The sequence below is a fragment of the Serratia montpellierensis genome, assembly GCF_020858655.1.
Taxonomy (GTDB): Bacteria; Pseudomonadota; Gammaproteobacteria; order Enterobacterales; family Enterobacteriaceae; genus Serratia; species Serratia montpellierensis.
This window is the reverse complement of the sequence record NZ_VOSN01000001.1, coordinates 75,207-132,877: the sequence shown is the minus strand read 5'-3', so window position 1 is coordinate 132,877 and position 57,671 is coordinate 75,207. Positions and strand designations below refer to the sequence as shown.

General features: G+C 60.3%; 45 protein-coding genes and 4 tRNA genes (1 of these 49 only partly in view). 37 read left to right on the top strand and 12 right to left on the bottom strand.

Annotated elements, in window-relative coordinates; genetic code table 11:
- The 3 genes in view from bcsG to bcsE are tightly spaced (each overlapping or abutting the next) and all read right to left on the bottom strand, a layout consistent with a single transcriptional unit that may run on beyond the window.
- On the bottom strand, positions 1–1,192 hold the 5' portion of the coding sequence (gene bcsG, locus FUU19_RS00605) for a cellulose biosynthesis protein BcsG (RefSeq protein WP_141971731.1). 464 nt of this gene lie to the left of the window's left edge; the window shows 1,192 of its 1,656 coding nt (coding positions 1–1,192); it begins with the start codon at positions 1,190–1,192; the stop codon falls past the left edge of the window.
- Entirely contained in the window at positions 1,189–1,392 is a 204-nt protein-coding gene (bcsF, locus tag FUU19_RS00600) for a cellulose biosynthesis protein BcsF (protein ID WP_004934139.1), read from the bottom strand. Before bcsF ends, bcsG begins: the two co-directional genes overlap by 4 nt.
- A complete protein-coding gene (bcsE, locus tag FUU19_RS00595) occupies positions 1,379–2,947 on the bottom strand; it encodes a cellulose biosynthesis protein BcsE (protein WP_230489503.1) in 1,569 nt (522 codons plus the stop codon). The genes bcsF and bcsE overlap by 14 nt, the downstream gene beginning before the upstream one ends.
- Before the next feature lie 189 nt (positions 2,948–3,136).
- Here bcsE and bcsR point away from each other — a divergent pair, with 189 nt between their 5' ends.
- The 9 genes from bcsR (at position 3,137) to FUU19_RS00550 (ending at position 19,159) form a co-directional block, all read left to right on the top strand.
- Positions 3,137–3,328, top strand: a complete 192-nt coding sequence (gene bcsR / locus FUU19_RS00590) for a cellulose biosynthesis protein BcsR (protein ID WP_141971726.1) — start codon at positions 3,137–3,139, stop codon at positions 3,326–3,328.
- 3 nt (positions 3,329–3,331) lie between these two features.
- Complete coding sequence (bcsQ, locus tag FUU19_RS00585; RefSeq protein ID WP_141971724.1) at positions 3,332–4,072, top strand: cellulose biosynthesis protein BcsQ; 741 nt, start codon at positions 3,332–3,334, stop codon at positions 4,070–4,072.
- On the top strand, positions 4,069–6,672 hold the full coding sequence (gene bcsA, locus FUU19_RS00580; RefSeq protein ID WP_197834009.1) for a UDP-forming cellulose synthase catalytic subunit: 2,604 nt from the start codon (positions 4,069–4,071) through the stop codon (positions 6,670–6,672). The genes bcsQ and bcsA overlap by 4 nt, the downstream gene beginning before the upstream one ends.
- A gap of 62 nt (positions 6,673–6,734) precedes the next feature.
- Positions 6,735–9,041: a cellulose biosynthesis cyclic di-GMP-binding regulatory protein BcsB gene (bcsB, locus tag FUU19_RS00575; RefSeq protein WP_230489502.1), complete on the top strand. Its 2,307-nt coding sequence runs from the start codon at positions 6,735–6,737 to the stop codon at positions 9,039–9,041.
- 5 nt (positions 9,042–9,046) lie between these two features.
- The gene (gene bcsZ / locus FUU19_RS00570; RefSeq protein WP_197833953.1) at positions 9,047–10,159 is read left to right on the top strand and encodes a cellulose synthase complex periplasmic endoglucanase BcsZ; all 1,113 of its coding nucleotides are present in this window, start codon (positions 9,047–9,049) and stop codon (positions 10,157–10,159) included.
- Positions 10,141–13,599 carry a cellulose synthase complex outer membrane protein BcsC gene (gene bcsC, locus FUU19_RS00565; RefSeq protein WP_230489501.1) on the top strand — a complete coding sequence of 1,153 codons (3,459 nt, stop codon included), beginning with the start codon at positions 10,141–10,143 and terminating at the stop codon, positions 13,597–13,599. Before bcsZ ends, bcsC begins: the two co-directional genes overlap by 19 nt.
- A gap of 229 nt (positions 13,600–13,828) precedes the next feature.
- Positions 13,829–15,835: a biofilm formation regulator HmsP gene (gene hmsP, locus FUU19_RS00560; RefSeq protein WP_230489500.1), complete on the top strand. Its 2,007-nt coding sequence runs from the start codon at positions 13,829–13,831 to the stop codon at positions 15,833–15,835.
- A gap of 274 nt (positions 15,836–16,109) precedes the next feature.
- The gene (locus FUU19_RS00555) at positions 16,110–17,396 is read left to right on the top strand and encodes a dicarboxylate/amino acid:cation symporter (protein WP_141971712.1); all 1,287 of its coding nucleotides are present in this window, start codon (positions 16,110–16,112) and stop codon (positions 17,394–17,396) included.
- Between the two features lie 260 nt (positions 17,397–17,656).
- A complete protein-coding gene (locus FUU19_RS00550) occupies positions 17,657–19,159 on the top strand; it encodes a M16 family metallopeptidase (RefSeq protein ID WP_141971711.1) in 1,503 nt (500 codons plus the stop codon).
- A gap of 24 nt (positions 19,160–19,183) precedes the next feature.
- Here FUU19_RS00550 and ppiC read toward each other — a convergent pair whose 3' ends face one another.
- The gene (gene ppiC, locus FUU19_RS00545) at positions 19,184–19,465 is read right to left on the bottom strand and encodes a peptidylprolyl isomerase PpiC (RefSeq protein ID WP_099782493.1); all 282 of its coding nucleotides are present in this window, start codon (positions 19,463–19,465) and stop codon (positions 19,184–19,186) included.
- A 109-nt stretch (positions 19,466–19,574) separates the two neighbouring features.
- On the opposite strand from ppiC, the gene rep reads away from it, so the two are divergent.
- A complete protein-coding gene (gene rep / locus FUU19_RS00540) occupies positions 19,575–21,599 on the top strand; it encodes a DNA helicase Rep (RefSeq protein WP_063918216.1) in 2,025 nt (674 codons plus the stop codon).
- Between the two features lie 32 nt (positions 21,600–21,631).
- Here the strand turns inward: rep and ppx are convergent, their stop codons facing one another.
- Positions 21,632–23,128 (bottom strand): exopolyphosphatase, encoded by a 1,497-nt coding sequence (ppx, locus tag FUU19_RS00535; RefSeq protein WP_047729463.1) that lies wholly within the window; start codon positions 23,126–23,128, stop codon positions 21,632–21,634.
- A gap of 5 nt (positions 23,129–23,133) precedes the next feature.
- Positions 23,134–24,420 carry an ATP-dependent RNA helicase RhlB gene (gene rhlB / locus FUU19_RS00530; RefSeq protein WP_141971709.1) on the bottom strand — a complete coding sequence of 429 codons (1,287 nt, stop codon included), beginning with the start codon at positions 24,418–24,420 and terminating at the stop codon, positions 23,134–23,136.
- Positions 24,421–24,551: 131 nt separating this feature from the next.
- Between rhlB and trxA the strand changes: the two genes are divergently transcribed.
- The 19 genes from trxA (at position 24,552) to FUU19_RS00435 (ending at position 42,152) form a co-directional block, all read left to right on the top strand.
- Positions 24,552–24,878, top strand: a complete 327-nt coding sequence (trxA, locus tag FUU19_RS00525; protein WP_004934187.1) for a thioredoxin TrxA — start codon at positions 24,552–24,554, stop codon at positions 24,876–24,878.
- Between the two features lie 400 nt (positions 24,879–25,278).
- A complete protein-coding gene (rho, locus tag FUU19_RS00520) occupies positions 25,279–26,538 on the top strand; it encodes a transcription termination factor Rho (protein ID WP_004934188.1) in 1,260 nt (419 codons plus the stop codon).
- Between the two features lie 296 nt (positions 26,539–26,834).
- Entirely contained in the window at positions 26,835–27,932 is a 1,098-nt protein-coding gene (gene wecA, locus FUU19_RS00515; protein ID WP_141971707.1) for a UDP-N-acetylglucosamine--undecaprenyl-phosphate N-acetylglucosaminephosphotransferase, read from the top strand.
- Positions 27,933–27,952: 20 nt separating this feature from the next.
- Positions 27,953–29,005 carry an ECA polysaccharide chain length modulation protein gene (gene wzzE, locus FUU19_RS00510; RefSeq protein ID WP_029988858.1) on the top strand — a complete coding sequence of 351 codons (1,053 nt, stop codon included), beginning with the start codon at positions 27,953–27,955 and terminating at the stop codon, positions 29,003–29,005.
- An 86-nt stretch (positions 29,006–29,091) separates the two neighbouring features.
- Positions 29,092–30,222, top strand: coding sequence for a non-hydrolyzing UDP-N-acetylglucosamine 2-epimerase (wecB, locus tag FUU19_RS00505; protein ID WP_141971703.1), 1,131 nt, complete (start codon positions 29,092–29,094; stop codon positions 30,220–30,222).
- Complete coding sequence (gene wecC, locus FUU19_RS00500; protein WP_202670230.1) at positions 30,219–31,481, top strand: UDP-N-acetyl-D-mannosamine dehydrogenase; 1,263 nt, start codon at positions 30,219–30,221, stop codon at positions 31,479–31,481. Before wecB ends, wecC begins: the two co-directional genes overlap by 4 nt.
- Positions 31,478–32,545 (top strand): dTDP-glucose 4,6-dehydratase, encoded by a 1,068-nt coding sequence (gene rffG, locus FUU19_RS00495; RefSeq protein ID WP_230489498.1) that lies wholly within the window; start codon positions 31,478–31,480, stop codon positions 32,543–32,545. Before wecC ends, rffG begins: the two co-directional genes overlap by 4 nt.
- A 49-nt stretch (positions 32,546–32,594) precedes the next feature.
- Entirely contained in the window at positions 32,595–33,476 is an 882-nt protein-coding gene (gene rfbA, locus FUU19_RS00490; RefSeq protein WP_141957672.1) for a glucose-1-phosphate thymidylyltransferase RfbA, read from the top strand.
- Positions 33,454–34,182, top strand: coding sequence for a dTDP-4-amino-4,6-dideoxy-D-galactose acyltransferase (rffC, locus tag FUU19_RS00485; protein ID WP_230489497.1), 729 nt, complete (start codon positions 33,454–33,456; stop codon positions 34,180–34,182). The genes rfbA and rffC overlap by 23 nt, the downstream gene beginning before the upstream one ends.
- Positions 34,169–35,299 carry a dTDP-4-amino-4,6-dideoxygalactose transaminase gene (gene rffA / locus FUU19_RS00480; RefSeq protein WP_230489496.1) on the top strand — a complete coding sequence of 377 codons (1,131 nt, stop codon included), beginning with the start codon at positions 34,169–34,171 and terminating at the stop codon, positions 35,297–35,299. Before rffC ends, rffA begins: the two co-directional genes overlap by 14 nt.
- Position 35,300: 1 nt before the next feature.
- Positions 35,301–36,551, top strand: coding sequence for a lipid III flippase WzxE (gene wzxE / locus FUU19_RS00475; RefSeq protein WP_230489495.1), 1,251 nt, complete (start codon positions 35,301–35,303; stop codon positions 36,549–36,551).
- A complete protein-coding gene (locus FUU19_RS00470; RefSeq protein ID WP_230489494.1) occupies positions 36,548–37,633 on the top strand; it encodes a TDP-N-acetylfucosamine:lipid II N-acetylfucosaminyltransferase in 1,086 nt (361 codons plus the stop codon). Before wzxE ends, FUU19_RS00470 begins: the two co-directional genes overlap by 4 nt.
- Positions 37,630–38,997, top strand: a complete 1,368-nt coding sequence (gene wzyE, locus FUU19_RS00465; protein WP_038874075.1) for an ECA oligosaccharide polymerase — start codon at positions 37,630–37,632, stop codon at positions 38,995–38,997. Before FUU19_RS00470 ends, wzyE begins: the two co-directional genes overlap by 4 nt.
- A 14-nt stretch (positions 38,998–39,011) precedes the next feature.
- A complete protein-coding gene (gene wecG, locus FUU19_RS00460) occupies positions 39,012–39,752 on the top strand; it encodes a lipopolysaccharide N-acetylmannosaminouronosyltransferase (protein ID WP_230489493.1) in 741 nt (246 codons plus the stop codon).
- Positions 39,753–40,118: 366 nt separating this feature from the next.
- The gene (gene thrP, locus FUU19_RS00455) at positions 40,119–41,522 is read left to right on the top strand and encodes a bifunctional threonine/serine APC transporter ThrP (RefSeq protein WP_025304867.1); all 1,404 of its coding nucleotides are present in this window, start codon (positions 40,119–40,121) and stop codon (positions 41,520–41,522) included.
- A 135-nt stretch (positions 41,523–41,657) separates the two neighbouring features.
- Positions 41,658–41,734 (top strand) — tRNA-Arg (locus FUU19_RS00450).
- Positions 41,735–41,797: 63 nt separating this feature from the next.
- A tRNA-His gene (locus FUU19_RS00445) sits at positions 41,798–41,873 on the top strand.
- A 41-nt stretch (positions 41,874–41,914) separates the two neighbouring features.
- Positions 41,915–42,001: transfer RNA gene (locus tag FUU19_RS00440), tRNA-Leu, on the top strand.
- Between the two features lie 74 nt (positions 42,002–42,075).
- Positions 42,076–42,152, top strand: a tRNA-Pro gene (locus tag FUU19_RS00435).
- A gap of 726 nt (positions 42,153–42,878) precedes the next feature.
- Here FUU19_RS00435 and hemY read toward each other — a convergent pair.
- The 4 genes from hemY to hemC are packed head-to-tail and all read right to left on the bottom strand — an operon-like array spanning position 42,879 to position 46,904.
- Positions 42,879–44,075 (bottom strand): protoheme IX biogenesis protein HemY, encoded by a 1,197-nt coding sequence (gene hemY, locus FUU19_RS00430; protein ID WP_202670236.1) that lies wholly within the window; start codon positions 44,073–44,075, stop codon positions 42,879–42,881.
- Between the two features lie 3 nt (positions 44,076–44,078).
- Positions 44,079–45,203, bottom strand: a complete 1,125-nt coding sequence (hemX, locus tag FUU19_RS00425) for a uroporphyrinogen-III C-methyltransferase (RefSeq protein WP_202670237.1) — start codon at positions 45,201–45,203, stop codon at positions 44,079–44,081.
- A 22-nt stretch (positions 45,204–45,225) separates the two neighbouring features.
- Complete coding sequence (hemD, locus tag FUU19_RS00420) at positions 45,226–45,966, bottom strand: uroporphyrinogen-III synthase (RefSeq protein WP_141971685.1); 741 nt, start codon at positions 45,964–45,966, stop codon at positions 45,226–45,228.
- On the bottom strand, positions 45,963–46,904 hold the full coding sequence (hemC, locus tag FUU19_RS00415) for a hydroxymethylbilane synthase (RefSeq protein WP_060434804.1): 942 nt from the start codon (positions 46,902–46,904) through the stop codon (positions 45,963–45,965). The genes hemD and hemC overlap by 4 nt, the downstream gene beginning before the upstream one ends.
- Positions 46,905–47,220: 316 nt before the next feature.
- On the opposite strand from hemC, the gene FUU19_RS00410 reads away from it, so the two are divergent.
- Complete coding sequence (locus FUU19_RS00410; RefSeq protein ID WP_230489492.1) at positions 47,221–49,773, top strand: class I adenylate cyclase; 2,553 nt, start codon at positions 47,221–47,223, stop codon at positions 49,771–49,773.
- Between the two features lie 36 nt (positions 49,774–49,809).
- On the opposite strand, the gene cyaY is transcribed toward FUU19_RS00410, so the two are convergent.
- On the bottom strand, positions 49,810–50,130 hold the full coding sequence (cyaY, locus tag FUU19_RS00405; RefSeq protein ID WP_004934237.1) for an iron donor protein CyaY: 321 nt from the start codon (positions 50,128–50,130) through the stop codon (positions 49,810–49,812).
- A 78-nt stretch (positions 50,131–50,208) separates the two neighbouring features.
- On the opposite strand from cyaY, the gene lptM reads away from it, so the two are divergent.
- The 6 genes from lptM to uvrD all read left to right on the top strand — a co-directional run bounded on the left by lptM (position 50,209) and on the right by uvrD (position 55,886).
- Positions 50,209–50,415 (top strand): LPS translocon maturation chaperone LptM, encoded by a 207-nt coding sequence (lptM, locus tag FUU19_RS00400; RefSeq protein WP_048232385.1) that lies wholly within the window; start codon positions 50,209–50,211, stop codon positions 50,413–50,415.
- Positions 50,416–50,486: 71 nt separating this feature from the next.
- Positions 50,487–51,311 (top strand): diaminopimelate epimerase, encoded by an 825-nt coding sequence (dapF, locus tag FUU19_RS00395; protein ID WP_049200051.1) that lies wholly within the window; start codon positions 50,487–50,489, stop codon positions 51,309–51,311.
- The gene (locus tag FUU19_RS00390; RefSeq protein ID WP_038874100.1) at positions 51,308–52,021 is read left to right on the top strand and encodes a DUF484 domain-containing protein; all 714 of its coding nucleotides are present in this window, start codon (positions 51,308–51,310) and stop codon (positions 52,019–52,021) included. The genes dapF and FUU19_RS00390 overlap by 4 nt, the downstream gene beginning before the upstream one ends.
- Positions 52,018–52,929, top strand: a complete 912-nt coding sequence (gene xerC / locus FUU19_RS00385; protein ID WP_060434799.1) for a tyrosine recombinase XerC — start codon at positions 52,018–52,020, stop codon at positions 52,927–52,929. The genes FUU19_RS00390 and xerC overlap by 4 nt, the downstream gene beginning before the upstream one ends.
- Entirely contained in the window at positions 52,929–53,645 is a 717-nt protein-coding gene (gene yigB, locus FUU19_RS00380; RefSeq protein WP_025304873.1) for a 5-amino-6-(5-phospho-D-ribitylamino)uracil phosphatase YigB, read from the top strand. Before xerC ends, yigB begins: the two co-directional genes overlap by 1 nt.
- A 78-nt stretch (positions 53,646–53,723) precedes the next feature.
- A complete protein-coding gene (gene uvrD / locus FUU19_RS00375; protein WP_230489491.1) occupies positions 53,724–55,886 on the top strand; it encodes a DNA helicase II in 2,163 nt (720 codons plus the stop codon).
- A gap of 45 nt (positions 55,887–55,931) precedes the next feature.
- Here uvrD and FUU19_RS00370 read toward each other — a convergent pair whose 3' ends face one another.
- Positions 55,932–56,405: a WbuC family cupin fold metalloprotein gene (locus tag FUU19_RS00370; RefSeq protein WP_025160392.1), complete on the bottom strand. Its 474-nt coding sequence runs from the start codon at positions 56,403–56,405 to the stop codon at positions 55,932–55,934.
- A 445-nt stretch (positions 56,406–56,850) separates the two neighbouring features.
- On the opposite strand from FUU19_RS00370, the gene corA reads away from it, so the two are divergent.
- A partial coding sequence (gene corA / locus FUU19_RS00365; protein WP_230507052.1) for a magnesium/cobalt transporter CorA occupies positions 56,851–57,671 on the top strand: 821 nt, incomplete at its 3' end.

Sequence of the window (57,671 nt, the reverse complement as noted above, 5' to 3'; positions counted from 1 at the left end):
TGTTGGCGCCGACGAAGCGGTTGCCGTCGTGCAGCGGAATGATGTTGAAGAAGGTGGCGGTGCGGCCGTCGCCGGCTTTTTGCTGCTGATCCAGCCAGCGGGTCAGCAATTCGAGATCGTTATAAATCGGTTCACCGTCGAACGACGTCAGCTCGTTGCCGATGCCGGCCTGCGACATCAGCGGTGCCTGCATATCGCCCTGTTCGCGCAGCTCTTTCAGGAAGTTGCCGAATACCCCGGAGTGATCGAGCATCAGCTGTTCCTTGAAGCCGAGCTTCGCCAGGTTGTCGAACAGGTAACACTGCTGGTTCACCGGCTGGTACAGATCGTGATGCGAAAGCTGGCCGCAGCTGGCGCGCAGCAGGCGGATGGCCGCCGGGCCGCTGTAGGCGGTGGCCGAGTTGAAGCTGTCGAACATGATGTCCATCTTCGACCACAGCGGGTGATTCTGCAGGTTGACCGCCTCCATATCGGCCCAGGCCAGCGAACAGATGTTGATCACCAGCAGATCGAACGGCTGGGCGTCGGCGGGCAAGGTGGCCGGGAACGCGGTGGCGCGGCCTTTTTCCCGCTCGTAGAACTGATTCAGGTAGGCCGTCAGGTTGGCGCTGGTCGGCGGCAGGCTGTCTGCCGGCGCGCTGTCCCCCGCCGCCGGTGCGGACGTGGCCGGCGTATTGGCGGCACCGGCCGAGGCCGTAGAGGTGGCGGGCAGCAGTGAGATCGCCGGCCCGGCGATGTTGACGATATTAAGCCACACCAGCGCCGCCACGGTGAACACCGTGACGCGTATCCACTGTGCGACGAACAGGTAGGCGATAATCAGCACGAAGGCGGCGCCGACCATCTGCCAGTTGATGAAGCGATTGGTCAGTTCCAGCAGATACTGGGCGCTGAAGCCGGTCAGCTGCGATCCCTGGCTGAGAATGCTGTTGATGCCCGGCAACCAGGTATCGTGGTAGAACAGCGCGATGCCGATCGGGATAGCGAGGTAGTGGCGCCAGCGGTGCAGGCGCTGTGAGGGGATCGGCATCAGCAGAAATGCCATGAACACCAGGTTTGGCAGCGCGTGGAAATTCAGATAGCCGAACCACAGCAGGGCGAATTTGGCCAGAAAGTAGAGGTTCCAGCCGCCCAGCCCACGCCAGTAGCGCCACAGAGCGTTATCGGATTGCGTCTTCGAGTTTGGATTCATGGCTGCTTCTTACGTTTAATCTGAGATGAGGAGCCTGTGCGCACCCACAAACCGGCGGATTTCAAATAGCGCGGCGATAACAACAGGTTTTGCCAGTATTGACGCAAATGCGGAAAACGCCGGTGAAAGGCGTAGCCCAGCGGGATGAAGATCAGCGCGCACAGCAGGATCAGTTGCACGATGTCGTTAAGGTTCAGCATGCGGTTCCTCCTGCGGGCCGAGCGACAGCGTGAAGGCGACCGGCTGCCGCCGTTCTGCGGGCACCTCGGCCGCCGCCACGCTGGGGCGCGGCGCGGTGCCGGCGGTGCCGGTGGCCGAAATCTGCCAGCGCCCCTGGGCCATACGCTTGATTTCCGAAATGATATCGACGTCTTGGTGCCACACCACCCGGTTGCTGAAGGCTTCATCCACCGGCAGGCGGAAGATGAACTTCAGCGCGGTATCCAAATCGTTGATGCGGCAGGTGGAGAGGAACAACACCAGCCGCCCCTGCACCACGGTCATCACGTCGCCGAAGCGCCGCAGGTGGCACAGGGTCATCGCCTGTTCGGCGCGCAGGCCGGTGGCCGGGCGCAACGCCACCATCACCCCTTTGCCGTCCTCGGGCAGCAGCGTGTTGCCCATCAGCGAAAGCACCGCCTGGCTGAACGGTTCCGGTCGCATATAGCCTTTAAGCTGCAGCGGGCGCAAACCGGCCAGCAGCGCATCGATGTCGGCGGGCACATGGCGTGAGAAGCGCTGCCCCTGGATGCCCTCCAGCATGGTCAGAAAACGCGACAGCGGGGCGACGTGCGGCACGATCAGGTTGGCGCCGCAGGCCAGCAGCAGCCGTTCGTCGCTGTAGCGCAGGCTGGCGCTCATCTCGCGCACCGCGATTTTCAGCCCGTTGCCGCGGCTGCGGCGCAGGGTGTGGATCTGGTGCGCCAGGTGATCGATTTGATCGCTTTGGTACAACGCGAAAATCAACGTCGCCGAGAGCCGCAGCATGCCATGCTGCGCCAGCTCGTCGTTGCTTTCCAGCAGTTGCCAGTTGGCGGACAGCGGCGGCGCGCCTTCCAGGATGCTGCGCTCGGCCAGATACAGGCCTTCGTCGCTGCGCAAGGCGGTGGGGGAGGGTTGGCTATTTTCATCTTCACCCTGCCAGCCGCCCTGTGCCGCGTATAGCGTCAGCAGCTGATTGGCGTTGATGCCGTTTTCGGTGCTCCACCAGTTCACCAGATACTGCGCGCTGTCCTGCTGCCATTGCAGGCTGGACAGGCCGTTCAGGATGCGATGCTGAGCGCTGAGCTGCCCCTTGAGTTTATTGATGCCGCCGCCGTGGCTGAGGATCAACAGCGTACAGCCCTGCCGCCGCAGCCAGGCGGCGAGGGTACGCGTCCACTCGCGCAGCTCTTCGGTGGTGAAGGTTTGCCACAGGCTGGCGTGGGCCAGCAGGATAAGTAAGCGATGTTGCGGCCGTAGGGCGCGCATCAGATCGTCGCTCAACTGCGTCAGCGCGGCTTTTTTCTCCGGTAATTGATACAGCGGCAGCTTTTGCAAAGCAGGCGAAGCCAGCTCGGCCAGCAAGCTTTCGGGTTTATCGCCGCTGCAGATCAGGGCGACTTTGTGGGTGGCCGGCTGGGCGGCGATGACCTGGCGACACAGCAACGCGGCGTCGCTTTGCCTGTCGATATTGATCCAATAAAGCCCGGGGGCCTGCATCATCGACAGCTCTTCCCAAATCTGCCGAATGCCTAGAGAAAAAGAGTGCGCCATAGGGTGTGCTCTACTTTCGTTGAAAGCCGACTAAAGGCGTTTATATTTAAAGATAGCCATTTTTACTCTGGCAATAACAAATATCCGACGCTCTTCAACAATATTTGTTGAGAATCATCTTATTGCCTGTCTCTTTTTGTATCGTTGCTATAGTTAATTAACATAGCCTATTTTCGCCAAGGCGGAAGAATGAATAACGCACCCACCCATTTTCGTGCTGCGGCGCCTGGGGAGAGTCAGGATGACCTGCAGGCGCTCAGCCAGGCTTTTTCATTGCCGAAATTAAGCTATGTCGATATCTCGCGGCAGGAACGATTGGCGCAAATGATGACGCGTTGGCCGCTGCTGGCCGAATTGGCGCTGACCACGGGGAGCCACTGATCTATGCCTGTGATTGCGCTGCAAGGGCTGCGGGGTGGGATGGGGACGACGTCGGTCACGGCGGCGCTCGCCTGGGCGTTGCAGCAGCTGGGTGAATCGGTGTTGGCGATCGATTTCACGCCGGATAATCTGCTGCGTCTGCATTTCAACACGCCGTTCGAGCTGGCGCGCGGCTGGGCCCGCGCGGAACAGGACGGCGGTGGCTGGCAGGAGGGCGCGCTGCGTTATTGTGAAAACCTCGATTTTCTGCCGTTTGGTCGCCTGAATGTGGCGGAACGGCTGGAAGTGCAGCACCAGTGTCGGCAGCAGCCCGAACGCTGGCGCGACAATGTGCGCCAACTGATCGCCGGCGATCCGCAGCGCTGGATCCTGCTGGATGTGCCGGTCGGCGACGGCGTTCTGGCGCAGCAGGCGCTGCAGCTTGCCGACAGCGTGTTCGTGCTGTTGAACCCCGACGCCAACTGTCAGGTACGGCTCCATCAGCAGACGCTGCCGAACGACTGCCGTTTCCTGGTCAATCACTACTCCTCCGCCAGCCAGCTGCAGCAGGATCTGCATCAGCTGTGGCTGCAAACGCTGAGCGGCCTGTTGCCGGTGGTGATCCACCGCGACGAAGCGTTGGCGGAAGCGCTGGCGGTCAAACAGCCGTTGGGCGAGTACCGTCCCGAGAGTCTGGCTGCGGATGAAGTGCTGACGCTGGCCAACTGGTGTCTGATCAACCTCAAGCGGGGCGTTGCGCCATGAGCCGGGTGCTGAGCCTGCTGCTGGTGCCGCCGGTGCGTCAGGCGGTGCAGACGCGCTACCGCGGCTATCGGCGCAACGGCGCGTCGGCGCTGACGGCCTTTTTCGCCACGCTGCTGGTGGCGCTGGGGTGGATGCTGTTGCGCTTCGAGTCACCGGCCTGGCAGCGCGTGCGCGCCGGCCGCGCTTATTGGTTCCCGCATCTGTCCGCCGAACGCCCGCGCCCGGCGGATGCGCTGCGCTATCTGCTGCAGGGCCTGTGGCTGCTGCTGTTTCGCAGCGGCCGCGCGCCGGTACAGCGCGACTATTTCGCCGGTTGGCGCCGCCTGCAACAGCGCTATGCCGATTGGCTGCAGGGCCTGCCGCAGCGTCTGAAAAACGCCGGTGTGGAACAGCGCTCGGTAGAGCGCCTCGGCCGCATGAACCGTGGATTGCGGCGCGCGCTGTTTATTCTGGTCGGCGTATTGGCGGCGATCCTCGCCATGCTGTGTATCTCGCAACCGTTCGATCTGTCGGCGCAGTTCGTATTCGTCGTGTTGCTGTGGGGGATCGCGATGGTGGTGCGCCGGGTGCCGGGGCGTTTGCCTGCGTTGATGCTGATCGTGCTGTCGCTGACCGTCTCCTGTCGCTATCTGTGGTGGCGTTATACTGCCACGTTGAACTGGGACGATCCGCTCAGTCTGGTGTGCGGCCTGTTGCTGCTGGTGGCAGAAACCTACGCCTGGGTGGTGCTGGTGCTGGGCTATTTCCAGACTATCTGGCCGCTTAACCGCCAGCCGGTGCCGTTGCCCGAAGACAGCACCACCTGGCCGACCATCGATCTGATGGTGCCGACCTATAACGAAGATCTCGGGGTGGTGAAGCCCACCCTCTATGCGGCGCTGGGCATCGATTGGCCGAAGGAAAAGGTGAATATCTATCTCCTCGACGACGGCAATCGCCCCGAATTCCGGGCGTTCGCCGCCGAAGTGGGGGTGAAATACATCGCCAGGCCGACCCACGAACACGCCAAGGCCGGCAACATCAACAATGCGCTGAAACAGGCCACCGGCGAGTTCGTGGCGATTTTCGACTGCGACCACGTCCCGACGCGTTCCTTCCTGCAGCTGACCATGGGCTGGTTCTTCAAAGACAAAAAGCTGGCGATGTTGCAAACCCCGCACCACTTCTTCTCGCCGGACCCGTTCGAGCGCAACCTGGGGCGTTTCCGCCAGACGCCCAACGAGGGCACCTTGTTCTACGGGCTGGTGCAGGACGGCAACGACATGTGGGACGCCACCTTCTTCTGCGGTTCTTGCGCCATCCTGCGCCGCAGCGCGCTGGACGAGATCGGCGGCATCGCGGTGGAAACCGTCACGGAAGACGCCCATACCTCGCTGCGTTTGCACCGGCGTGGACATACCTCGGCCTATATCCGCATTCCGCAGGCCGCCGGGCTGGCGACCGAAAGCCTGTCGGCACACATCGGCCAGCGCATTCGCTGGGCGCGCGGCATGGTGCAGATCTTCCGGCTCGACAACCCGCTGCTGGGCAAGGGGCTGAAACTGGCGCAGCGCCTGTGCTACGCCAACGCCATGCTGCACTTCCTGTCGGGCATTCCGCGGCTGATCTTCCTCACCGCACCGCTGGCATTTTTGCTGCTGCATGCCTACATCATCTTCGCGCCGGCGCTGGCGATCGCGCTTTACGTGCTGCCGCACATGATCCACGCCAGCCTGACCAACTCGCGTATCCAGGGGAAATACCGCCATTCGTTCTGGAGCGAAATCTATGAAACGGTGCTGGCTTGGTATATCGCGCGGCCGACAACGGTGGCGCTGTTCAATCCGCACAAAGGCAAATTCAACGTCACCGCCAAGGGTGGGCTGGTGGAGGAAGAGCACGTCGACTGGGTGATCACCCGCCCTTACATGTTCCTGGTGGTCCTGAACCTGGCCGGGCTGGCGTTTGGCGTCTGGCGATTGGCCTATGGCCCGACGGACGAGGTGATGACGGTGATCATCAGCCTGGTGTGGGTGTTGTACAACATGACCATTCTCGGCGGCGCGGTGGCGGTGGCGGTGGAGGCCAAGCAAGTGCGTCAGGCGCACCGCGTGGAAATCGCCATGCCGGCGGCGATCGCGCGCGCCGACGGCCATCTGTATCCCTGCACGCTGCGCGATTATTCCGACGGCGGGGTGGGCATCGAAATGCGGGTGGAAAACGCGTTGAAAGACGGCGACAAAGCCTCGCTGCTGCTCAAGCGCGGCCAGCAGGAGTACAGCTTCCCCTGCGTGGTGACGCGCGCCTTCGGCAACAAGGTGGGGGTGCGCCTGGTCGACCTCTCCACCCGTGAACACATCGATTTCATTCAGTGCACCTTCGCCCGCGCCGATACCTGGGCGCTGTGGCAGGACGGGTTCCCTGAAGACCGGCCGATCGAAAGCCTGCGCGACGTGCTGGCGCTGGGCTTCCGGGGCTATGTGCGCATGGCGGATTACGCGCCGCCGCTGGTGCGCGGTCTGCTGGTCGGGGTCACGTCGCTGACCGCCTGGGTAGTGTCGTTTATTCCACGCGGCGTCGGCAGGGATCCGACCTTGGGTCAAAAAGAAACAGTGGGTTAGCTGCGAGTTCAACCGCCCGCTCACTCGCCCGGTGAACAGGCTCCAACATTGATGATGATACGATGACGAGAAAAATAACCTGGTTAACTGCTCTGGCCTTAGGCATCAGCACCCTGTCGCAGGCCGAAACCGCCACCGCGCCGACCGTGGTGGCCCAGCCGCCGATCGCCGCGGCGGCCGATACGGCGACCGCGCCACCGCCGACCGCCGCGCCGCAGGATCCGAATGCGCCGGTGCGCGACGTGTCGCTGCCGTTTGCGCAGATAGCGCCGCCGCCGGGCACCTTTGTTCTGCGCGGCACCCGGCCCGACGGGCAGATCGAATTCGGCGTGCGCAGCGATGAGGTGGTCTCGCAGGCGATGCTCGATATGGAGTTCACGCCGTCGCCGGCGCTGATCCCGGTGGAGTCGCACGTCAAGGTCTACCTGAACGACGAGCTGATGGGGGTGACCACGATCGCCAAGGAGCAGTTGGGTAAGCCCAATCGCATCCAGATGGCGATCGATCCGCGCTATATCACCGATTTTAACCGCGTCAGGCTGGTGTTCGTCGGCCATTATCAGAACATCTGCGAAAACCCGGCCAGCACCTCGCTGTGGCTCGATGTCAGCAAATCCAGCGCGCTGAAGCTGCGTTTCCAGACGCTACCGGTGAAAAACGAGCTGTCGCACTTCCCTGAGCCGTTCTTCGACAGCCGCGATAATCGGCCGCTGACGCTGCCGATGGTGTTCGCCGGCCAGCCGGATCTGGCCCAGCAGCGCGCGGCGGGCATTCTGGCCTCCTGGTTCGGCAGCAAGGCGCAGTGGCGCGGGCAATCTTTCCCGACGCTGTACAACGCGCTGCCGGCGCAGCACGCGGTGGTATTTGCCACCAACCAGCAGCGTCCGGATTTCCTGCGCGATTATCCGGCGGTCAACGGCCCGACGGTGGAGATGATCAGCCACCCCGACAATCCGTACGTCAAACTGCTGCTGATACAGGGGCGTGACGACAACGATTTGATCACCGCGGTGAAGGGCATCGCGCAGGGCAACATCCTGTTCCGTGGCCAGAACGTGACGGTGGACAAGGTGGAGCAGCTCGCGCCGCGCCAGCCTTACGACGCGCCGAACTGGGTGCGCACCGATCGGCCGATGACCTTCGCCGAGCTGCAGCAATACGCCGAACAGCTGCAAACCAGCGGCATCGAGCCCGGCCCGATCTCGCTGACCATGAACCTGCCGCCGGATCTGTTCCTGATCCGCAGCACCGGCATCGACATGCACCTGAAATACCGTTATACCGCGCCGCGCATTCAGGATGGTTCGCGGCTGAGCGTCAGTCTGAACAACCAGTTCGTGCAGGCTTACTCGCTGGTGCCGGAACACGAACAGGGCGCACAGCTGCTGCGCTTGCCGTTGACGCAGGGGCTGCTCGATTCCGACAAAAACGTCAGCATTCCGGCGCTGCGGCTCGGGGCCACCAACCAGCTGCGCTTTGACTTCGATTACACCACGCTGCTGGCCAGCGGCGCGGAAGGGCGCTGCGAAACCTACTCCTTCACGCAAAACCACGCGGTGATCGACGGCGCGTCCACCATCGATTTCTCCGGCTACCGCCACTTTATGGCGATGCCGGACCTGCGCGCTTTCGCCAACGCCGGTTTCCCGTTCAGCCGCCTGGCGGATCTGTCGCAAACGCTGGTGTTGGTGAACCAGAAACCGCAGCCGACGCAGGTCAGCGCGCTGCTGAACGCGCTGGGCGTGATCGGCGCGCAAACCGGTTATCCGGCGCTGGCCTTCACGCTGAGCGACGACTGGTCGCAGGCCAAGGATCGCGACGACGACATCCTGATGGTCGGCACCATTCCGCCGGAGCTGCGCGACGACAAGAAAATCAGTCTGCTGGTGGACGCGACCCAAAGCTGGGTGAAACAGCCGACGCGGCAGCCGCCGCTGCCGAGTGCGGAAGTGCTGGCAGAGGACACCAAGCCGGACAGCAAGACCACCGTCAGCTCCGAGGGCGCAATGTCGGCGATCATCGGCGTACAGTCGCCGTTCAACGACCAACGTAGCATCGTGGCGCTGTTGGCGGACAGCCCGCGCGGCTATGAGCTGCTCAACAATGCCCTGCTGGACAGCGGCAAGCGCGCCGCGGTGTTTGGTTCGGTGGCGGTGATCCGCGAATCGGGGGTCAACAGCCTGCGCGTCGGCGATATTTACTATGTCGGCCACCTGCCGTGGTGGGAGCGGCTGTGGTATGCCCTCTCCACCCATCCGGTACTGCTGGCGGTGATCGCGGTGGTGCTGGTGGTGATCCTGGGGCTGATGCTGTGGCGCGGCCTGAAGGCCTTCAGCCGGCGTCGTCTGGCGCCTGAAGATCGGGATTGACGGCGGTGAGCGCGATGCTGCAACGCCTGTCGCTCGGCATGCTGCTGCTGTGCGCGTTCAGCGCGGCGGCGGCCTGCGAGTGGCCGGGCTGGCAACAGTACAAGCAGTTCTACATCAGCCCGCAGGGGCGGGTGATCGATCCGAGCAGCCCGAACAAAATCACCACCTCCGAGGGACAGAGTTACGGCTTGTTCTTCGCTCTGGTGGCCAACGACCGGCCGACCTTCGATCGGCTGTTGGCCTGGACGGAGAACAACCTGGCGGCGGGCGATCTCAGCGCCCGTTTGCCCGCCTGGCTGTGGGGCGAGAACGACGACAAACAGTGGAAGGTGCTGGACGCCAACTCGGCGTCGGATGCCGATCTGTGGATCGCTTATAACCTGCTCGAAGCCGGCCGCCTGTGGAAAAGCCGGCGTTATCAAACCCTGGGAACGCTGCTGCTGCAACGCATCGGCCGCGAGGAAGTGGCCGACATTCCCGGCCTGGGTCTGATGTTGCTGCCGGGCAAAGTCGGGTTTGTGGCGGAAGATCGCTGGCGGCTGAACCCCAGCTACCTGCCGCCGCAGCTGCTGGCGCGTTTTGCGGCGCTGAACGGCCCGTGGCGCGCGATGCGCCAGGTCAATCAGCGGCTGTGGCTGGATACCGCGCCGCACGGCTTCTCACCGGACTGGGTGGTGTGGCGGGTCGGCACCGGCTGGCAGCCGGATACCGTCAAGCCGAACGTCGGCAGCTACGACGCTATTCGGGTCTATCTGTGGGCCGGCATGCTGGCGGACGACGATGAGCATAAGGCGGCGCTGCTCGCACGCTTCCAGCCGATGGCGAAGCTCACCGCCAAACAGGGCGTGCCGCCGGAGAAAACCGATACGGCCAGCGGCAAAACCACCGGTGACGGCCCGGTCGGCTTTTCCGCCTCGATGCTGCCGATGTTGGCGACGCAGGCCGAGGCGCTGGCGACACAGCGGCAACGCATCAGCGAACATCCGCCGGGTGACGACGCTTATTTCAGCGCCTCGCTGACGTTGTTCGGTCAGGGGTGGGATCAACAACGCTATCGCTTTAATCGACAGGGTGAATTGCAACCCTCGTGGGACGGCCAATGCACAACTTCAAAATAAACTGGCTGAATTTGATTCCGCTGAGCCTGGCGATGCTGCCGCAGGCGCGCGCTGCGGAGGCCGTGGCCCCGGAGCAGTGGCTGCTGGAGCAGGTACGCATTGGCGAGGCCGGCAACAAGGACGATCTGGTGCGCCAGTCGCTGTACCGGCTCGAACTGATGGATCCGAATAATCCGGACGTGATCGCCGCGCGCATGCGTTTGGCGCTGCGGCAGGGCAACATGGCGCTGGCGCAACAGCAGCTGGACAAGCTGAAAACCCTCGCGCCGCAGTCCAGCGCCTATCGCCAGGCGCAAATGAACATGTTGCTGACCCAGCCGGAAACCCGGCAAAAGCTGCAGCAGGCGCGCCTGATGGCGACCGCCGGCCGGCTGCCGGAGGCCAAGGCGCAGTACGATGCGTTGTTCCACGGCGAGCCGCCGACGCTCGATCTGGCGGTAGAGTATTGGCGGCTGGTGGCGCGTTTGCCGGGGCAGGAGGCGAAGGCGTTGAAGCAGCTGCAGGCGCTGGACCAGCAATATTCCGGCAACGTGGCGCTGCGCATGTTGTTCAGTCAGAACCAGGACGCGCAGGCCTATGAGCTGCTGCAGAAGATCGCCGCCGATCCGGCCGGGCGCGGTGATGCCGCCGACCTGTGGCTGGACAAGGTCAAAGCGATGCCGGTCAACGCGCAAAGCGTGGCGGCGCTCAACCGTTTCCTCGGCGTGTTCGATACCGGCGATCAGGCGACCAGCGCCCGTGAAGAACTGGCCAGACAGCAGAAACTGTTGGCCGATCCGGCTTATCAGGCGCGGGTACGCGGCCTGGCGCAGGTGGATAAAGGCGGCAGCCGGGCGGCCATTCCGGCGTTGCAAAAGGCGCTGGCGGCGACGCCGAACGACGCCGAGGTGCTGGGCGCACTCGGCCAGGCCTATTCGCGCGCCGGTAACCGCCCGCAGGCGCTGAAACTGTTCCGCCAGGCGCTGGCCGCCGACAAGAGCGGCTACGGCAGCAGCAAATGGCAAAGCCTGATCAAGAGCACCGGCTACTGGCTGGCGATCGACGAGGGCGACAAAGCGCTCAAGGCCGGCAATCTCGCGCTGGCCCGGCAGAAATATCAGCAGGCGCGCCAGCTCGACGACAGCGACGGCGATGCGTTTATCGGCCTGGGCGATGTGGCGGTGGCGAGCAAGGATGACGCCGCGGCGGAAGGGTTTTATCAGCAGGCGTTGCGGCGCGACCCCGGCAACGGCAGCGCGCTGCGCGGCCTGGTGAATCTCTATCAACGTCAGTCGCCGGAAAAAGCGCTGGCCTACCTCAACGGCCTGCCGCGCAGCCAACAGGCCAAGCTGCGCAGCACCCTCGACGGGCTGCGGCTCGATATGTTGAAACAGCAGGCGGAGGCGCTGGCGGCGCAGCAGCAGTGGCAGCAGGCGGCGGACATCTATCGCCGCGCTCAGGCGATGGATCCCGACGATGTCTGGCTGACCTATCGCTACGCGCAGGCGCTGCGTCAGGCCGGGCAGCCGCAGCAGGCGGACGCTCTGTTCCGGCAGCTGGCGCAGCGTCAGCACGCCAATCCGCAGCTGACCTACGCCTATGCGCTCTATCTTTCCGGCAGCGATCGCGACCGGCAGGCGCTGGCGCAGCTCAATACGCTGCCTGCGGCGCAATGGAACGACAACATGCGCGAACTGGCGCAGCGGCTGAAAATGCAGGCGATAATCGAACAGGCTGAACGGCTACGGGCGGCCGGTGACGAACCGGCGGCGGAAGCCTATCTGCGCCGGCAGCCGGCGGACACCCGCATCGATTTGCTGCTCGCCGACTGGGCGCTGGCGCGCGGGGAGTATGCGGCGGCGCTGGACGACTATCAGCGGGTGAAACGGCGCGAACCGAACAACCCGGATGCGCAGCTGGGCGAGATCGAAGCCTATGTGGCGCAAGGGGATCTGGACGCGGCGCGCCAGCGGCTGAAAACCGAACCGCAGCCGCAAGACGCTTCGCTCAACAGCCAACGGCGGGTCGCCAACGCCTGGAGTGCGGTCGGCGATCCGCAGCAGGCCGATGCGCTGTTCAGCCGGCTGAAAACGGCGGCGGCTTCGGAGCCCGTCGGACAGACCAAGGCGCTGATCTACCGCGACGCCGCCCGTCTGGAACAGGCTCAGCAGCAGCCGGAGCGGGCGCAGCAGGATTATCGGCAGGCGATGGTGGCCGGCGGCATCACGCCGACCCTGCCGCAGGACAATGACAGCTACACCTATTTGACGCGCAATAATCCGAGCGATGACTGGCTGAAACGCGGCATCCGCTCCGACGTTGCGGATCTGTATCGGCAGCAAGACGTGAACGTCACGCTCGATCACGATTACTGGCGCTCGAGCGGCACCGGCGGCATTTCCGATTTCAACGCGCACGACACCATGCTGCAGATGGACATGCCGCTGTATGACGGGCGCGCCTTCTTGCGTACCGACACCGTGCAGCTGGATGCCGGCCGCTTCTCGACCGACGGCAGCGGCAAATACTACGAGACCTTCGGTACCTGCAATACGCAAGGGTGCCGCGGCGATGAACACCAGAAAACCACCGGCACCAGCGTGGCGGCCGGCTGGAAAAACGATCGCTGGGCCGCCGACATCGGCACGACGCCGATGGGCTTTGAGGTGGTCGACTGGACCGGCGGCCTGGCCTACAGCGGCGACTGGAACCACATCGGCTGGACGCTGGCGGCCTCGCGGCGGCCGATCTCCAGCTCGCTGCTGGCGTTCGGCGGCGCCAAAGATCCGAACACCGGCACCACCTGGGGCGGCGTGCGCGCCACCGGCGTCAGCCTGAGTGCCAGCTACGATCGCGGCGAGGCGAACGGCGTGTGGGCCGATCTCAGCGCGCACCAGATTACCGGCAAGAACGTGGCGGATAACCAGCGGCAGCGGTTGATGGCCGGCTATTACTACAAGCTGATCAACGAAGACAATCGCCGCCTGAGCGTTGGGCTCAATACCATGCTGTGGCACTACCAGAAGGATTTGAGCGGCTATTCGCTGGGACAGGGCGGCTATTACAGCCCGCAGCAATATCTGTCGCTGGCGCTGCCGGTCAACTATCGTCAGCGCACCGAGAACTGGTCATGGGAGTTGGGCGGCTCGGTTTCGCTGTCCCATTCGAAAACCGACAGCCAACGCCGTTATCCGCTGCAGGGGCTGATCCCGGATTCACTGCCCGATAAGTTCGCCGTCGAGGACGGCAGCTCTTCGAGCGGCGTCGGTTATACCCTGCGAGCGATCGTCGAACGCCGCCTCAGTTCGCACTGGACGCTCGGTGCCGGCATCGACATTCAGCAGGCGAAGGACTATACGCCGAGCCACGCGTTGATTTATCTGCGCTATTCCCTGGCCGGCTGGCAGGGAGACCTCGATTTGCCGCCGCAGCCGCTGACGCCTTACGCCGACTTCAAGTAACCGGGAGGGGGAACGATTCGGAGTGTCGGACACCGGGGAGTTTTGTTACCCTGTGTCCGGGTCGCGTTTGTTCGCTTTAGGAAAAGACTGAAACCCGCGATTTTCTTGGTTTTGCCTGCGGCATAGCCAGATAAAAACAGCCGATGATCGAGTATACTCAGCCCGGTTCGAGGGGGCGGGTGAGAGTCAGCCCCCTTTTTGTTTCAGCCCGATTTGACGGAGAGCAGGTTTGCGGGTCAGGCGTTCGTTAACGATTAAGCAGATGGCGACAGTGTCCGGCGTGGCGCTGGTCACGATCTGTATCTTTATCGTGATCCAGTTATTCCACTTTGTGCAGCAGCGCAGGGATGACTACGCCCAGCAACTGGAAAATATCGCTCACTCCGTGCGCCAGCCGCTGGCGGAAGCGGTGTTGCGCATGGACGTGCCGGAAGCCAAAAAGGTGCTGAATACGCTGTTGCCGGTCGGCATTCTGAGTCGGGCGGATATCGTCTTGCCGAACGAGTTTCAGGCGCTGCACGCCAATTTCCCGCCTGAGAGGCCGGTGCCGACGCTGATCGCCCGGCTGTTTGAATTGCCGATCCAAATTTCCGTGCCGCTCTATTCGCTGGAGCGGGTGCCGGCCAACCAGCAGCCGCTGGCCTATCTGGTGCTGCAGGCTGACTCGTTCCGCATGTACCAGTTTATTCTCAGTATTTTGTCGACCATGTTGTCGACCTACCTGCTGCTGGCGCTGATCCTGTCGGTGGCCATCACCTGGTGCATGAACCGGCTGATGGTACATCCGCTGCGCGCGATGGCCAAAGAGCTGGAAAATATCTCGCAGGACGAAGCGCCCTATCACCAGTTGATGCTGCCGGCGCTGCATCAGGACGACGAGCTCGGCCTGCTGGTGCGCAATTACAACCGCAATCAACAGACGCTGGCCAAGGCGCATGCCGACATGAGCCGCCTCAGCACCCGCCACCCGGTGACCGAATTGCCAAATCCGGCGTTGCTGAACGCGTTGCTGGAACAGCATATCGCCTCCAGTCTGCGCCCCGAGCGTTTTAACCTGCTGGTGATCGGCATCGAGACGCTGCATGAAGCCTCGGGCGTGATGAGCCCGGCGATGCGTGAAGCGTTGCTGCTGGCGCTGGCGAAGAAGCTGCGCGGCTGCATCGACGAAAACGGCGTGCTGGCGCAGCTGAGCAATACCGAATTCGCCATCCTGGCCAAGGGCACCGAGCGGCCGTTCCACGCCATGCAGCTGGCGCGGCGCATCATGGCGGAGATCAACGCGCCGTTGACGCTGGAGGGGCTGGCGCTACGGCCCAACGCCAGCATCGGCATCGCGCACTACCTCAATCAGGGGGAGAGCGCGGAGCAGCTGCTGCGCAGCGCCACCTCGGCGATGATGTCCGCACACCGCGAAGGAAAAAATCAGATCCTGTTCTTCGAACCCAGCCTGACGGAACGCACGCAGAAGCGGCTGACGCAGGAGAGCGAGATCTTGCACGGCATCGAACAGCGGCATTTTACGCTGTTCCTGCAGCCGCAGATCGACATGCAGTCCAACGAGGTGATCGGCGCCGAAGCGCTGCTGCGTTGGCAGCAGTATGACGGCAGCTATACCCTGCCGGCCGACGTTATCCCGCTCGCGGAAGAGCTGGGCGTGATCGTGCCCCTCGGCAACTGGGTGCTGGAAGAGTCTTGCCGTATCCTGGCGGACTGGCAGCAACGCGGTATTGAGCTGCCGCTGGCGGTCAACGTTTCCGGTATTCAGATGCAGGATGAGGCGTTTGTCCCGCATCTGAAAAACCTGCTGGCGCAGTATCGGATCGATCCGCGCAAGCTGCTGCTGGAGATCACCGAGACGGTACGCATCGACGATCTCGACCGTGCGCTGGCGCTGCTGCGTGAGCTGCACGATCTGGGATTGTCGATCGCGCTGGACGACTTCGGCATGGGCTACTCCAGCCTGGAGTACCTGAACCGGTTGAAATCCCTGCCGATTGACTTGATTAAAATCGACCGCAGTTTCATTCGGGGGCTGCCGGCCGACGATGCGATGGTGCGCATCGTCAGCTCGATCTCTGAAGTGCTGGCGTTGCCGGTGATGGCCGAAGGCGTGGAAAACGCCGAGCAGCGCCACTGGCTGCTGCAGCACGGCATTCGCAGCGGGCAAGGATTCCTGTTCGCCCGGCCGTTGCCGCGCGAAGCGTTCGAAGCCGAGTTTTGCCGCACGGCGCCGTAAGCGCCGCGTTGACTTTTCCGGTACTTTTCCCCGTCCGAAAATCGCCATTCCTTCCCTACCTCTTTTGCGTTAGTGCAAACAAAGGCTTACGCAATTTTCAGCTTTGCACCCTGACTGACGCGTTTCAGCTCTTAAATTCACATCAACCCCCAGGGGCGGGTGCAACAAATTATTTCCATGTTGTTAAGTGGGTGTTATTTTCCGCGCAAGCAATGAACAGGCTGGATTTTTAGACTGCTGCCTGGTGCGTGTCTTCCCCCCATAGGATGTTCATATGAAAACAACGATCTTTAAGAGCCTCTATTTTCAGGTGCTGACGGCGATCACGCTGGGTATCCTGCTTGGCCATTTCTACCCTGACCTCGGCGCCGAGATGAAACCTCTGGGCGATGGCTTCGTCAAACTGATCAAGATGATTATCGCCCCGGTAATCTTCTGTACCGTGGTGACCGGCATCGCCGGCATGGAAAGCATGAAGGCGGTGGGCCGCACCGGCGCCATCGCGCTGCTGTATTTTGAAATCGTCAGCACCATTGCGCTGATTATCGGCCTGGTGATCGTCAACCTGGTGCAACCGGGTGCCGGCATGAACGTCGATCCCGGCACGCTGGACGCCAAGGCGGTGGCGGTCTACGCCGAGCAGGCACAGCAGCAGGGCATCATTCCTTTCCTGCTGGATATCATTCCCGGCAGCGTGATCGGCGCGTTCGCCAGCGGCAACATTCTGCAGGTGCTGCTGTTCGCGGTGCTGTTCGGCTTCGCCCTGCATCGTCTGGGCGACAAAGGGCAGCTGATCTACAACGTGATCGACAGCTTCTCACGGGTGATTTTCGGCATCATCAACATGATCATGCGCCTGGCGCCGCTGGGGGCCTTCGGTGCCATGGCGTTTACCATCGGTAAATACGGCGTCGGCACGCTGGTGCAACTCGGCCAGCTGATCGTGTGCTTCTATATCACCTGTATCCTATTCGTGGTGGTAGTGTTGGGCAGCATTGCCCGCGCCAACGGCTTCAGCATTTTCAAATTCGTCAACTACATCAAAGAAGAACTGTTGATCGTGCTGGGGACCTCGTCGTCCGAGTCCGCGCTGCCGCGCATGCTGGATAAAATGGAGAAGCTGGGCTGCAAGAAATCGGTGGTGGGTCTGGTTATTCCGACCGGGTACTCCTTCAACCTGGACGGCACCTCTATCTACCTGACCATGGCCGCGGTGTTTATCGCGCAGGCGACCAACACCCACATGGACATCATGCATCAGATTACCCTGCTGGTGGTGTTGCTGCTCTCCTCCAAAGGGGCGGCGGGCGTGACCGGCAGCGGCTTTATCGTGCTGGCCGCCACCATCTCTGCCGTCGGCCATCTGCCGTTGGCCGGCCTGGCGCTGATCCTCGGTATCGACCGCTTCATGTCGGAAGCCCGCGCGCTGACCAACCTGGTGGGCAACGGCGTGGCGACCGTGGTCGTGGCGAAATGGTGTAACCAGCTGGATGAAAAACAGCTGAAAGACACGCTGAACAACAAAAACGCCGGCGCGGACAAAACGCTGCCTTCCGCCTGATATCGGCGGTAAATCACCGGCCGCATTCGCGGCCGGTGAGGTTCTTCCCCTGCCTCGTAACGATTTTTTGCATTAAAAACCCCGCAATCTATTATTTTTCACTCTAATGAGTGACATCCGCAAAGGCGCGCGGTCTAACACGATGGTACACTTTCTGCTTTCCGCCCCACTGTGAAACTCAGGGCGTATTTTTATGATTCCATTGAATGGAATACACGCATTTGCATAAGAAATTGGATAGTCATTAAGTAGGGGTTCACATGCAGGGCACCAGAATTCATCTTATAGTTGGTGGGCTGCTATTGGCTGCCGCCAGTAGCAGCGTGCAGGCTGAAGCACTACAACCCGATCCTGCCTGGCAGCAGGGGTCGCTGGCCAACGGGTTTTCATGGCAGATTCTCGATACGCCGCAGCGGCCGAGTGACCGCGTAGAACTGCGGCTGATCGTCAATACCGGCTCTTTGGTGGAGTCTTCGCAGCAGACCGGCTTCGCCCACCTGCTGCCGCGGCTGGCGTTGGCGCGCAGCGAAAGCTTCACTGCGCCGCAGCTGCGCGCTCTGTGGCAGCAGAGCGTGGATAACGAGCGGCCGCTGCCGCCGGCTATCATCTCGTATGATTTCACCATGTATAATCTCAGCCTGCCGAACAACCGGCCCGACCTGCTGAAAGAGGCGCTGGCCTGGCTGGCGGACACCACCGGTAAACTGGCGATCGACGAGCATACGGTGCACGCGGTGATGAACTCCAGCATCAATCCGGTCGGCACTTTCCCGCCCAATACCCAAGACGCCTGGTGGCGTTACCGCCTGAAAGGCTCGACGTTGCTGGCGCACGATCCGGCGCAGCCGGCGAAACGGCCGGTCAACCTCGAGCAGCTGAAGAAATTCTATCAGCAGTGGTATACCCCGGACGCCATGACGCTGTTCGTGGTCGGCAAGATTGACAGCCGCAGCCTGGGTGAGCAGATCAACAAGGCGTTCTCGCCGCTGCAGGGCAAACGTGAAACCCCGGCCCCGATGCCGACGCTGACACCGCTGCCGCCGCAGCCGGTGAGCCTGATCAGCGAGCAGGTGAAGCAGGATACGCTGTCGATCATGTGGGATTCACCGTGGCATCCGATTCGCGATTCGCAGAACCTGCTCCGCTACTGGCGTGGCGATCTTGCCCGCGAGGCGCTGTTCTGGCATCTCCAGCAGACGTTGGAAAAAAGCGACCAGAAGAACCTGCACCTGGGCTTTGACTGCCGCGTGCAGTACCAGCGCGGACAGTGCGCTATCCACCTGGATACGCCGAACAACAACCTGAACAGTAGCCTGGGCTTTATTGCCCGTGAATTGGCCAACGTGCGGGACAACGGCCTGTCGAAAGAGGAATTCGATGCGCTGCTGGCGCAGAAAAACGATCAGCTGAGCAAGCTGTTCGCCACCTACGCCCGCACCGATACCGACGTGCTGATGAGCCAGCGCCTGCGTTCGCAGCAGAGCGGGGTGGTGGATATCGCGCCGGAACTGTATCAGAAGCTGCGCCAGGAGTTCCTGTCCAGCCTGACGCTGGAGACGCTGAATCAGGCGCTGAAGCTGCAGCTGTCTCAGGACGCGACGCTGGTGCTGATGCAGCCGAAGGGCGAGCCGGAAATGAGCATGAAGCAGCTGCAGGATACCTATAACGGCATCATGATGCCGGCGCCGGCGGTGGTGACGGAAGAAGCCAAACCGGCCGACACCGCGGTGGCTGCGCCGGCGACGGACGCCAGCGTGCAGTAATCGCAGCAGGGGGCTCAGGCCCCCTCAGTTGCGGTACAGCACCTTGATGATGTGGTAACCGAACTGGGTTTTGACCGGGCCGTAAGGTTTGAGCAGCGGAATACTGAACACCGCTTTATCGAACGCCGGCACCATCGTGCCCTTGTTGAATTCGCCCAGCGAGCCACCGTTGCGTTTTGACGGGCAGCTCGAGTATTTGCGCGCCAGCGTGTCGAAGCTGACGCCGCGCTTTAGCTTGGCCAGCAGCTCGTTGGCCAGCTTTTCATTGTCTACCAGAATGTGCAGGGCGCACGCCGTTTTTGCCATGGTCTTGCCTTTGTCGATGCGAAAATTGCGCTGATTATACCCGCTAAATCTCATCGGCGCTTTCTGCTACAATTCCCTTCCACGTTTTACAGTCGAGCAAGCCAGCGCCATGCGATTAAACCCCAGCCAACAACAAGCCGTCGAATTCGTTACCGGGCCCTGCCTGGTGTTGGCCGGTGCCGGTTCCGGCAAGACGCGCGTTATCACCAACAAGATAGCCCACCTGATCCACCACTGCGGCTACCAGGCGCGACACATCGCCGCCGTGACCTTTACCAACAAGGCTGCGCGCGAGATGAAAGAGCGCGTGTCGCAAACCCTGGGGCGTAAAGAGGCGCGCGGGCTGATGATTTCCACCTTCCATACCCTGGGGCTGGAGATCATCAAACGGGAATACGTGGCGTTGGGGATGAAGTCCAACTTCTCGCTGTTCGACGACCAGGATCAGCTGGCGCTGTTGAAAGAGCTGACCGAAAAGTGGCTGGAAAGCGATAAAACGCTGGTGGCGCAGCTGATTTCGACCATCTCCAACTGGAAAAACGACCTGATCGATCCCCAGCGGGCGGCGGAGCTGGCGCGCTCGGAGCGCGACAAGCTGTTCGCCCACTGCTACGGCCTGTACCACGCCCATATGCGGGCGTGCAACGTGCTGGACTTCGACGACCTGATCCTGTTGCCGACGCTGTTGCTGCAACGCAACGAAGAGGTGCGCGAACGTTGGCAGCAGCGTATCCGCTATCTGCTGGTGGATGAGTACCAGGATACCAACACCAGCCAGTACGAGCTGGTTAAGCTGCTGGTGGGCAACCGCGCGCGTTTTACCGTGGTGGGTGACGATGACCAGTCGATCTACTCCTGGCGTGGCGCGCGGCCGCAGAACCTGGTGCTGCTGAAGGAAGATTTCCCGGCGCTGCAGGTGATCAAGCTGGAGCAAAACTACCGTTCCAGCGAGCGTATTCTGAAGGCGGCCAACATTCTGATCGCCAATAACCCACACGTGTTTGAAAAACGCCTGTTTTCCGAGCTGGGGTACGGCGAAGAGCTGAAAGTGGTGACCGCCAACAACGAGGATCACGAAGCCGAGCGGGTGGTGGGGGAGCTGATCGCCCACCACTTCGTGAAAAAGACCAACTACGGCGACTATGCGATCCTGTACCGCGGTAACCATCAGTCGCGGGTGTTTGAAAAGATGCTGATGCAGAACCGCATCCCGTACAAGATTTCCGGCGGCACGTCGTTCTTCTCGCGCCCCGAGATCAAGGATCTGCTGGCCTATCTGCGCGTGCTGACCAACCCGGAGGACGACAGCGCCTTCCTGCGCATCGTCAATACCCCCAAGCGCGAGATTGGCCCGGCGACGCTGCAGAAGCTCGGCGAATGGGCCAACCAGCGCAACAAGAGTTTATTCCACGCCAGTTTCGATCTGGGGTTGAGCCAGCACTTGACCGGGCGCGGGCTGGAGTCATTGCAGCGCTTTACCCACTGGCTCGGCGGCATCGCCCAGCAGGCGGAACGTGAGCCGGTGGCGGCGGTGCGCGATCTGATCCGCGGCGTGGATTATGAGAGCTGGCTGTTTGAAACCTCGACCAGTCCGAAGGCCGCCGAAATGCGGATGAAGAACGTCAACACGCTGTTCGGCTGGATGACGGAGATGCTGGAAGGCAACGATCTGGACGAGCCGATGACGCTGACCCAGGTGGTGACGCGCTTCACCCTGCGCGACATGATGGAGCGCGGTGAAAGTGAAGAAGAGCTGGATCAGGTACAGCTGATGACGCTGCACGCCTCCAAGGGGCTGGAGTTCCCCTACGTGTTCCTGGTGGGTATGGAAGAGGGCCTGTTGCCGCACCAGAGCAGCATCGATGAAGACAATGTCGACGAAGAGCGGCGCCTGGCCTATGTGGGGATCACCCGCGCGCAAAAAGAGCTGATCTTCACCCTGTGCCGCGAGCGTCGTCAGTACGGTGAGCTGGTGCGGCCGGAGCCGAGCCGCTTCCTGCTGGAGCTGCCGCAGGACGATTTGGCGTGGGAATCCGAGCGCAAAGTGGTGAGCCCGCAAGAACGGATGCAGAAAGGGCAGAGCCATCTGGCCAATATCCGCGCCCAGTTGGCCAAGGCCAAAGGCGGGAATTAAAAAGACAGGGCGCTCATCGCGCCCTGGTCATTTCAACGTTGTTCTTCCAACCGCAGCGTCCAGTGGACATAGCTCTGCCAGTGGCTTTCCTGCTCCAGCGCCTCGGCGCGCAGCGGGTGCTGTTCCAGCCAACCCGGCGGTAAGATCACCGTCAGTTCGTCGTCCTGATTGGCGCGTAACCGCACCGCCGGCAGCGTGTCGTCGCGGCGGCGGCTGGCGAAGATGATCGCCAGGCGCAAAATGCGGCACAGACGCTGCGCAGTGCGCGGCGGCAGGGCGTTTTGCTGGTTCAACAGCGACAGGTCGAGGGTGTTGCTCTGGTTTTGCAGCAGGGTGGCCAGCAGTTTTTTCTGCGCCGGAGTAAAGCCGGGTAAGTCCAGGTGGCGGATCAGGTAGGCGGCGTGTTGCGGCGCCTGCTTGAAATCGACGCTGAGGCCGAGTTCGTGGATCAGACTGGCGCTGTGCAACAGCTCGCGACATCGCGCATCCAGCTGCCACTCGTTGGCAACCTGCTGCGAGAAGTTGGCGGCGAGTTGGCTGACGCGTTCGGCCTGCTCGGTGTCGATCAGGTAGCGACGCTGCAGGTTGCGGATGGTGCGGATGCGAATATCCTGCTCCACCGGCAGATGCAGCATGCCGTAAACCAGGCCTTCACGCAGCGCCCCGCCGGCGAGCATCATGCTCTCGATGCCCAGCTCCTGGAAGATGGCCAACAGAATGGACAGGCCGCTTGGGAAGACCAGCGCGCGCTCCAGCGTTAATCCTTCAATCTCCAGCTCTTCCAGCTTGCCGCACTGAATGGCGCGCTGTTTCAGCTGGCGCAGCTTGGGCAGGGTGATGCGCTCATCCATGCCTTGCGCCACCATGATCTCCTGCAGCGCCTGCACGGTGCCGGAAGCGCCGACGCAGATCTGCCAACCTTGCTGGCGCAGCTGCGGTGCGATCGGCCGCACCATTTCGCGCGCGGCCTGTTCGGCGCGTTCGAAGTTTTCTTGCCCAAGGTTGCGATCGCTGAAGTAGCGTTCCAGCCAGGTAACGCAGCCCATCGACAGGCTATACAGCTGCGATGCCTGTGCGCCGGTGCCGGTGACCAGTTCGGTGCTGCCGCCGCCGATGTCGACGACCAGCCGCCGATCCGGCCCGCCGGTGGTGTGCGCGACGCCGTGATAAATCAGCCGCGCTTCTTCTTCGCCGCTGATCACCTGCACCGGGCAGCCGAGGATTTGCTCGGCGACCTGCAGGAACTCATCGGCGTTGGACGCCAGGCGCAGCGTAGCGGTGGCGACGACGCGGATCTGCTCGCGCGGAATGTCCTGCAGGCGTTCGGAGAACAGCCGCAGGCACTGCCAGCCGCGTTGCATGGCCTCATGCGACAGGTGATTGTTCTGATCCAGCCCGGCCGCCAGGCGCACCTTGCGCTTGATCCGCGCCAGAGTCTGAATGCTGCCGGCCACCTCGCGCACCACCAGCATGTGGAAGCTGTTGGAGCCGAGATCGATGGCAGCATAAAGCGTGCTGGAACTGAGCATGGCGATCAGCTCGGGCGTTTACGGTTGTTGCGCGGCGCGCCGCCACGACGAGGCGCGGAGTTGCGACGTGGGCCGTTGCCGCCGCGCGGACGCGACAGGCGCTTCGGCGCCGGCAAATCGGTCAGCAGCGCATCGCTGTTGTACTTGCTCACCGGAATGCTGTGGTCGATATAGGTCTCGATCGCCGGCAGGTTGAGCGCGTACTCTTCACACGCCAGGCTGATGGAGTGACCGCTGGCGCCTGCGCGGCCGGTACGGCCGATGCGGTGCACGTAGTCTTCGCAGTCGTCAGGCAGATCGTAGTTGAAGACGTGCGTGACGGAAGGGATGTGCAGACCGCGCGCGGCGACGTCGGTGGCGACCAGGATATCGAGGTTGCCCTTGGTGAAGTCGTCGAGGATGCGCAGGCGTTTTTTCTGCGCCACGTCACCGGTCAGCAGGCCGACACGGTGACCGTCGGCAGCCAGATGGCCCCAGATGTCTTCGCAGCGGTGCTTGGTGTTGGCGAAGATGATGGCGCGATCCGGCCACTCTTCTTCGATCAGCGTCTGCAGCAGACGCATTTTTTCTTCGTTGGACGGGTAGAACAGCTCTTCTTTAATGCGGTGGCCGGTTTTCTGTTCCGGTTCCACTTCAACATATTCGGCGTTGTTCATCTGCTCGAAGGCCAGTTCGCGTACGCGATAGGACAGGGTAGCGGAGAACAGCATGTTCAGGCGTTGATCGGCCGTAGGCATACGGCGGAACAGCCAACGAATGTCTTTGATAAAGCCGAGATCGTACATGCGATCGGCTTCATCCAGCACGACAACCTGCATCGCGCCGAGATCGACATAGTTCTGCTTGGTGTAATCGATTAAACGGCCGGTGGTGCCAATCAGAATGTCCACGCCGCTTTCCAGCACTTTCAGCTGTTTGTCGTAGCCGTCGCCGCCGTAGGCCAGGCCCAGTTTCAGGCCGGTGCTCTGGGAGAGCGCTTCTGCATCGGAGTGGATTTGCACCGCCAGTTCACGCGTAGGCGCCATGATCAAGGCGCGCGGCTGATTGGTCTGGCGATCCTGTTTCGCCGGGTGAGTCAGCAAATAGTGAAAAGTAGACGCCAAAAACGCCAGCGTCTTTCCGGTACCGGTTTGCGCCTGACCTGCAACGTCACGCCCGGAGAGCGTGAGCGGCAATGCTAACGCCTGGATGGGCGTGCAGTTGTGAAACCCTTTTTTCTCAAGGGCTTCAAGGACTAACGGGTGCAGGGCGAAGTCGGAAAACTTCTGTTCAGTCAAGTGTGTTTTGCTCATAGTGTGGTAGAATATCAGCTAACTATTGCTTTACGAAAGCACATCCGTTGAAATAAACGCGGTGCAATAAAATCACCTTGAGTTGGTTAATGCTACACCAACAAGGTAGACATAATCCTGTGGAGTAGAACATGAGCGATAAAATTATTCACCTGACTGACAGCAGCTTCGAAGCCGATGTGCTGAAAGCGGAAGGGCCGATCCTGGTCGATTTCTGGGCTGAATGGTGTGGGCCGTGCAAGATGATTGCTCCGATTCTGGATGAGATTGCCGAAGAGTTCGAAGGCAAACTGACCATCACCAAGCTGAATATCGATCAGAACCCGGCTACCGCGCCTAAGTACGGTATCCGTGGCATCCCTACGCTGTTGCTGTTCAAGAACGGTGAAGTGGCCGCGACCAAGGTTGGCGCGTTGTCCAAAGGTCAGCTCAAAGATTTCCTGAACGCGAATCTGTAATCGGGCGGGAAGCCCAGTATCAGGCGCCTGGCGGTGATGTTCAATTCACCGCTAGACGCCTGCCAAGAAGCGTGTTAAGTTTAACCACACTGCATATAGAACTTGCCCGAAGTTTTAAATCTAAAGAGTTTGAATCTAAAGCTATACTCTGTGTCGAACCACTGGCGTTGAAAGTAAACTGAACTCAGCCCGTGTTTTGGCAATCAAACGGTTTTGCAAAAATCATTTTTAAGGTACCTTCGATCTTCAACCGTCAATGCGTGCGCCCGATGTAAGCCATTTCTTACCGCGACGGCTCTGCGCCCGGTGATCGAACGTCCAGTAAACAGGCACGCATCTCGCTGCCATACCATTCACGATACAAGTTCGAGACATACCCCGAGTTTAAGAACCCACCACTATGAATCTTACCGAATTAAAGAATACGCCGGTTTCTGAGCTGATTACTCTCGGCGAAAATATGGGGCTGGAAAACCTTGCCCGCATGCGCAAGCAGGACATTATCTTCTCCATTCTGAAGCAACATGCGAAAAGCGGAGAAGATATCTTCGGCGACGGCGTGCTTGAGATATTGCAGGATGGATTCGGTTTCCTCCGCTCTGGAGACAGTTCCTACCTCGCCGGTCCCGACGACATCTATGTATCCCCTAGCCAAATCCGCCGCTTCAACCTCCGCACAGGTGACACCATTTCCGGTAAGATTCGTCCGCCAAAAGAAGGCGAGCGCTATTTTGCCCTGTTGAAAGTCAACGAAGTCAACTACGACAAGCCGGAAAACGCCCGCAGCAAGATCCTGTTCGAGAACTTGACCCCGCTGCACGCCAATTCCCGTCTGCGGATGGAGCGCGGCAACGGCTCGACCGAAGACCTGACGGCGCGCGTACTGGACCTGGCGGCACCGATTGGCCGCGGCCAGCGTGGCCTGATCGTGGCACCGCCGAAAGCCGGTAAAACCATGCTGCTGCAGAACATCGCGCAGAGCATCGCCTACAACCACCCTGACTGCGTGCTGATGGTGCTGCTGATCGACGAACGTCCGGAAGAAGTGACCGAGATGCAGCGCCTGGTGAAAGGCGAAGTGATCGCATCGACCTTCGACGAACCGGCTTCGCGTCACGTGCAAGTGGCCGAAATGGTGATCGAGAAGGCCAAGCGCCTGGTTGAGCACAAGAAAGACGTGATCATTCTGCTCGACTCCATCACCCGTCTGGCGCGTGCCTACAACACCGTGGTACCGGCTTCCGGCAAGGTACTGACCGGTGGTGTGGACGCCAACGCCCTGCATCGTCCGAAGCGCTTCTTCGGTGCGGCACGTAACGTGGAAGAGGGCGGCAGCCTGACCATCATCGCGACCGCGCTGGTTGATACCGGTTCGAAGATGGACGAAGTGATCTACGAAGAATTTAAAGGTACCGGCAACATGGAATTGCACCTGGCGCGTAAAATCGCCGAGAAACGCGTATTCCCTGCGATCGATTACAACCGCTCCGGTACCCGTAAAGAAGAGCTGCTCACCACCTCCGAAGAGCTGCAGAAAATGTGGATCCTGCGCAAAATCATTCACCCGATGGGTGAGATTGACGCGATGGAGTTCCTCATTAATAAGTTGGCGATGACTAAAACCAACGATGAATTCTTCGATATGATGAAACGCTCATAATTCGTTAAAAAATTCGCTGAACGCCACGCCTAGTCGTGGCGTTTTTCGCTTTTGGCGGATACGATAAGTAGCAGTAATGGAAAAGTAAGTTGTTTCCTCGACTTATTGAGAATTCATCTTGTTTGTCGGTTGGCTCTGCGCCGATCGGCTTTGCTGCTGTCGTTTTGTCAGCCGATGCGAAGAAAATAGGCATGAATCACCGTTGTCATAGGAAATGACCGAAAGGTAGCGGGGGCCGATGGCACAAGCTATTGCCCGTGGTAAGCTGCCTTATCTTCTACAGAGATCTGTTAACTGTGAACTTACTCACTATGAGTACTGAAATTCTATTTGTTTTCCTGTTTTCTTTGGCTTTTCTCTTTGTTGCCCGCAAGGCGGCAAAACGTATTGGTCTGGTAGATAAACCCAATTATCGCAAACGCCATCAGGGGCTGATTCCGCTGGTCGGCGGTATTTCCGTTTATGCCGGGCTGTGCTTTGCGTTTTGGATTTCTGAACAACCTATCGCGCACGCCAAGCTTTATCTTACCTGCGCCGGCATTCTGGTGTTTGTGGGCGCGCTCGACGACCGGTTCGACATCAGCGTTAAAATCCGCGCCCTGGTGCAGGCGTTGGTCGGCATCGCCATGATGGTGTTCGCCGGTCTGTATCTGCGCAGCTTCGGCCATGTGCTGGGCGATTGGGAGATGCTGCTGGGGCCGTTCGGCTATCTGGTGACGCTGTTCGCGGTCTGGGCGGCAATCAACGCCTTCAACATGGTCGACGGCATCGATGGTCTGCTGGGGGGCTTGTCGTGCGTCTCCTTCGGCGCGCTGGGTGTGTTGCTGTACCTGAGCGGCCATCATGAGCTGGCGTTCTGGTGCTTTGCGATGATTGCCACCATCGTTCCCTATATTTTGCTCAACCTCGGCATCCTCGGCCGCCGCTATAAGGTGTTCATGGGGGACGCCGGCAGTACCCTGATCGGCTTTACCGCCATTTGGCTGCTGCTGCAAAGCTCGCAGGGAAAGGCACACTCGATTAACCCGGTGACCGCGCTGTGGATCATCGCTATTCCGCTGATGGACATGATAGCAATCATGTATCGTCGTTTACGCAAGGGGATGAGCCCCTTCTCTCCCGATCGTCAACATATTCACCACCTGATCATGCGCGCCGGCTTTACGCCGCGGCAGGCTTTCGTGTTGATCACCCTGGCGGCCGCATTGCTGGCGGCGGTTGGCGTGATCGGCGAACGTCTGACTTTTATCCCAGAGTGGGTTATGTTGGCATTATTCTTGCTTGCTTTCTTCCTGTACGGTTACTGCATCAAGCGCGCCTGGCGGGTTGCGCGGTACATTAAGCGTATCAAGCGTCGCCTGCGGCGTTCGAGCGATAACAAGCAAGTATCTTAACCAGAGGCTTTTTGGCTGTGATGAATCCAGAAACAACGTCTGACAAGCATACCCCGGCGGTGGATAACGAACTCGATATCCGCGGCCTGTGCTGCACCCTGTGGCGCGGCAAACCGTGGATTATCGGCATTGCGGTGCTGTTCGCGGCGGTCGCGCTGATCGTCTCTTACCTGGTTAAGCAAGAGTGGAGCGCGACCGCCATCACGGACAGACCTACGGTGAATGCGCTGGGCGGTTACTACTCGCAGCAGCAGTTCCTGCGTAATCTGGACGTGCGCACGCTGCCGGCGACGGCCGGCGATCAGCCGAGCATCGCGGACGAAGCGTACAATGAGTTCATCATGCAGCTGGCGGCTTACGATACGCGTCGCGATTTCTGGCTGCAGAGCGATTACTACAAGCAGCGCCAGGAAGGGGATGCCCGCGCCGATGCGGCGCTGCTCGACGAGCTGATCAACAACATCCTGTTCACGCCGCGCGACGACAAAAAAGTGCCGAACGACGGCGTGAAGCTGACGGCGGAAACCGCCGCGGACGCCAACCGCCTGCTGCGCCAATACGTGGCCTTCGCCAGCCATCGCGCTGCCCTGCACCTGAACGAAGAGATCCAGGGGGCATGGGCCGCCCGTACCACCTCGATGAAGGCGCAGGTCAAGCGCCAGGAAGCGGTGGCGGAGTCGGTTTACAAGCGTGAGCTGAACACCACGCAGCAGGCGCTGAAAATCGCCGAGAGCCAGGGGATAAGCCGCACACAAACCGACACCCCGGCCGAGCAATTGCCGGATTCGGATCTGTTCCTGCTGGGCCGGCCGATGCTGCAGGCGCGTCTGGAAGGCCTGCAGGCCTCCGGCCCGACCTATGACCTGGATTACGATCAGAACCGCGCGATGCTGGCGACGCTGAACGTTGGCCCGACGTTGGATGAGAAGTTCCAGACCTATCGCTATTTGCGTACGCCGGAAGAGCCGGTAAAACGCGACAGCCCACGCCGGGTCTTCTGGCTGATTCTGTGGGGCGCGATGGGGGCTTTGGTTGGCGCGGGTGTTGCCTTGGCGCGTCGGCCGCGTAGTTAAAAAATAATATAATAATCTGATGCAGGGCGCGTGAGCGCCCCATTCGCAGGCGGGGCCTGCGATTAACCGACCAAAAGAGATTCGCTGTGAAAGTGTTGACTGTTTTCGGCACCAGGCCGGAAGCCATTAAAATGGCGCCGCTGGTACATGCACTGGCCCAGGATGAGGCCTTTGACGCAAGAGTCTGCGTAACGGCACAGCATCGTGAGATGTTGGATCAGGTATTGCGGTTGTTTGAGATTACGCCGGATTACGACCTGAACATCATGAAACCTGGTCAGGGGCTGACGGAAATCACCTGCCGCATCCTGGAAGGGCTGAAAGGGGTGCTGGAAGACTTCAAGCCGGACGTGGTGCTGGTGCACGGCGATACCACCACTACGCTGGCGACCAGCCTGGCGGCGTTCTATCAACGCATCCCCGTCGGGCATGTCGAAGCCGGGCTGCGCACCGGCAATCTGTATTCTCCCTGGCCGGAAGAGGCCAACCGCAAACTGACCGGCCATCTGGCGATGTACCATTTTGCACCAACCGAAAACTCGCGCCAAAATCTGTTGCGCGAGCTGCTGCCGGACAACCGTATTTTCGTGACCGGCAATACGGTGATCGACGCGTTGTTCTGGGTGCGCGACCGCGTGATGAGCGATGCCGCACAGCAGGCTGGCCTGGCACAGCGTTACCCGTTCCTCGACGCCGATAAGAAACTGATTCTGGTCACCGGCCATCGCCGCGAAAGTTTTGGCGGCGGCTTTGAGCGAATTTGCAGCGCGCTGGCGGAGATTGCCCGCAACCACCCGGAAGTGCAGGTAGTGTATCCGGTGCATCTCAATCCGAACGTCAGCGAGCCGGTGAATCGCATCTTGAAAGGCATCGACAACGTCATGCTGATCGAGCCGCAGGATTATCTGCCGTTTGTCTATTTGATGACCCAGGCCTATATGATCCTGACCGATTCCGGCGGTATTCAGGAAGAGGCGCCATCGTTAGGCAAACCGGTGCTGGTGATGCGCGACACCACCGAACGCCCGGAAGCGATAGATGCGGGCACGGTACGCCTGGTCGGCACCGACGTGGCCAAAATTGTTGAAGCGGTGACCCGGCTGTTGACGGACGAAAGCGAATATCACGCGATGAGTCGGGCGCATAACCCATACGGTGACGGTCATGCCTGTCAGCGTATCCTCGAAGCTTTAAAGAATCATCAGGTGACACTATGAGTTTTGACACTATTTCGGTTATCGGCCTGGGTTATATCGGCTTGCCAACGGCGGCGGCGTTCGCTTCCCGCAAGAAAAAAGTGGTGGGGGTAGATGTTAACCAACATGCGGTAGATACCATTAACCGCGGTGCGATCCACATCGTCGAGCCGGATCTGGACAAAGTGGTCAAGGACGCCGTCGACGGTGGTTTCCTGCAGGCGGTGACCAAGCCGCTGGCGGCCGATGCATTCCTGATCGCGGTGCCTACGCCGTTCAAGGGCGATCACGAGCCGGATCTGGCCTATGTCGAAGCGGCGGCGAAATCGTTGGCGCCGGTGCTGAAAAAAGGCGATCTGGTGATCCTCGAGTCCACCTCGCCGGTGGGCGCCACCGAACAGATGGCGGAATGGCTGGCGCAGGCGCGCAGCGATCTCAGCTTCCCACAACAAGCGGGCGAAGCGGCGGACGTGAATATCGCCTACTGCCCGGAGCGCGTGCTGCCGGGGCAGGTCATGGTGGAGCTGATTCAAAACGACCGCGTGATCGGTGGCATGACGCCGAAATGCTCGGAACGCGCCAGCGCGCTGTACAAGATTTTCCTCGAGGGCGAATGCGTGATCACCAACTCGCGCACTGCCGAGATGTGCAAGCTGACGGAAAACAGCTTCCGCGACGTGAATATCGCCTTTGCCAACGAATTGTCGTTGATCTGCGCCGAGCAGGGGATCAACGTCTGGGAACTGATCCGCCTGGCGAACCGCCATCCGCGGGTGAATATTCTGCAGCCGGGGCCGGGCGTCGGTGGTCACTGCATCGCCGTCGATCCGTGGTTTATCGTGGCGCAGAACCCGCAGCAGGCGCGCCTGATCCACACCGCTCGCCTGGTGAACGACGGTAAACCGCTGTGGGTGGTCGATCGGGTGAAAGCGGCGGTGGCCGATTGCCTGGCCGCCACCGACAAGCGCGCGTCCGAGGTCAAAATTGCCTGTTTCGGCCTGGCCTTCAAGCCGAATATCGACGATCTGCGTGAAAGCCCGGCGGTGGAAGTCGCACACCTGATTGCCGAATGGCACGTCGGCGAAACGCTGGCGGTGGAACCGAACGTCGAGCAGTTGCCGAAGTCGCTGGCGGGCCATGTGACGTTGACGCCAATCGCTGAGGCGTTGCAGCAGGCCGACGTGATCGTGATGTTGGTCGATCACCAGCAGTTCAAGGCCATCCGGCCGGATGAAATCAAACAAACCTGGGTGGTTGATACCAAGGGAGTCTGGCGTTGAAACGTATCTTGGTGACCGGTGGTGCCGGTTTTATCGGTTCTGCGGTCGTGCGACACATCATCGAAGCCACCGATGACAGCGTGGTGGTGGTGGATAAGCTGACCTATGCCGGCAATCTTGAATCGCTGTCGGTGGTGGCCGAGAGCGAGCGTTATGCTTTCGAGCAGGTCGACATCTGCGATCGCGCCGAGCTGGATCGGGTGTTTGCCCAGTATCAGCCGGACGTGGTGATGCACCTGGCGGCGGAAAGCCATGTCGATCGCTCTATCGACGGCCCGGCGGCGTTTATCGAGACCAACGTGGTCGGCACTTATACCCTGCTGGAAGCGGCGCGCCATTATTGGCAACCGTTGGCGGCGGAGAAGAAGCAGGCTTTCCGTTTCCACCATATCTCTACCGACGAAGTGTACGGCGATCTGCACGGCACCGACGATCTGTTCACCGAAACAACGCCTTATGCGCCGAGCAGCCCGTATTCCGCCTCCAAGGCGTCGAGCGATCACTTGGTGCGCGCCTGGTTGCGCACCTACGGTCTGCCGACCCTCGTGACCAACTGTTCGAACAACTACGGCCCTTATCACTTCCCGGAGAAGCTGATCCCGCTGGTGATCCTGAATGCGGTAGCCGGTAAACCGCTGCCGGTATACGGCAACGGCGCGCAGGTGCGCGACTGGCTGTATGTTGAGGATCATGCGCGCGCGCTGTATCAGGTCGTGACCGAAGGCGTGGTGGGTGAAACTTACAATATCGGTGGCCATAACGAGCGCAAAAATATCGACGTGGTGCAGACCATTTGTGAGCTGCTGGAAGAACTGGCGCCGAACAAGCCGCAGGGTGTGGCGAACTACCGCGATCTGATCACTTACGTGAAGGATCGCCCGGGCCACGATATGCGTTACGCCATCGACGCCGGCAAAATCGATCGTGAGTTGGATTGGCGGCCGCAGGAAACGTTCGAAAGCGGCCTTCGCAAAACCGTGGTTTGGTACCTGAACAACGAAACCTGGTGGCGCCGGGTGCAAGACGGCTCTTATGCCGGCGAGCGTTTAGGGCTGTCCGAGTGAATGTCATGCCGTGTTACCTGTGGGTGACGTGGCTGATTTGGGAGCAAGTATGAAAGGTATTGTGCTGGCCGGGGGTTCCGGTACGCGCCTGCATCCGATTACCCGCGGCGTATCGAAACAGCTGTTGCCGATTTACGATAAACCGATGATCTATTACCCGTTGTCGGTACTGATGCTGGCGGGAATCAAAGACATTCTGATTATCTCCACGCCGGAAGATCTGCCTTCATTCAAGAGGCTTTTGGGCAGCGGCGAAGCATTCGGCATCAATCTCAGCTATGCCGAACAGCCAAGTCCCGATGGCCTGGCTCAGGCATTTTTGATCGGCGAAGAATTTTTGGCCGGTGAGCCGAGCTGCCTGGTATTGGGTGACAATATTTACTTTGGTCAGGGGTTCAGTCCCAAACTGAAAAGCGTTGCAGCGCGCACCACCGGTGCGACCGTGTTCGGTTATCAGGTGATGGATCCCGAGCGTTTTGGCGTCGTGGAGTTTGATGATCGCTATCGGGCGCTGTCGATCGAAGAGAAGCCGGCTAAACCGAAGTCTAACTGGGCGGTGACCGGGTTGTATTTCTACGATGCTCAGGTCGTGGAGTTCGCCAAGCAGATCAAACCTTCACCTCGGGGTGAATTGGAGATCACCAGCATTAACCAGATGTATCTGGAGCGCGGAGAGCTGACCGTCGAGCTGTTGGGGCGCGGTTTTGCCTGGCTGGACACCGGCACTCACGACAGCCTGCTGGAAGCCAGCAGCTTCGTACAGACGGTCGAGAAACGCCAGGGCTTTAAAATCGCCTGTCTCGAGGAGATCGCCTGGCGCAATGGCTGGCTGGATGATGAGGGCGTGAAACGCGCGGCTCAGACGCTGGCCAAAACCGGTTATGGCAAATACTTACTGGATTTATTGCATGCGCGTCCACGCCAGTATTGAACCGCTGCATTGGGAGAGCGATTTCTTCCAATTGAAGAGCGCCAAGTTACATTTCGACGACTCTGTGGCCCCCGTCAGCAACGCCGATTTGGATGCTTATGCGTTGGTGCAGGCTAAAATCCCCGCTTACCGCTTGGAGTGGGCTGATGCGCTGTCGGCGCTAGGCTTCCGGCTGGTCGAAGGCGAAGTGGATCTGGCAGTGAGCATTGCAACTGGACGCGAGACGGTCGATACCGCTGCGGCCGGGGTGCGCACGGCCGTACCCGAGGACATCCCGTCGTTGCGCGCTGCTGCCGGTGAGGTGTTTGCCGCCAGCCGGTTTCGCGCACCGTGGTACGATCGCGCCGATAGTGGGCGATTCTATGCGGCCTGGATCGAAAAAGCGGTGCTGGGCACCTTTGATCATCAATGCTTGTTGGTATTGAACAACCAGGGGCAACCCGAAGGCTTTGTCAGCCTGCGTGATATTGGCGGCCAGGAAATGCGCATCGGCCTGCTGGCGGCTTTCCCCGGCGCATCTGGCCGGGGCATTGGCTCCAGGCTGATGGCAGCGGCGATCGCCGAATGTCGGCGTCAAGGTATGCAGCGCCTGCGGGTCGCGACCCAGATAAGCAATATCGCCGCATTACGACTCTATCAACGACAGGGTGCCGTGATTGAAAGCACCGCGTACTGGTTATACAGAGGTAGACATGATTCCATTTAACGCTCCACCGGTTGTTGGCACTGAACTGGAATATATGCAGGCTGCTATGGGCAGCGGTAAGTTGTGCGGCGACGGCGGTTTTACCCGTCGCTGCCAGCAGTGGATGGAACAGCGTTTTGGCAGCGTGAAAGTGTTGCTGACGCCTTCCTGCACCGCGTCATTGGAAATGGCCGCCATCCTGCTGGATATCCAGCCGGGTGACGAAGTGATCATGCCGAGTTTTACCTTCGTTTCCACTGCCAACGCCTTTGTGTTGCGCGGGGCTAAAGTGGTGTTCGTCGACCTGCGTCCGGACACCATGAACATCGACGAAACCAAAATCGAAGCGGCGATCACCGATAAAACCCGCGCGATCGTGCCGGTGCACTACGCCGGCGTCGCCTGCGAGATGGATACCATCATGGCGCTGGCGAAGAAATATAACCTGTTCGTGGTGGAAGACGCCGCGCAGGGCGTGATGTCGACCTACAAAGGCAAGGCATTGGGTACCATCGGGCATATCGGCTGCTTCAGCTTCCATGAAACCAAAAACTACACCGCCGGCGGCGAAGGTGGTGCGACACTAGTGAACGATCCGGCTCTGGTCGATCGGGCGGAAGTCATCCGCGAGAAAGGCACCAACCGCAGCCAGTTCTTCCGTGGTCAGGTGGACAAATATACCTGGCGCGACATTGGCTCCAGTTATCTGATGTCCGACCTGCAGGCCGCTTACCTGTGGGGCCAGCTGGAAGTGGCGGAGCGCATCAACCAGCGCCGCCTGGCGCTGTGGCAGAAGTACTACGACAGTTTCCTGCCGTTGGCGCAGTCAGGGCGCATCGAGTTGCCGATTGTGCCGGCGGACTGTGAGCACAATGCGCACATGTTCTATATCAAGCTGCGTGATATCGGCGATCGCACCGCATTTATCGACTATTTGAAAGAAGCCGAGATCATGACGGTGTTCCACTATATCCCACTGCACGCGTGCCCGGCCGGCGAACGTTTTGGTCGCTTTGCCGGCGAAGACCGTTATACCTCGCAGGAAAGCGCGCGCCTGGTGCGCTTGCCGCTGTTCTACAATATGTCCGATGTTAATCAGCGTACGGTAATCAATACCATCCTGAGCTTCTTTGCCTGATATGTCGCTGGCAAAAGCATCGATATGGACCGCCGGCTCCACGCTGATCAAAATCGGCGTGGGACTGTTGGTGGTGAAACTGCTGGCGGTGGCGTTTGGCCCCAGCGGGGTGGGGCAGGCGGGTAACTTCCGCCAGTTGATTACCGTGCTGGGCGTGCTGTCCGGCGCGGGCATTTTTAACGGCATCACCAAATACGTGGCGGAGCACCACCAGGATCCGCAGCGTCTGCGTCTGGCGGTGGGCACCGCGTCGAGCATCGTGCTGGGCTTTTCGACTTTTCTGGCGCTGGTGTTTCTGTTCGCCGCCGAACCGATCAGCATCGGGCTGTTCGGGCATGCCGACTACGTCGATGTGGTGCGCGCCGTCGCCTTCATTCAGATGGGCATCGCCTACGCCAACCTGTTCATGGCGGTGCTGAAAGGCTATCGTGACGCGATGGGCAATGCGCTGGCGGTGATCGGCGGCAGCCTGATTGGCGTGGTGGCTTATTACCTGTGCTTCACGCTGGGTGGCTATGAAGGCGCGCTGGCGGGGCTGGCGCTGGTGCCTGCGTTGGTGGTGTTGCCTGCCGGGCTGATGCTGTGGCGGCGCAAAACGCTGCCGCTGCGCTATCTGGCGCCGCGTTGGGACAAACTCGTGGCCGGTAACCTCGGCAAGTTCACCATCATGGCGTTGATCACGTCGGTGACGCTGCCGGTGGCCTACGTGATGATGCGAAACCTGCTGGCAGCGCATTACGGTTGGGATGAGGTGGGGATTTGGCAGGGCGTCAGCAGCATTTCCGATGCCTATCTACAGTTTATCACCGCTTCGTTTACCGTCTATTTGCTGCCGACGCTGTCGCGGCTGACGGACAAGGGCGCCATCTCACGGGAGATCGTGCGTTCGCTGAAATTCGTGCTGCCGGCGGTAGCGGCAGCGAGCTTTACGGTTTGGGTGCTGCGCGATTTCGCTATTTGGCTGCTGTTCTCGGACAAGTTTGTCGCCATGCGCGATCTGTTTGCCTGGCAGTTGGTGGGCGACGTGCTGAAAGTCGGGGCCTATGTGTTCGGCTATCTGGTGATCGCCAAAGCGTCGCTGCGCTTCTATATCCTGACGGAAGTCAGCCAGTTTCTGTTGCTGACGCTGTTCTCGCACTGGCTGATCCCGCTGCACGGCGCGTTGGGGGCGGCTCAGGCCTATATGGCAACCTACATCGTGTATTTCGCGCTCTGTAGCTGCGTGTTCCTTATTTATCGTAGACGAGTATGACCACACTGATTCACGTTCTGGGATCCGATATCCCGCATCATAACCAGACGGTGCTGCGCTTCTTCAACGACGTGCTGGCGCCGCGTTTGCCGGCTGAGCAGACGCGGCATTTTATGGTGGCGGCCAAGGATGTGGCGGCACTGGGTGATTTCCCCGCCCTGAATATTGAGCCCTACGCAGACAAGAAAAGCCTGGCGGCAGCGGTCATCGCCCGTGCCCAGGCCGATCGCGATGCGCGCTTCTTCCTGCACGGCCAGTTCAACCCGGGTCTGTGGTTGGCGCTGCTGAGCGGCAAGATCAAGGCGCGTCAGGTCAGTTGGCATATTTGGGGCGCCGATCTGTATGAGGACGCCACCAGCTGGAAATTCCGGCTGTTCTATCTGCTGCGCCGCATTGCGCAGGGGCGAGTAGGGAACGTGTTTGCCACTCGCGGCGACGTGATTCACTACCAGCAGCGCCATGCGCGGGTGCCGGCCTCGCTGCTGTACTTCCCGACCCGCATGGATCCGGCGCTGACCGACGTTCACGTCGAGAAAAACCTGGCCGGGCCGATGACGATTCTGGTGGGCAACTCCGGCGATCGCAGCAATCGGCATATCGAAGCGCTGCAGGCGATTCATCAGCAGTTCGGCGCCGACGTGCGCGTGATCCTGCCGATGGGCTATCCGGCCAATAACGACACCTACATCGAGCAAGTGCGCGCCGCCGGATTGCCGCTGTTCGGCGAAAAAAACCTGCAGCTGCTCACGCAGCAGGTGGCGTTTGAGGACTATCTCAATATTCTGCGCGCCTGCGATCTCGGCTATTTCATTTTCAATCGCCAACAGGGAATTGGCACCCTGTGCCTGCTGATTCAGTTCGGCGTGCCTTTCGTGCTCAGCCGGCAAAACCCGTTCTGGCAGGACTTGGCGGAACAGCATCTGCCGGTATTGTTCTACGGCGATTCGCTCGACGAGGCGGTGGTGCGCGAAGCGCAGCGTCAGCTGGCGGCGGTGGATAAACAGGCGATCGCCTTTTTCAATCCGAACTATGTCGACGGCTGGCAGCAAGCCCTGGCGTTGGCGGCGGGAGAGCACTCATGACGTTGGCGCAATTCGGCGGCCTGTTCGTCGTCTATCTGGTCAGCCTGACGTTTATCCTGACGCTGACCTATCAGGAGTTTCGGCGGGTGCGCTTTAACTTCAATGTCTTCTTCTCGTTGCTGTATTTGCTGACGTTTTATTTCGGCTTCCCGCTGACCTGTCTGCTGGTGTTTCAGTTTGACGTCGAGGTGGTGCCGGTGGAGTTTCTGCTGTACGCCCTGCTGTCGGCGACGGCGTTTTACGCTATCTATTACGTCACCTACAAGACCCGGCTGCGCAAGCGCCGCACTGAGCCGCGTGCGGCGCTGTTTACCATGAACCGGGTAGAGACTCATATGACCTGGGTGCTGCTGGCCTTGGTGGCGATCGGTACCGTTGGGATCTTCTTCATGCAGAACGGCTTCCTGCTGTTCAAACTCAATTCCTACAGCCAGATCTTCTCCAGCGACGTGTCCGGCGTAGCGCTCAAGCGGTTCTTCTACTTCTTCATTCCGGCGATGCTGGTGGTCTATTTCCTGCGGCAGGATCTGCGCGCCTGGTTCTTGTTCCTGGTGGCGACGGTGGCGTTCGGCATTCTGACCTACGTGATCGTCGGCGGCACTCGCGCTAACATCATCATCGCCTTCGCGCTGTTCCTGTTTATCGGTATCGTGCGCGGCTGGATCACGCTGTGGATGCTGGCGGCGGCGGGCATATTCGGCGTGGTCGGCATGTTCTGGCTGGCGTTGAAGCGCTATAGCCTGGACGTCAGCGGCGCGGAAGCGTTTTATACCTTCCTCTACCTGACCCGCGATACCTTCTCGCCGTGGGAAAACCTGGCGCTGTTGCTGCAAAATTACGACAAGATCGATTTCCAGGGCCTGGCGCCGATCGTGCGTGATTTCTACGTCTTTATTCCAACCTGGCTATGGCCAGGCCGGCCGGACGTGGTGCTGAACTCAGCCAACTATTTCACCTGGGAAGTGCTGAACAATCACTCCGGGCTGGCGATTTCCCCGACGCTGATCGGTTCACTGGTGGTGATGGGCGGCGCGCTGTTTATCCCGCTCGGCGCGATTCTGGTGGGCATGATCATCAAGTGGTTCGACTGGCTGTATGAGTTGGGCAAAACCGAACCGAACCGCTATAAGGCGGCCATTCTGCAAGGCTTCTGCTTCGGTGCGGTGTTCAACATAATCGTATTGGCGCGCGAAGGGGTGGACTCATTCGTGTCGCGCGTGGTGTTCTTCTGCATTATTTTCGGCGCCTGTCTGGTGCTGGCGAAGTTGCTGTATTGGCTGTTCGATACCGCCGGGCTGATCAAGGCCAGAGTGACGCGCGCCCGCGCGCTGGCGTCTCCGCCTCGGGCGAACGGTCTTTTGTAAGGGTAATGAGAACGATGGAAACAAAGATTTCGGTGCCGCAGTATGAGCTGCGCGGTTTCAGCCTGTGGGGCTTTCGCGATATGGTGCACTGCATGGACTTTCTGTTCGACGGCGGGCGGGTCAAACAGGGCACGCTGGTGGCCATGAACGCGGAAAAGATCCTGAAGGCGGAAGAGGACCAGGCGCTGCATGCGTTGCTGGATGAGGCGGAGTACAAGTACGCCGACGGCATCAGCATGGTGCGCTCGATTCGCCGCAAATACCCGGCGGCGGACGTTTCGCGCGTTGCGGGCGCCGATCTGTGGGAAGCCTTGATGCAGCGCGCCGGCCGTGAAGGCACGCCGGTCTTCCTGGTCGGTGGCAAGCCCGAGGTCTTGGCGGAAACCGAGCAAAAGCTGCGCAGCCAGTGGAATGTCAATCTGGTGGGTAGCCAGGATGGCTATTTCAAACCGGAGCAACGTGAGGCGCTGTTCGAGCGTATTCGCGCCAGCGGTGCCGCTATCGTGACGGTGGCGATGGGATCGCCGAAGCAGGAGATCCTGATGCGCGACTGCCGCAAGGTGCATCCGCAGGCGCTGTACATGGGCGTGGGCGGCACCTACGACGTCTTTACCGGCCATGTGAAGCGTGCGCCCAAGGTGTGGCAGAACCTCGGTCTGGAATGGCTCTACCGCCTGCTCAGCCAGCCCAGCCGCATCGGCCGGCAGTTGAAACTGTTGAAGTTTGTCGGCTACTACTACAGCGGCAAGATGTAACCTCTACATCCGGGGCGGAAAGTGCTGTTCCGCTCCGGTCTGCTGTACCAATAATCTGCTTTTGCACGTTTCTCCCGCATATCTATAACCCTCAGCCCTAAACGCAGCCGCATTTATTCCATAAAGTTTTAAATTGCGGTTTGCTTATAGCGGCGAAATGCGAAACGATACCGCCCGGAAATTATCCCCGGCCGCTGAAGCCTGATGCGACAGCGCTGAACGATGTTCTTCTCACGGTAACTTCGCTCCGACTACCCGTTGATGCCAACCCGAACGGCAGGGGATGATTTATTCTTTTAATAATGACAATAACGACCGGCAGCGGCCGGCAGGCAAACACAACCCGAGAAAAATTATTGAGGACTTATGGCACACAAAGAGAAACCGCAAGGGCTACACCGGGGCCTTGAGGCCCGGCACATCGAGCTTATCGCTCTGGGGGGCACCATCGGTGTCGGCCTGTTTATGGGGTCGGCCAGTACGCTGAAATGGGCGGGGCCGTCGGTACTGCTGGCCTACATCATCGCCGGGCTGTTCGTGTTCTTTATTATGCGTTCGATGGGGGAGATGCTGTTCCTCGAGCCGGTCGCCGGGTCGTTTGCCGTTTACGCGCATAAATACATGAATCCCTATTTCGGTTACCTGACCGCCTGGGGCTACTGGTTTATGTGGATTGCCGTCGGCATTTCTGAGATCACCGCCATCGGGGTGTATGTGCAGTTCTGGTTCCCGGAAATACCGCAGTGGGTGCCGGCGCTGATCGCCGTGGCGATGGTGGCGCTGGCCAACCTGGCGGCGGTGCGCCTGTACGGTGAGCTGGAGTTCTGGTTCGCCATGATCAAGGTCACCACCATCATCGTGATGATTCTGGTGGGGCTGGGGGTGATCTTCTTCGGCTTCGGCAACGGCGGTGAGCCTATCGGTTTCGCCAATCTGACGGCGCACGGCGGTTTCTTTGCCGGCGGCTGGAAAGGCTTCCTGTTTGCGCTGTGCATCGTGGTGGCGTCCTATCAGGGGGTTGAGCTGGTAGGCATCACCGCCGGGGAAGCCAAGAACCCGCAGGTGACGCTGAAACGCGCGATCAACAATATCCTGTGGCGCATCCTGATCTTCTATGTCGGCGCAATCTTCGTCATCGTGACCATCTTCCCGTGGAACGGCATCGGCACCACCGGCAGCCCGTTCGTGCTGACCTTCGCCAAGATCGGCATCGTCGCCGCCGCCGGCATTATCAACTTTGTGGTGCTGACCGCCGCGCTCTCCGGTTGCAACAGCGGCATGTACAGCGGCGGCCGCATGCTGTACGCCCTGGCCAAGAACCGCCAACTGCCGGCGGCGTTGACCAAGCTTTCCGCCAGCGGCGTGCCGGTGAACTGCATCGCCGTCACCATCGCCTGTCTGCTGGTGGGCTCTGCGCTGAACTACATCATTCCGAATCCGGAGCAGGTGTTCGTCTATGTCTACAGCGCCAGCGTGCTGCCGGGCATGGTGCCGTGGTTTGTGGTGCTGATAAGCCAACTCTATTTCCGCCGCGCTCATAAGGAAGCGATCAAAACCCACAGCTTTAAGTCGATCATGTTCCCGTATGTGAACTATCTGACTATCGCTTTTCTGGTTTGCGTGCTGGTCGGCATGGGAATCAACCCGGATACGCGGATTTCCCTGCTGGTCGGGGCGATTTTCTTAGCCGGCGTCAGCCTGTGCTACTTCGCTTTCGGTATGCACAAGAAACATCATCCGGCTGAAAATCGGGTAGAAACGCGGCAATAAACGGTGAAAAGGGGCTACGGAGTGCGCTTTCCCGCGCAGGAGTGAGCAAAGCGTAATCAAACGCAACATTTCTGCGAAAAAGCACTAGACAGGATTGGTGTAAATCCGTAGTATCCCCTCCCGCAACGGCGCTACGCGCCCGTAGCTCAGCTGGATAGAGCGCTGCCCTCCGGAGGCAGAGGTCTCAGGTTCGAATCCTGTCGGGCGCGCCATTAAGTTTGTGCGCAGGAGCTGCGGTGGTAATATTACCGCGTGAGTAAGAAGAAGTAGTAATGGTGGCTATAGCTCAGTTGGTAGAGCCCTGGATTGTGATTCCAGTTGTCGTGGGTTCGAGTCCCATTAGCCACCCCACTTCCTAACGAAGTGAAGATTTAGCAGTATTTTGTGACAGTGCGAAGGTGGCGGAATTGGTAGACGCGCTAGCTTCAGGTGTTAGTGTCCTTACGGACGTGAGGGTTCAAGTCCCTCTCTTCGCACCACGCAAAATATCTGATAAATATAAGATTTATATGGACAACGGTCTGATAAATCGGGTAGTATCAGCAACACAAATCGGCGAGTAGCGCAGCTTGGTAGCGCAACTGGTTTGGGACCAGTGGGTCGGAGGTTCGAATCCTCTCTCGCCGACCACCATTCGAAAAACCTGCTTTTTAAAGCAGGTTTTTTTTCGTCTGTCGTTTATGAGGATGAGCACCTCCGCAGGCGGTTCGAGCCTCGTGAAATGAAACGAATATCGGCAAGCCCGTGCAGCACTGCGCGGGCTTTTTTGCCTCTCTGGGGGGAGCATCGGGTGCCTGCCTGCAAACGTGTTGGTTTTCAGCGACAATACCATCCGGCGCTGTCGTCAGGTTGAGACAAATAATTCATTGATTTAAAAAGATAAAGCGGGCTTTGACTTAAGTCGTCGTTTCGAGGCGACAACCTGATAAAGACCGCCGGCAAAGAACGCCAGAGAGTGATTTGTGACGGGAAAGGCAAAGTTAAATAAAAAATCAATAATTTCAATGCATTACTATCTATCTTTCTATGTGAGAGCCTCAATTTAAAAGTTGGCACGCCAAGTGCATTATCTATTGCGTAGATGCTCATTCCACCTCTTATGTTCGCCTTAGGCCTCATAAACCCTGGGAATGACGCAGAGCCGATTTAGGGTGCCTATCGCCCACGAGAACGATGACTAACCCGTCATCACGCTCAGGGCAGAACGTTGAGTGAGGCACCGCCCCTGTTGTCCTAGACCTGATTGCTTCTTTATACACTTGCCATGCGGCAAGTGTTTTTTTTGCGCTTCAGAAAACCATTGGGCAAAAAAAAAGCGCGGCATCGGAGCCGCGCTTTTCTCTCTCGGGCAGGGCGTTATTCGCCGCCGTTCTGTTTCAGCGTCAACATCAGCCCCTCACGCCGCATCTGCGCCGCTTCATCCGAACGATGCAGTTTTTCCAGCGTATCGGCCAACCAGGCGTAGTCGTAGGCATCCGGGCGCTGTTTCAGCGCTTCACGGAAGACGTCGGCCGCTTGCTGCCACTCGCCGTGCTTCATCAGCAACTGCCCCAGCGTGCTGTTCAACAGCGGCGTCGCACCGTGTTGCTTCATCTGCTGGCGCAGCGCTTTCTCCAACTGCTCGGGGTTGCCGGACTTCAGCCGCGGCAGCAACAGCACCAGGCGCTCGTCGTATTGGCGCTTCAGGCTGTCGAGCACAATCTCCTGCGCCAGTTCGTGGTCGTTGCATTCGATCAGGTGTTCCACCATCGCGATTTGCAACGGCACTTCGTGACGCGTCTTGCGGCTCTGATCTTTCCACCAGCGCTTCAGGCCTTCGCTGCCTTCGTCCGCCATCGCCTGATTCATCAGCCCGATATAAGCCTGTTGCTGCAAGGCCTGCAGCTGCTCTTCGCTGTGGAGTTCGATTTTACGCATCGACGGCAGCACTTCCAGCAGCGACGCATAGGCACCGGTGCGCAGATAGGCTTGTTCCGCCAGGCGCAGCACTTCCGGATGGCGCGGCGCCTGGTTAAGCAGGCGATCGACGCCGTGGCGCGCGGCGTGATTCTCGCCCTGCGCCAGCTGGATACGAACCCGGGTGATATCCACCGGCAGCTGATCGGTGTCGGCCGCTTCGGCAGCGCGCTCCAGATATTGATTGGTGCGGAAGTCGTCGCCGCGTTGCTGTGCGGCTTCGGCGGCCAGCAGGTAGTTCACCACCGGCTGTTCGGCGTGGTCGGCGTTGCGCGTCATCAGCTTCTCAACCTGCTTGTAGTCGCCTTCCGCCAGCTTGATCAGCGCGGCTTTGGTTTGCTGGCGTGCGCGGGTGCGCTTACGGCCGATAAACCAACCGCGCGTGCGGGCGCCGGTACGGAAGAGACGGCGCAGGATCCACTCGATCGCCAGCAGCACCACGAACAGCAGTACCAGCATGATCACCAGGCCGGTGACGCTGGTTTCGACATTGTAGTTATCGGTCTGGATCAGTACATAGCCCTGATGCCCGGCCAACATCGGCCCGAGCACCACGCTGGCGATCACCACCAGGAACAGAAATAGCACGCGTAACATGGCTTAACCCTCCTGGTGAACGGCAGGGGACTGGGTCATCAGGTTGCGCACCCGGGTCTGCATCACTTTTTCCAGCAGCGGCTGGCTTTTCAGCTGATCCGGCACGTCCATCGAGATCGACTGCTGGCTCAGGCTGTCCAGCTCTTCCAGGAAAGCCTTGGTCGCCGGATCGGTGGTGTCGAAATAGGCGCGCACCCAGGTGGAGACGGTTTCCAGCGATTGCTTGTAGGTCTCGTTCTGGTGGCGCGGGATGGCCTGTGCCGCCACCAGCAGGCGCGAACGGATATTTTCGCGCAGGTAGATGTCCTGGTTCGGCGCCAGCAGCGGTTCGGCGCTGGTGTCGCGGCGGCGGATGGTGATGAAGTCGGCCATGAAATTGCGCCAGCTCTTGGCCAGGTTCTGCCGCCATTCGCCGATCGAGCCGGAAAGCTCGCTGCTGTTTTGATCCATCGGCGCTTCGTCGGTGTCGTTATCTGCCAGGCGCAGGTTATCCACCTGATTGGACAGCTGGTTGACCTTGAGAATGATGCCGTCGTAATCGACCTGGGTCAGCGTGGAAAGCGTGCTGATGTCTTCGGTAATGGCGCGGCGCACGTCGAGCAGGCTGGGATCGTTCATATCCGCCAGGCTAGCGTCGGCGCTTTTCAGCAGCGCGGCGGCGCTGGTGACGTCCTGATCGCTCCAAAGCTTGCGGCCGGCCATTTTCACCAGGAAATCGGCCTGTGCCAGCAGCCAGGTTTTGGCATCGCTACCGGAGATGGTCGCCACTTTTTCCTGCAGTTCGCTCAGCTGGCGCGCCAGATTCGCCTGCTCGCGATCGGCGGCATCCAGGGTTTTACCCTGCTGCTGCAACAGGCCCTCTAGTGCATTTCTTTCCTGCTGTTGGCTCTGCTTCACGCCTTCAAGCTGCTGCTGCAGCGCCTGGTTGGCGGCGATCAGCTGCTGTGCCTGCTGGTGCGTGTGATAATAGCCGCCCGCGCCGAGGGCGATGACCAGCACGATAGCAATCGCGCCGAGCACCGGGCCGGTGTTCTTGCCTTTGCGGCTGGCAGCGGCTGGCTGCTGGGAGCTCTCAACCGCGGTGGTTGGCTCTTCAACCGGGGCGGATGGGGTATTTTGTTCCGTCATAGTGGCACATCCCATAGTCAGATTATTGTAGCGCGCGGATCAGCGCGTCATTATCGGCGTTGTCAGCTACCCGAATCGTACGCCAGCCCAATTCCCGGGCGAGGGTAGCCAGGCGTTCGCTCACTACTACCAGGCGGCAATGCAGCAGCCATGAAGAACGATAGTAATCAGGAACTAAAGTATAGAGCTGTTGTAACATTTCACCGCTGGTCACCACCAGCGTATCCACACCGGCGCGCTGCCAGTGGGCGCTTTGCTCGCTGCCGTCGTAGTGCACCGGGCTGCGTTGATAGCATTCATAATAGCTGACGTCGGCGCCGCGCTCGCTCAGCGTCGACCCCAACAGTTCGCGGCCACCGTTGCCGCGTAAAATCAGCGCGCGTTTGCCCGCCAGCTTTTGCAGCGCCGGCAGCAGCAGCAGCGTTTCGCTGATTTCGCGTTCGCGCGGGTATTCCACCGGCAAACTGCTGATACGGTGCAGCGCCAGCCCGGTGGTGCGACCGATGGCGTAATACGCCAGGTGCGCGGGCCAGCTCAACCCGGCACGGCCGATGACCGAATCGGCATAGTTCACCGAATGTTGCGACAGTACGAATACCAGATCGCCGGCGCTAAGCTGCTGCAACGCCTGCGGCAGCTGCGGCAGATCGTTGCCGGGGGCGAAGTCGATCAGCGGTGCATGATAGGCAACCCGGCCGAGTGCGCGCAGCCGGCTCACTAACTGCTCGCCCGAAGGCGATGGGCGGGTTACCAGGATCGTCATGCCGGCGGGTTTCCCTGGTAAACCTCACGCAGGATCTCGCGCGCGCCGCGCGCCAGCAGTTCTTCCGCCAGCTCAACGCCCATCCGTTCGGCCTCGGCGGCCGGGCCGCGGCGTTCGCCGCGCACCATCTGGCTGCCGTCCGGGGCACCGACCAGGGCACGCAGCCACAGGCTGTCGCCTTCCAGTTCGGCATAGCTGCCGATCGGCACCTGGCAGCCGCCTTCCAGACGGGTGTTCATCGCCCGTTCGGCACGCACGCGGGTTTCGGTAGCCGCATGGTTCAGCGGCGCCAGCAGCGCGCGGGTGACGCTGTCGTCAAGGCGGCATTCAATGCCGACCGCACCCTGACCGACCGCCGGCAGGCACTCTTCAGCGCTCAACGGGCTGCGGATGCGTTGCTCCAGCCCCAGGCGTTTCAGGCCGGCCACCGCCAGAATAATCGCGTCGTAGTCGCCGTTGTCCAGCTTGGCCAGGCGAGTGCCGACATTGCCGCGCAGGTCGCGCACGATCAGGTCCGGGCGGCGTTCACGCAGCTGGCACTGGCGGCGCAGGCTGGAAGTGCCGACCACGCTGCCCTGCGGCAGTTGATCGAGCGAGGCGAAACGGTTGGAAACAAAAGCGTCGCGCGGATCTTCGCGTTCGCAAATGGTGGTCAAACCGAGGCCGGCAGGGAAATCGACCGGCACGTCTTTCATCGAGTGCACGGCGATGTCGGCGCGGCCTTCCAGCAACGCCAGCTCGAGTTCTTTAACAAACAGGCCTTTACCGCCGACTTTCGCCAGCGGCGTATCCAGAATAACGTCGCCGCGCGTGACCATCGGCACCAACTCGACCTGCAGGCCGGGATGGCTGGCCATCAGACGTTGCTGCACATAATGTGCTTGCCAAAGTGCAAGCGGGCTTTGTCGGGTGGCAATTCGAATAATTTTGTCTAACATGCTTGTTACCGTTTTTATATTTCGCCATCCATCCTACCACTGAGAGCCAATACTGTCAGTGCAAGAAGCCGGAGGCGGAAAAAGGACAACGGAATCAAAGGGACGTGTGATGTGCTTTGGGGCAGTTAACACTGCGGGTAAATCGTTTAGGGAAGCGCTACAATAATTGTGAAGCGTTACCTCCTTTACGGTCAATCAGCAAGGTGTTAAATTGATCACGTTTCCAGCAATAAGTCGCCAAATATTCTTCTTACACTAACGGCGCTTATGGAATACGGGTTTTTTTCTAAACACCGGGATAATCAGGCGAGACGTCTTGTACCTCTACATCGAGACATTGAAGCAGAGACTGGATGCGATCAATCAGCTACGCGTCGATCGCGCCCTAGCGGCTATGAAGCCCGCGTTTCAACGGGTATACAGTCTGCTGCCCACCTTACTGCACCACCACCACCCGCTGATGCCGGGTTACCTGAACGGTAACGTTCCCCACGGCATTTGCCTCTACACGCCTGATGAAACTCAACAAGATTACCTGAACGATTTAGAAGACAAATGGGGCAGCCCGTTTGACAAACCGGCCAGCGGCGAGCTGCCGATCACTGGCGTCTACTCGATGGGCAGCACCTCGTCTATCGGCCAAAGCTGCAGCTCGGATCTCGACATCTGGGTCTGCCACCAGTCCTGGCTGGACAACGAAGAACGCACCCGCCTGCAGCAAAAATGCAGCCTGCTTGAGAAGTGGGCCGCCTCGATGGGGGTGGAAGTCAGCTTCTTCCTGATCGACGAAAACCGCTTCCGCCATAATGAAAGCGGCAGCCTGGGTGGCGAAGACTGCGGCTCGACGCAGCATATCCTGTTGCTCGACGAATTTTACCGCACCGCGGTGCGCCTGGCCGGCAAACGCATCCTGTGGAACATGGTGCCGGGCGAAGAAGAAGCGCACTACGATGAATACGTGCTGTCGCTGTACGTGCAGGGCGCGCTGACGCCGAACGAGTGGCTGGATCTCGGCGGCCTGAGTTCGCTGTCGGCGGAAGAGTACTTCGGCGCCAGCCTGTGGCAGCTGTACAAGAGCATCGATTCGCCTTACAAGGCGGTGCTGAAGACCCTGCTGCTGGAAGCCTATTCCTGGGAATACCCCAATACCCAACTGCTGGCGACGGACATCAAACACCGCCTGCATCAGGGCGAGATCGTCAGCTTCGGGCTCGACGCCTACTGCATGATGCTCGAGCGCGTGACCCGCTACCTGACCGACATCAATGACACCACCCGCCTCGATCTGGCCCGCCGCTGTTTCTACCTGAAAGTGTGTGAAAAGCTGTCGCTGGCCAAGGCCTGCGTCGGCTGGCGGCGCGAGATCCTCAGCCAGCTGGTCAGCGAGTGGGGCTGGAGCGAAGAGCGCCTGGCGATGCTGGACAACCGCGCCAACTGGAAAATCGAACGGGTGCGCGAAGCGCATAACGAACTGCTCGACGCGATGATGCAGAGCTACCGCAACCTGATCCGTTTCGCCCGCCGCAACAACCTCAGCGTCAGCGCCAGCCCGCAGGATATCGGCGTGCTGACCCGCAAACTGTATGCGGCGTTCGAAGCGCTGCCCGGCAAGGTGACGCTGGTGAACCCGCAGATCTCACCGGACCTGTCGGAAAACGATTTAACCTTTATTCACGTGCCGGTTGGCCGCGCCAACCGCACCGGCTGGTACCTGTATAATCAGGCACCGGCCATGGATTCGATCGTCAGCCATCAGCCGCTGGAATATAACCGCTACCTGAACAAGCTGGTGGCCTGGGCCTATTTCAACGGCCTGCTGACGCCGCAGACCCGCCTGCACATCAAAAGCGGCAACCTGTGCGACACCGCCAAACTGCAGGAACTGGTGGCCGACGTTTCTCATCACTTCCCGCTGCGCCTGCCGGCGCCAACGCCGAAAGCGCTGTACAGCCCGTGTGAGATCCGGCATTTGGCGATCATCGTCAATCTGGAAAACGATCCGACCGCCGCCTTCCGTAATCAGGTAGTACACTTCGATTTCCGCAAGCTGGACGTGTTCAGCTTTGGCCAGCAGCAGCAGTGTCTGGTGGGCAGCATCGATCTGCTGTACCGCAACTCCTGGAACGAAGTGCGCACCCTGCATTTCAGCGGCGAGCAGTCGGTGCTGGAAGCGTTGAAAACCATTCTCGGCAAAATGCACCAGGATGCCGCGCCGCCGGAGTCGGTGGAGGTGTTCTGCTACAGCCAGCACCTGCGCGGCCTGATCCGCACCCGTATCCAGCAGCTGGTGTCGGAGTGCATCGAGCTGCGCCTGTCCAGCACTCGCCTGGAACCCGGCCGCTTCAAGGCGGTGCGCGTCGCCGGGCAGACCTGGGGGCTGTTCTTCGAGCGCTTGAGCGTGTCGGTGCAAAAGTTGGAAAATGCGGTGGAGTTCTACGGCGCGATCTCCAACAACAAGCTGCACGGCCTGTCTATCAAGGTGGAAACCGATCAGGTGCATCTGCCGCCGGTGGTGGATGGTTTCGCCAGCGAGGGGATCATCCAGTTCTTCTTCGAAGACACCTCAGACGACAAGGGCTTCAACATCTATATTCTGGACGAGTCGAATCGGGTGGAGGTGTATCACCACTGCGAGGGCAGTAAGGAGGAGCTGGTGCGCGACGTCAGCCGCTTCTACTCCTCTTCGCACGATCGCTTCACCTACGGCTCCAGCTTCATCAACTTCAACCTGCCGCAGTTTTATCAGATTGTGCAGCTCGACGGGCGCACGCAGGTGATCCCGTTCCGCAGCAACGTGCTGTCCAGCCTGTGCGTGACGGTGGCCGACGGCGCCGCTCAGCCGCTGAAACAGCAGTTCCAGCTGCATTGACGCCGCAAGGGCTCGGTTGCCGAGCCCTGCTTAGCCTCAGGAAAAATGCAGTTCCTCGCCGGCCTGCGCGCTGGCCGCTTCGCTGAGCAGCTGATAAAACGGCTGCCCGCTGCGATCGCATAGCCAAACGCCGTCGCGGTAGTTGAAGTGGTAACCGCCGGCCTTGGTGGCGAGCCACACCTGGTGCAGCGGCTCCTGGCGGTTGATGACGATTTTGGTGCCGTTTTCGAAGCTCAGCGTCATTACGCCGCCATTGGTTTCGTAATCGATGTCCGCATCGCCGTCAAAATCGTCCAGTGTCTCTTCAATATTCAGCATCAGCTGGTCGGCCAACTGATGAAACTCGCTGTCGTTCATATTCAATTCCTATTGCTTTTCATGATCCACCTGCGATTATAGAGACCTTGGACGCATGAATTACAGGCATTAATGCAAATGAAAAAACAACTACGCTATGCGCTGATGGCAGTTCTGCTTACCGGCCTCGCCGGCTGTGGTCTGAAGGGCCCGCTTTACTTCCCACCTGCCGATTCCGCCGGCCAAAAACCGGCCAAGCCGCCGGTGCAAACGGGCGATCAGGTGCAAAAGAACCAGCAGGAGCAGTCTGGCTCTCAGCAAAAACCGTCGATGGTCGACCAGTAACACCCTGTTTGCGGTGGCCAGCGCCGCCGCAAAATCAAGACGGATAGCGCGTCCAGATAGCGGAGTATGATATGCAGTTCTCCAAAATGCACGGTCTGGGCAACGACTTTATGGTGGTCGATGCCGTTACACAGAATGTCTATTTTTCACCTGAGCTGATCCGCCGGCTGGCCGATCGGCACCTGGGCGTCGGCTTTGACCAGATGCTGGTGGTAGAACCGCCTTACGATCCCGAGCTGGATTTTCACTACCGAATTTTTAACGCCGACGGCAGCGAAGTGGCGCAGTGCGGCAACGGCGCGCGTTGCTTCGCGCGTTTCGTACGGCTGAAAGGGCTGACCAACAAGCGCGACATCCGCGTCAGCACCCAAACCGGGCGCATGGTGCTCAGCGTCACCGACGACGATCTGGTGTGCGTCAACATGGGCGAGCCGAATTTCGACCCGCAGGCGGTGCCGTTCCGCGCCGCCAAGGCCGAAAAGACCTACATCATGCGCGCGGCGGAACAGACCGTGCTGTGCGGCGTGGTGTCGATGGGCAACCCGCATTGTGTTTTGCAGGTGGATGATGTAAAAACCGCCAAGGTGGAGCTGCTCGGGCCGGTGCTGGAAGGGCATGAGCGCTTCCCGGAACGGGCCAACATCGGCTTTATGCAGGTGGTCAGCCGCGATCACATCAAGCTGCGCGTTTACGAGCGCGGCGCCGGCGAAACGCAGGCCTGCGGCAGCGGCGCCTGTGCGGCGGTGGCGGTGGGGATCCAACAGGAATTGCTGTCAGAAGAGGTGCATGTAGAACTGCCGGGCGGCAGCCTGCATATTCGCTGGAAAGGGCCGGGCAACCCGCTGTTTATGACCGGTCCGGCAACCCATGTCTATGACGGATTTATTCATCTATGAAAAGCGTAGAAGAACAGAGCGTCGCCGGCCTGGCGCTGGATGACGACACCGTGATGCAGTATCTGCTGCAGAACCCGGATTTCTTTATTCGCAACGCACGCCAGGTTGAGCAGATGCGCGTGCCGCACCCGGTACGCGGCACCGTTTCGCTGGTGGAATGGCATCTGGCCCGCCAGCGCAATCACATCGAACGGCTGGAAGAAGAGATCACGCTGTTGATGGAACAGGCCAGCGCCAACGAAGGGCTGTTCGCCCGGTTGCTGCACCTGCAGGCCGATTTGGCCACCGCCGACAGCCTGCAGGACATGCTCAATCGGCTGCAGCGCTGGGCGCGCGGCTTCGGTTTAGCCGGCGCCACGGTGCGCCTGTTCGCCGAACGCTGGAAGATCGGCGCACCTTCCGACTTCACCCACCTGGCGCTGACGCGTTCGGCGTTCGAGCCGTTCCGCATTCAGCGGCTGGGCAGCGAACAACACTACCTCGGTGGTCTGAACGGCCCCGAACTGCTGCTGCTGTTGCCGCAGGCCAAACAGATTGGCCAGATTGGCTCGGTGGCGCTGTCGATGCTGGGCGACGACGGCGAACTGGGCATGGTGATCTTCAGCAGCCGCGATACGCAACACTATCAGCAGGGCATGGGCACGGTGATGCTCAATCAACTGGCGCGCATGCTGCCGGAACTGCTGGAACGCTGGGTCGAACGCGCATGACGCCGATTGCGCCCAGCCTGCAGCAGCCGGTGGACGCGTTTCTGCGTTATCTCAAGGTAGAACGCCAACTCAGCCCGCTGACGCAGCTCAGCTATTCACGCCAGCTGGCGGCGCTGATGCGCCTGGCGCAGGAGATTGGCGTCACCGACTGGGTGGCGCTGGATGCCGCCCGGGTGCGCATGCTGGCGGCGCGCAGCAAACGCGCCGGCCTGCAGTCCGCCAGCCTGGCGCTGCGGCTTTCTTCGCTGCGCAGTTTCCTCGACTGGCTGGTCAGCCAGGGCGTATTGCACGCCAACCCCGCCAAGGGCATCCGCACGCCGCGCAGCGGCCGCCATCTGCCGAAAAACATCGACGTCGATGAAATGAACCAGCTGCTGGAGATCGATCTCAACGATCCGCTGGCGGTGCGCGATCGCGCCATGCTGGAGGTGATGTACGGCGCCGGCCTGCGCCTCTCCGAGCTGGTGGGGCTGGATTGTCGTCATGTCGATATGGCCGCCGGCGAGGTGTGGGTGATGGGGAAAGGCAGCAAAGAGCGCAAATTGCCGATCGGGCGCACCGCCGTCACCTGGCTGGAACACTGGCTGGCGATGCGCGATCTGTTCGGGCCGGAAGATGACGCGATGTTCCTGTCCAATCAGGGGCGGCGCATCTCGACGCGCAACGTGCAAAAGCGCTTCGCCGAGTGGGGCGTGAAACAGGGCGTCAACAGCCATATTCACCCGCACAAGCTGCGCCACTCCTTCGCCACCCACATGCTGGAGTCCAGCGGCGATCTGCGCGCGGTGCAGGAACTGCTCGGCCACGCCAACCTGACCACCACGCAAATTTATACCCACCTCGACTTTCAACATCTGGCGAACGTGTACGATGCCGCGCATCCGCGTGCCAAACGGGGGAAATCCTGATGCATTTTTATCGCCCGCTGCGCCCGCTGGCGGCGCTGACTTTCGATCTGGACGACACGCTGTATGATAACCGTCCGGTGATCCGGCAAACCGAACAACAATCGGTGGCCTTCCTGCAGAGTTATCACCCCGGCCTGAGCAGCTTTCAGTCGGCGGATTTTCATCGCCTGCGTCAGGAGCTGCGCGAGCAGGAGCCGGAGATCTACCATGACGTCACCCAGTGGCGCTGGCGCGCCATTCATCTGGCGCTGAGCCGGCAGGGGCTGCGCGACGCCGAAGCGGCGATCGGGGCCGATGCGGCGATGCAGAACTTCGCGCTGTGGCGCAGCCGCATCGAGGTGCCGGAAGCGACCCACGCCACGCTGAAGGCGTTGGCCGCGCGCTACCCGCTGGTGGCGATCACCAACGGCAACGTCGATCCGTCGCTATGCGGCCTGGACGGTTATTTCCAGTTCGTGTTGCGCTCCGGGCCGGACGGGCGCGCCAAGCCGTACCAGGACATGTACCACCTGGCCGTTGAGCGGCTGGGCGTGGCGCCCGAGCAGATCCTGCACGTGGGCGACGATCTGACTACCGACGTCGCCGGCGCGCTGCGCGCGGGGCTGCAGGCCTGTTGGATCAACGATCGGCAACGCTGCCTGATGCAGGCTGCCGACAGCCGCTTGCTGCCGCATATTGAGATTTCGCAGTTGGCATCGCTGACAGCATTGTTATAATCCCTGCCAGAACTCTGTATAAATTTCCAGTGAAAAACCCGTCACCGGCGGGTTTTCCCTTAACCATTAGTGGTGCCTATGGACGTCTCCGATCTGCTCGACAGCCTGAATGAAAAACAACGTGAAGCCGTGGCGGCGCCGCGCAGCAACCTGTTGGTTCTGGCCGGGGCGGGCAGCGGCAAGACGCGGGTACTGGTGCATCGCATCGCCTGGCTGCTGTCGGTGGAGAACTGTTCGCCGTATTCGATCATGGCGGTGACCTTCACCAACAAGGCGGCGGCGGAAATGCGCCACCGTATCGAACATCTGATCGGCACCAGCCAGGGCGGCATGTGGATCGGCACCTTCCACGGCCTGGCGCATCGTCTGCTGCGCGCCCACCACCTGGAAGCCAACCTGCCGCAGGATTTCCAGATCCTCGACAGCGACGACCAGCTGCGGCTGCTCAAGCGCATCATCAAGGCGCTGAACGTCGATGAGAAGCAGTGGCCGCCGCGTCAGGCGATGTGGTACATCAACGGCAAGAAAGACGAGGGCCTGCGCCCGCAGCACGTCGAGACCTACAACAACCCGGTAGAGGCCACCTGGCTGCGCATCTATCAGGCCTATCAGGAAGCCTGCGATCGCGCCGGGCTGGTGGATTTCGCCGAGCTGCTGCTGCGCGCGCACGAGCTGTGGCTGAACAAGCCGCATATCCTCAACCACTACCGCGAACGTTTCACCAACGTGCTGGTGGACGAATTCCAGGATACCAACAGCATCCAGTACGCCTGGATCCGTCTGCTGGCGGGCGGCAACAGCAACGTGATGATCGTCGGCGACGACGATCAGTCGATCTACGGCTGGCGCGGCGCGCAGGTGGAAAATATCCAGCGCTTCCTGAAGGACTTCCCCGGCGCAGAAACCATCCGCCTGGAGCAGAACTACCGTTCCACCAGCAACATCCTGAAAGCGGCCAACACCCTGATCGCCAACAACGACGGGCGCATGGGCAAAAACCTGTGGACCGAAGGCGGCGAAGGCGAACCGATTTCCCTCTACTGCGCCTTCAACGAACTCGACGAAGCGCGCTTCGTGGTTAACCGCATCAAGACCTGGCAGGACAACGGCGGCTCGCTGAACGACTGCGCTATCCTGTACCGCAGCAACGCCCAGTCGCGGGTGCTGGAAGAGGCGCTGTTGCAGACGGCGATGCCGTACCGCATCTACGGTGGCCAGCGCTTCTTCGAACGCCAGGAAATCAAGGATGCGCTGGCTTACCTGCGCCTTATCTCCAACCGCAACGACGATGCGGCCTTCGAGCGCGTGGTCAATACCCCGACGCGCGGCATCGGCGATCGCACCCTCGACGTGGTGCGCCAGGCGGCGCGCGATCGCCAGCTGACGCTGTGGCAGGCGACGCGCGAGCTGATGCAGGACAAGGTGTTGGCCGGCCGCGCCGCGTCGGCGCTGCAGCGCTTTATCGAACTGGTGGAATCGCTGGCGCATGAAACCGCCGACATGCCGCTGCACGTGCAGACCGACCGCGTGATCCGCGACTCCGGGCTGTTCATCATGTATGAGCAGGAAAAGGGCGAAAAGGGGCAGGCGCGCATCGAAAACCTCGAGGAGCTGGTGACGGCGACGCGTCAGTTCAGCTATCAGGAAGAAGATCAGGATCTGATGCCGCTGCAGGCATTCCTGTCGCATGCGGCGCTGGAAGCGGGCGAAGGCCAGGCCGACGCTTACCAGGATGCGGTGCAGCTGATGACCCTGCACTCGGCCAAGGGGTTGGAGTTCCCGCTGGTGTTTATCGTCGGCATGGAAGAAGGCATGTTCCCGAGCCAGATGTCGCTGGATGAAGGCGGCCGTCTGGAGGAGGAGCGTCGTCTGGCCTATGTGGGCGTAACGCGCGCCATGCAGAAGCTGACGCTGACCTACGCCGAAACGCGCCGTCTGTACGGCAAAGAGGTTTACCATCGGCCGTCGCGCTTTATCGGCGAGCTGCCGGAAGAGTGCGTGGAAGAAGTGCGCCTGCGCGCCAGCGTATCGCGCCCGGTCAATCACCGCCGCATGGGCACGCCGATCAGCGAGAACGATACCGGCTACAAGCTGGGCCAGCGCGTGCGCCATCCCAAGTTTGGCGAAGGCACCATCGTCAATCTGGAGGGCAGCGGCGAGCACAGCCGGCTGCAGATCGCTTTCCCGGGCGAGGGCATCAAGTGGCTGGTGGCGGCCTACGCTCGCCTGGAAACGGTATAAAGAGCGGGGAGAGTTGCAGGGGCAGGCCCCTGCAATCGTTCATTATCAGTGAGGGTAGCGATCGCCGACCTGCGCGGTGGCATACCAGCGCATCACCGCTTCGGTGCCTTCGCCGCCTTCCTGCGGTGCCCATTGCATGCAGTCCTCTTCGGTCAGCGCCTGATACGGGCCCTGCTTCACTTCGAACACCACGCCGCCGGCATCGACCGACAGCACCGCATGCCAGGTAAATGCCGGCATCTCCAGCACTTTGGTTTCTTCGCCGAGCAGGGTGCGCTGCGTGACGACGCCGTCATCGTTGAACTGCAACACGACAAAACGACCGCGCAGCGGCGTCAGCAGCTCCCAGGTTTGCGGGTGGCGGTGCGGGCGGATATAGGTGCCGGGCTCCATGGCGATCGCCAGGCGTTGCACCGGGTCGCTCAACTCTTCGTGTAAGGTGCGGTGCGCGCGCAGGCGGGCCACGCTGGCGGCCTGTTCGCTCATCGCGGTCAGTTCATGGGCGGTAATCTGTTTCATCATTTAAATCCGCATGCTTGTCGTACCATTAGGGTGACGTCATCTTAACAACATTCTTGGTGGCGGTAAGCGATCGCCGCGACTTTTTCAGCACGGTTTAAGCGCCATTTTTACCATTGATCATCGTGATGATTTGTTGCGCAATTATCCCGCCTAACGTGTTGACAGGCTTTTTCCTCTCGGCGTAACATGCGCGCACTATTATCATTGAGGACAGACGCCTTGGACACACCCAGTAGATACTGGCTCACTGACCTGCGCCGCAGGTATAACTTCTAAGGCTCTCCGTTTTTGCTGATAGCCTTCGTGGTTGTCGGCGACCCCGCAAAGCGTCGCTATGAGTCAGATCTCTTCATGGTCTGAAACAAATCGGTGATACGCATCCCCTCTGTTTCTGTGCTTCAACGCGTTGTCCGCACCCGTTACCTTCACGGAGTTTTGGCACATGCTGAGCGCTTTTAAATTAGATAACCGCCGCTTGTCCCGTCTGGAGCTGGACGACTCGGATGATCTCACGTCATCGCTGTGGGTTGATCTGGTCGAGCCGGAAGAGGGCGAGCGTGAGCGCGTGCAGAATGAGCTGGGACAAAGCTTGGCGACGCGTCCCGAGCTGGACGACATCGAAGCCTCCGCCCGTTTCTTCGAAGACGAAGACGGTCTGCATATCCACTCCTTCTTCTACTTTGAAGATGCGGAAGATCACGCCGGCAACTCCACGGTGGCCTTCACCATCCGCGACGGCCGCCTGTATACCCTGCGCGAGCGTGAACTGCCGGCGTTTCGCCTGTACCGCATGCGCGCCCGCAACCAGACCATGCTCGAAGGCAACGCCTACGAACTGCTGCTGGATCTGTTCGAAACCAAGATTGAACAGCTGGCGGACGAGATAGAGAACATCTACAGCGATCTGGAACAGCTCAGCCGAGTGATCATGGAAGGGCATCAGGGCGACGAATACGACGCCGCGCTATCGACGCTGGCGGAGCTGGAAGATATCGGCTGGAAGGTGCGTTTGTGTCTGATGGATACCCAGCGCGCGCTCAACTTCCTGGTGCGCAAGGCGCGTCTGCCGACCGGCCAGCTAGAGCAGGCGCGTGAAGTGCTGCGCGACATCGAATCCCTGCTGCCGCACAACGAATCGCTGTTCCAGAAGGTGAACTTCCTGATGCAGGCGGCGATGGGCTTCATCAATATCGAACAGAACCGCATCATCAAGATCTTCTCGGTGGTGTCGGTGGTGTTCCTGCCGCCAACGCTGGTGGCCTC

Bases quoted from the DNA above. Each gene is read 5' to 3' on its own strand.
- dapF (WP_049200051.1), top strand. From the start codon at position 50,487: ATGCAGTTCTCCAAAATGCACGGTCTGGGCAACGACTTTATGGTGGTC.
- bcsF (WP_004934139.1), bottom strand. From the start codon at position 1,392: ATGCTGAACCTTAACGACATCGTGCAACTGATCCTGCTGTGCGCGCTG.
- rfbA (WP_141957672.1), top strand. From the start codon at position 32,595: ATGAAAGGTATTGTGCTGGCCGGGGGTTCCGGTACGCGCCTGCATCCG.
- wecC (WP_202670230.1), top strand. From the start codon at position 30,219: ATGAGTTTTGACACTATTTCGGTTATCGGCCTGGGTTATATCGGCTTG.
- FUU19_RS00550 (WP_141971711.1), top strand. From the start codon at position 17,657: ATGCAGGGCACCAGAATTCATCTTATAGTTGGTGGGCTGCTATTGGCT.
- rffA (WP_230489496.1), top strand. From the start codon at position 34,169: ATGATTCCATTTAACGCTCCACCGGTTGTTGGCACTGAACTGGAATAT.
- uvrD (WP_230489491.1), top strand. From the start codon at position 53,724: ATGGACGTCTCCGATCTGCTCGACAGCCTGAATGAAAAACAACGTGAA.
- rffC (WP_230489497.1), top strand. From the start codon at position 33,454: ATGCGCGTCCACGCCAGTATTGAACCGCTGCATTGGGAGAGCGATTTC.
- hemC (WP_060434804.1), bottom strand. From the start codon at position 46,904: ATGTTAGACAAAATTATTCGAATTGCCACCCGACAAAGCCCGCTTGCA.
- ppiC (WP_099782493.1), bottom strand. From the start codon at position 19,465: ATGGCAAAAACGGCGTGCGCCCTGCACATTCTGGTAGACAATGAAAAG.
- wzzE (WP_029988858.1), top strand. From the start codon at position 27,953: ATGAATCCAGAAACAACGTCTGACAAGCATACCCCGGCGGTGGATAAC.
- bcsR (WP_141971726.1), top strand. From the start codon at position 3,137: ATGAATAACGCACCCACCCATTTTCGTGCTGCGGCGCCTGGGGAGAGT.
- hemY (WP_202670236.1), bottom strand. From the start codon at position 44,075: ATGTTACGCGTGCTATTTCTGTTCCTGGTGGTGATCGCCAGCGTGGTG.
- wzxE (WP_230489495.1), top strand. From the start codon at position 35,301: ATGTCGCTGGCAAAAGCATCGATATGGACCGCCGGCTCCACGCTGATC.
- hemD (WP_141971685.1), bottom strand. From the start codon at position 45,966: ATGACGATCCTGGTAACCCGCCCATCGCCTTCGGGCGAGCAGTTAGTG.
- FUU19_RS00390 (WP_038874100.1), top strand. From the start codon at position 51,308: ATGAAAAGCGTAGAAGAACAGAGCGTCGCCGGCCTGGCGCTGGATGAC.
- bcsE (WP_230489503.1), bottom strand. From the start codon at position 2,947: ATGGCGCACTCTTTTTCTCTAGGCATTCGGCAGATTTGGGAAGAGCTG.
- xerC (WP_060434799.1), top strand. From the start codon at position 52,018: ATGACGCCGATTGCGCCCAGCCTGCAGCAGCCGGTGGACGCGTTTCTG.
- ppx (WP_047729463.1), bottom strand. From the start codon at position 23,128: ATGCTCAGTTCCAGCACGCTTTATGCTGCCATCGATCTCGGCTCCAAC.
- wecG (WP_230489493.1), top strand. From the start codon at position 39,012: ATGGAAACAAAGATTTCGGTGCCGCAGTATGAGCTGCGCGGTTTCAGC.
- rhlB (WP_141971709.1), bottom strand. From the start codon at position 24,420: ATGAGCAAAACACACTTGACTGAACAGAAGTTTTCCGACTTCGCCCTG.
- lptM (WP_048232385.1), top strand. From the start codon at position 50,209: ATGAAAAAACAACTACGCTATGCGCTGATGGCAGTTCTGCTTACCGGC.
- trxA (WP_004934187.1), top strand. From the start codon at position 24,552: ATGAGCGATAAAATTATTCACCTGACTGACAGCAGCTTCGAAGCCGAT.
- rep (WP_063918216.1), top strand. From the start codon at position 19,575: ATGCGATTAAACCCCAGCCAACAACAAGCCGTCGAATTCGTTACCGGG.
- FUU19_RS00470 (WP_230489494.1), top strand. From the start codon at position 36,548: ATGACCACACTGATTCACGTTCTGGGATCCGATATCCCGCATCATAAC.
- thrP (WP_025304867.1), top strand. From the start codon at position 40,119: ATGGCACACAAAGAGAAACCGCAAGGGCTACACCGGGGCCTTGAGGCC.
- FUU19_RS00555 (WP_141971712.1), top strand. From the start codon at position 16,110: ATGAAAACAACGATCTTTAAGAGCCTCTATTTTCAGGTGCTGACGGCG.
- FUU19_RS00370 (WP_025160392.1), bottom strand. From the start codon at position 56,405: ATGAAACAGATTACCGCCCATGAACTGACCGCGATGAGCGAACAGGCC.
- bcsA (WP_197834009.1), top strand. From the start codon at position 4,069: ATGAGCCGGGTGCTGAGCCTGCTGCTGGTGCCGCCGGTGCGTCAGGCG.
- bcsQ (WP_141971724.1), top strand. From the start codon at position 3,332: ATGCCTGTGATTGCGCTGCAAGGGCTGCGGGGTGGGATGGGGACGACG.
- cyaY (WP_004934237.1), bottom strand. From the start codon at position 50,130: ATGAACGACAGCGAGTTTCATCAGTTGGCCGACCAGCTGATGCTGAAT.
- rho (WP_004934188.1), top strand. From the start codon at position 25,279: ATGAATCTTACCGAATTAAAGAATACGCCGGTTTCTGAGCTGATTACT.
- hemX (WP_202670237.1), bottom strand. From the start codon at position 45,203: ATGACGGAACAAAATACCCCATCCGCCCCGGTTGAAGAGCCAACCACC.
- bcsC (WP_230489501.1), top strand. From the start codon at position 10,141: ATGCACAACTTCAAAATAAACTGGCTGAATTTGATTCCGCTGAGCCTG.
- yigB (WP_025304873.1), top strand. From the start codon at position 52,929: ATGCATTTTTATCGCCCGCTGCGCCCGCTGGCGGCGCTGACTTTCGAT.
- wzyE (WP_038874075.1), top strand. From the start codon at position 37,630: ATGACGTTGGCGCAATTCGGCGGCCTGTTCGTCGTCTATCTGGTCAGC.
- bcsB (WP_230489502.1), top strand. From the start codon at position 6,735: ATGACGAGAAAAATAACCTGGTTAACTGCTCTGGCCTTAGGCATCAGC.